Below are 48735 nucleotides of genomic sequence, written 5' to 3' on the forward strand. Positions count from 1 at the left end.
GACGATCGTGTAGGCGCGGCCACGCGTGGTCAGACGCCGGCCGAGCACGTCGGCGCCGGGCGCGTAGCGATGCACGAAGGCGTCGTTGACGACCGCCTGGGGCGGCGCGGCGGTGTCGCGCAGTTCGGCGAAGTCGTGTCCGGCAAGCAGCGGCAGTCCCATGACCGCGAAGTAGCCTGGCGACACCGTGTTGGCCAACGACAGGTCGCCGCCATCGTCGTCGCGCGCGCGTCCCTCGAGCGTGAACACCCGCGACGGCATGCCGTGGATGTCGAGCGGCACGGACGTGGCGAGCGCGGCTCCCTCGAGCGAGGGAAGCCCGCGCAGCCGATCGAGCAGAGTGGCAGTGAAGCGCGATACGCCGGCGGCGTCGACGCCGCGGCCGGTGAGATCGTAGCCCGCCAGCAGGACGCCGTCGCGGTGGAAGCCCGGATCCTCCTGCCGGGTGGCGGCGAACGCCTCGAGGAAGAGGCCGCCGGCAATCAGCACCGTCGAGGCCAGCGCCACCTCGATCCCCATCAGGACCGATCGCATGCGGCCGCGCGAATGCGGAGAGCCCGGTTTCATCCCCGGCTGCCTGGCGGCGCGCGCGGTCTGCAGCGCCGGCATCAGACCGAACACGGCACCGCACAGCACGCCCAGCAACATGGTGAACGCGACAGTGACGGCGTCGACGTGTGTCTCGAACGAGACCGGCATGCCGCGCACCCGCAGCGGCGGCAGCGCGTTGAGCAGGCCGGTGCCCCAGGCCGCGAGCGTCGCGCCGAGCGCGGCGCCCGCCAGCGCGAGCAGCAGGCTCTCGACGAGCAGCAGACGCGCCAGATCGCCGCGGCCGGCGCCGAGCGCCAGCCGGATACTCATCTCGCGTTGCCGCGCGCTCGCGCGCGCCAGGATCAGCGTGGCGGTGTTTCCACACACGGCAAGCAGGAGGAGCAGCATGATCGCCTGGAGCACGGCGAGCGATGCCGCGAGAAAGCGCTGCGGCCCGCGAGGGGCCTTCCAGAACGGCAGGACCTCCGCCGTGGTCGCGCGATTCGATTCCGGATAGGCCTGCTCGAGCTGACGCATCTGCATGTCGACATCGGCCTGCGCCTGCGCCAGGCCGGCGCCGGGCGCGGTGTAACCGGCCGCGGTATAACCGCGCACGCTCCGATCTTCGAGGTCCCCCTCACCCTTGGCCAGAAGCGGGCCCATGGTCGCCGGGATCCAGAAGTCGAACGACAACCGCATCACCGTGCCCTTGAAGCCGCGCGGCGCGACGCCGACGATCGCGAGGTCGGTGCCGTTGACGCGCACCGTCTGGCCGAGCGCCGACGGGCTGGCGCCGAATCGGGTCTGCCAGTAGTCGTGCGAGATCACGACGACTGGCGATGCGCCTGAGGAGACCACCTCGTCGGCGCGCAGGAAACGGCCAAGCGCCGGGACGACACCGAGCGACGCAAAGTAGTTGTCAGAGACGAGCAGGCCGCTCGCGCGCTCAACGCGGCCGCTCGCGCCAACGTAGAGCGGGATCATCCGGAAGGCGAGCAACCCGGTCATCGCGCGCAGGCGCACGCGCAGATCGCGATACTCCGACCACGAAACGCCGGGATAGAAGCCGGTCTCCGTCTTCGGCTCGAGGAGCTGCAGCGCGGAGGCGCGCGGCGCCCCCTCGATCGGCGAAAACACCACCGCCTGCACCCACGAGAACACCACGCCATTGGCGCCGATGCCGACCGCCAGCGATGCCACGACCACCGCCGCAAGCACCGGCATCCGGGCGATGGCGCGGGCGGCGTGGCGCACGTCGCGGGCGAGGCCGATCATCGTCGATCCGAGAAGGTTCGCCCCGCGGACTCCACTGCACGCTCGGTTGCTGCGTTCGGTCGCCGTCGCGGCGTCTGGCTGACGAGGCGCCTCACTTGCCGTCCTGCCCGGCGGCGCGCCGGGCGGTCCACGTCATGTCCCCCATCGGGCTCGACACTGAGCCTGCCAGCGTCCCGTCGTCTCTCAGCCTCGCGCTGAACAGAATCTTCTCGTCCTCTGTGCCGGACGTCGTCGAGAGTTTCAGCTCGCCGTTGACGAATTCGCCGGCGATCGCCATGTCGCCGTGCGGACTGCTGAACGTGCCCGAGACTTTCGTCCCGTCCTGCTTCAGCGTCAGGCCCATCGCCGCATCGCCGTGCGGACTGCCGGACACGGTCATCGTCCACGCACCATCTACCGTCGGCGCGGCGGCGGCCGTCACGATCCCGGCGGCCAACAACACGGTCAGTAATACCTGTTTCATGTTCCTCTCCTCAGTGGGCGGGACCGCCATGGATGGCCGGCAGCCACCTCGCCAGCGCGGCGTGCCCCTTGCCATGCATTGCCACCACGCCCGCCGCGACGAGCGCGGCGAGCAGCACGACGACGACGAATGTCTTGCCCGTCATGATCGGAGCGTACGGCGCCGCCGCTGAACGTCCCCTGAACGCGCCGTTCAGCCGCCGTTCAGCTTCGCCTGGGATAACGTGGTGCTTTCGCCGCCTCAGAAACCGTCCATGCGAATCCTGGTCGTCGAAGACGAATCCCGACTCGCGCGTCAGCTCTGCGAGGCGCTCGCCCACGCCGGCTATGCCGTCGACTGCGCCGCCGACGGCGACCGCGCCGACTTCCTCTGCCGGACGGAGCGCTACGACGCGGCGATCCTCGATCTCGGCCTGCCGAAAATCGACGGGCTGACACTGCTCCGCGGCTGGCGCGACGACGGACTCACCCTCCCGGTCCTGATCCTGACCGCGCGCGGCAGCTGGCACGACAAGGTCAAGGGCATCGACGGCGGCGCCGACGACTACGTCGCCAAGCCGTTCCGCATGGAGGAAGTCCTGGCGCGGGTGCGCGCGCTGATCCGCCGCGCCAGCGGCCAGGCCGCCGTCGAACTGCGCTGCGGCCGCATCGCGCTCGACCCGCGCGCCGCCCGCGTCACTCTGCAGGGGGCGCCGGTCCGCCTGACCAGCCACGAATTTCGCGTCCTCTCGTACCTGATGCACCATCGCGGCAAGGTGGTGTCGCAGGGGGAGCTGAGCGAACACATCTACGCCGAAAATCTCGATCGCGACTCGAACACGGTGGAGGTGTTCGTGGCGCGGCTGCGGCGCAAGCTCGGCACCGCGGCAATCGTCACGGTGCGCGGACTGGGCTATCGGATGGACTGCGAGCGGGACAGCGCGTGAGATCGCTTCGCCGTGACGTCATGATCGGGGCCGTACTCTGGACGCTGGGGCTGCTCGGCACTTGGGCGCTGGCGTTGACGTTTCACCGCGCGGCGTTCCAGTGGATCGCGGTGGTGCACGGCTCTCCGCACCTTCTGATGCTCGGCACGATCCTCGTGACGGTCGCGGGATACGTGATCGTTCGACGCGGCCTGTCACCGCTCGACACGATGCGGCGAAGCCTCGGCGCTGTGCGCACCGGCGCGGCCGAGCGAGTCGAGGGCCGCTTCCCCGCCGAAGTCCAGCCGCTCGTCGTCGAGCTGAATGCCCTGCTCCTGCACCAGCAGCAGGCGGTGAGGCGGGCGCACGCGAAAGCGGGCGACCTGGCCCACGGCCTGAAGACCCCGCTCGCGATCCTGACGCACGAAGCGGAGCGCGCGGCGGCGAACGGACAGACCGATCTCGCCGCCGGGATCAGCGAACAGGTCGAACGGATGCGCCGGCAGATCGAGTATCACCTCGCGCACGCGCGCGCCGCCGCCTCGGGCGCCACCGCGGGAGCCCGCGCGCCGATCGCCGAGTCGGCGCAGGCACTGGCGCGGACGATGCTGCGGCTCCATGCCGAGCGGGGCGTGGCGATCGAGATCAGCGTCGATCCGGCGCATCACGTCCGGTGCGACCGCGCCGATCTCGACGAGATGCTCGGGAATCTGCTCGACAACGCCTGCAAGTGGGGGCGCGGACAGGTGACCGTCACCTCCGTGTTCATTCCGCCTGAAGGCGACAGCCGCGCGGACGCCCCGCAGAACGGCGCGATCGCGATCGTGGTCGAGGACGATGGGCCCGGGATCGAGCCGGCGCTCCGCGACGCCGTCCTGCAGCGCGGCGTGCGCGCTGACGAAGCCGCGCCTGGATCGGGGCTGGGCCTGGCGATCGTACGTGAATTGGCGGAGTTGTATGACGGACGCGTGTCGCTCGACGCCGCACCGGCCGGCGGTCTCTCGGCCAAGCTGACGCTGCCGGCTGCGCCCGCCCGCTGACAGGTTTCAGCTATCGGCTCGCAACATTTCCCAGACGCAATGGCGTGCGCGAAGAACCGCGTGCGGCCACGCGACGAAAATGACCTCGGGAAACCCAACCCCTCACCCCGCGCGCGTGCCGTCGGGGACGGGCCATTCCGGCTGCGCGAAGGCGGGCCGCAGCCCGTCGGCAAAGCCGATGTCGAACAGCATCCCTTCCGAGAGCTGTCCGCGGATCGTCCTGGGCGCGAGGTTGACGACGAACAGGCACTGGCGGCCGACGATGGCGTCGAGCGACGGCCGTTCGGTTCGGATACCGGCCACGATCGTGCGCTCGCGATCCGCGAACGCGACGGTGAGCACCGCCAGCCGGTCGGCGCCGGCCAGCGGCACGGCGTCCCGAATCGTCCCGGCACGGACGTCGAGCTGCTCCAGCACGACGTGGTCGATCGCCGGCTTGATCGGCGCCGCCGGGAACGCGCGCGCCGCGCCGCCGGGCTCGTGGCCGGCGAGGATCCGCTCGACTTGCGCGAGGTGATTGCGATCGTGCCCCGCGTAGAGCGACAGCATGTGCGCGATGCTCTCTTCGCCGCGTTCGGCGTGCACGCCGAAACGGCAGAGCTCTTCGCCGGTGAGTCGCCGCACGAGCAGCAGATTGGCGCCGCGCAACGCGGCAAAGAGCGACAGCGAGGCAAACGCGTCGCTCGACGCGGCCTGCTGGGAATCGACCCACGCATTCTGATCAAACGCCTGAATCGGCCCGCCGGCCGCTGACAGAATCTGGCGGAGACGGAACGCGAACACGATCTCGCTGTCGGCGAGGTGCGACACGATCTCGGCGATCGACCAGCGGTCGGCAGACGGCCGGCGCTGCAATTCCGTCGTCGAGCGGCCGGCGATCAAATGGCCGATGGCCGAGGCGGTCGACGCCATGATGTCGAGCGGCTCGGCGCCCACCGCGAGCGCGAGCAGGCGGGCCGTGTACTCGGCAAACGTTTCACGCATCGGGATGCCAGTCCTGCAGCAGGCTGAAATAGCGCGTCCACGGACCGACGTGGCGGCCGAAGGCGCGCGTCAGGATGCGCCCGACCTGCGACACGTGCGCCATGTCGTGCGCCGCCCACGTCGCGAGCAGCTGCCCGAGCGTCACCGTGCCGAACTCGGGATGCTCGCCGGTCATGCGCAGGTGCGGCGCCGTCAGCGCGAGGCGATCGAGCGTGTCGACGTTGGCGCGCCGCAGCTGGCCGAACTCGCCGACCAGCGCCTCGGCGTCCCAGCCGCGGTACCGCTCGAAGCCGGCTTCCCGATCGAACGGCGGAAAACGCCCGCCGCCGGCGAGAATGCGCTCGACGCGCGGCGGCCAGTCGGTGATCTCGGCGTCGGCGAGATGCGCGAGCACCTCGACCGCGGTCCAGGCCCCCGAACGCTCGCGCCACTCGAGCGCGGCGCGCGGCGCGCCGGCCACCAGCCCTTCGATCACGCGCGGGGCCTGCAGCAGGCTGCCGCGCACGTCCTGGATCGTCAGATGGGTCATCGTCGTCATTGTGTGCTCAGAGCCTCGCTCGGCTCGACGCGCCGGATCGGCAGCGCCGCGATGATTGCCGCCGCCACACCGGCGACGGCGAGGACCCCGCCGGCAGCCGCGAACGGCCCGACGGCGATCGGATCGACCTCGAAGAGCACCGTACGCAGCGCCGGCGCGGCGGCGGCGGCACCGGCCAGGCCGATCGCCAGCCCGGCCAGGATCGGCCGCGCCGCGTCGGCGACGAGCAGACGCAGGTTGTCACGTCCCGCGGCGCCAAGCGCCGCGCGGATCGCCATCTCGCGCCGCCGCATCGCCACGCTGAACGACGTCACCGCGTAGACACCGGCGGCGGCGAGCGCCAGCCCGATCGCCGCGAAGGCGCCGACGATCTGCAGATTGAGCCGGCGGGGCGCCAGCGCCGCCGCGAACGCATCATCCATCGATTGGATCGCCGAGGCCGGCACGTCGGGATCGACGGCCTTCAGCGCGCGGCGGAACGGATCGCGCAGCACGGCCGGGTCGCCGCTCGTCCGCACGCCCCAGTACATGTTGTTGGCCAGCCACTGCACGGTCGCGTCGGGCACCTGCGGGATCGGCACGTAGACATCGGGCGTCACCTCGGCGTCGAAGCCGTAGTGCTTGACGTCGCCGACGACGCCGACGATGCGCGCGTGGCGCGGCGGATCGGTATCGGCGACCGCGAGGTCGGCGCCGATCGCCGCCGCTTCTGTCCAGTAGCGTGTCGCCAGCGTCCGGCTGATCAGCACCACCGCCTCGCTCGCTGCCAGGTCATGATCGTCGAACGATCGTCCCGCAATCAGCGGCAGCCCGAAGGTCCGAATATAGGTTGGACTGATCATCCGGTACTGCGCCTGGCCGCGCTCGGCGGGCGGCGGTGCGGGCCGATCGCCCGGCCAGACGTCGGCGGTCGCGTGGTAGCCGTTGAGCGGCACGACGTTCACGGCGGCGGCGTCCTCGACGCCGGGAATGGCGAGCAGGCGCGGCCGCAGATCCTCGACGAAGCGCGCCGCCTGGCGGGTGTGCGGATATCGTCCACGCGGCAGCGCCAGCCGCGCGGTCAGGAGGCCCTCACTGCGCACGCCGGGATCGACGCGCTGCAGGCGGGCGACGCTGCGCGCCAGGACCACCGCCGTCACGATCAGCATCGACGCGACGGCGACTTCGGCGGCGACGAGCGCGGCCCGCAGCCGGCGGTTCGCCGGCGACGCGGCGCGGGCGCTGCGCAGCGAGGTGCCGCGGCCCAGGCGCACGGCCGGCAGGACGCCGGCGGCGAGCGCGGTCAGCAACACGAGCGCCAGCGTCGCCGCGATCGTCCGCGGCGCCAGCGCCGACGGCGGCACCAGCGCCAGCAGGTCGGCCGGCGCCAGCCGGGCCAGCAGACGCACGGCGGCGCCGTGCAGCAGCAGGCCGCCGGCACCGCCGCCCGCCGCCACGATCAGTGTCTCGATCGCGATCTGCCGCACGCATCGCAGCCGCGAGGCGCCCAGCGCGGCGCGCACGGCGAACTCGTGCTCGCGGCGGAGCGCCGACGCCAGGAAGAGGTTCGCGGCGTTCGCGCCTGCCACCAGCAGGACCAGCACGACCGCGGCCTGGAGCAGAAGGAGCACGGGCCGCTGCCCCGCAGTCAGGGCCTGCTGCCACGGCTGCACGAGGGTGCCGGCATGGGTCGCGTTGGTCGCCGGATACGCGGCGCGCAGCTGCACCATGATCGCATCGAGATCGGAGCGCGCCTGCGCGACGGTGACGCCGGGACGCAGCCGCGCCACCGCGCGCAGGAAGCCGGCGTCACGCGTCGCACGCCGTGGATCGGTGTCCATCGCGAACGGCGCCACGAGCTCGGCGTCGCGCACCGGCGTCACGAAGGCGGCCGGCAGCACGCCAACGACCGTATAGGCGTCGCCGTTGAGCACCAGGGTGGCGCCGAGCGCGGAGGCGCTCGCGCCGAAGCGGCGCACCCAGAAACCATGCGTCAGTACCACGACGCGGACGCCCGCCCCACGCTCGTCGTCGGGACCGAGCGCGCGTCCGAGCGCCATCCGCGCTCCGGTGATCGCGAAAAATGACGACGACGTCCGCATCCCCTGCAGCCGCTCGGCGTCGCCGCCGGTGAGGTTGGCGCTCCATTGAAACGCCGCCGCCATCCGGTCGAACGAGCGGTTGCCGTCCCGCAGATCGCGGTAGTCGGCGATCGACAGCGGCTCGCGGGCCGAGTCGGGACGCGTTTGATCGACCGTCACCAGCCGCGCCGCGTCGGGAAACGGCAGCGGGCTGAGGATGACGGCGTCGACGAGCGCGAACACCGCAGTGTTGGCGCCGATGGCGACCGCGAGGATCGCGGCGATCGAAACGGCGAGCGGGAGCTGCGCCGCGAGCGCGCGGCAGGCGTAGCGGAGGTCGGCGAGGATGGTCACGCGGTCAGGCTATCGCCCCGCCGCGTGCCACTCCAGCGAATCGTTGTCCTGCGATCGATGAACGCCGCTCATGCGAGGCGATCGCGCCGCAGCCCGAACGGCGCCGGCGGCCGCCCGCTCCGCGCCGGCAGCGCGCGCGCCGCGAGCAGGTCGAGGAAGTCGACGATGTAAGGGGGATCCGGTACTGCGGCGAGCGTCGCCGCCACCCAGTGCCGCCGCATGCCGCGCCGCGTCAGCGACAGGGGCACGACGCCGCCCGACGCGATCGCCCGCTCGGCCGACCAGCGCGGCAGGATGCCGACGCCGGTGCCGGCCCGCGCCAGCTCGATCATCGCTTCGGTGAGCATGATGAACGAGACGCGCGCCGGCGTCAGCCCGGCAGGCCGCAGCAGGCGGCGCAGCACGAAGCTCTCCTCCGGCACGCTGCTGTAGAGCAGCAGGTGCTGCCGCGCCAGATCCTGCGGGTCGAGCCAGCGCCGCCTGGCGAGCGCATCGCTCTTGGCGACGATCGCCACCATCTCGTCGGCGAAGAGCGGCCGCAGCCGCAGATGGGTGTCCTTGCGCGGGTCGATCAGGATCGCCAGATCGACGCGGCCGTCAAGAAGCGCGCGCCTCGGCTGCTCGGTGGCGTCGGCGGCCACGTGCACGTCGACGCGCGGATGCTTGCGCCGGAAGGACGTCAGCAGCGGCGCCAGCCAGTGGTAGCCGGTGTTGCACTCGGTGCAGACGCGGATGCTGCCGTCGGTGTGGCCGGCGAGCCGCTGCAGGTCGGCTTCCGCACGGGTCAGCTCCGGCAGGACACGCTGCGCGGTGTCGAGCACCCGCCGTCCGGCCGCGGTCAGGACCAGGCGGCGGCCGAGACGGATGAAGAAGGGGGTGCCGAGGCGCGATTCAATGTCGCGGAGCTGGTGGCTGAGCGCCGATTGCGTGAGGCACAGGCGCTCGGCGGCGGCGGTCATGCTGCCGGCACCGGCGATCTCGGCGACAAGCCGCAGGTGCCGGACCTCGAGGTCCACGGCCGCATCCTACCATGAGCCCTACTCATGGACTCGGACAAGACCGATGAGTCGTCTACTGCCGGCCGCGCCGCCCCATCCGTCCCAACGGCGAGTCCGTCTTCTGGTATCCCGCCGGCGCCTGGAAGGTGGCGTCGGTGAACGACTGGCGGCGGACGTCGCTCAGTTCATAGGTCGCGGACGCCTGGCCGCCGGCATAAGTGATCGTGCGCACTGGCACGCCGCTGAAGCCCTGCTCTTCCGGCGTGCCGATGTGAAACAGCTCCGACGCGCTCACGGCCTGCGTCATGCCGGGCGGCATCATCTTCTGGAAGAAGGCGGCCATGTCTTTCGATACGGCGAAGTCGGCGATCGTGAAGCCGAGGGCCTTCGGATCGACCGTGCACAGATCCTGCACCTTCTGGCCGTCCTTGGTGCCTTCGTAGTTGTCGCACGTCCACTTACCGACCGTGTCGGTGCCGGTCTTGCGGTAGACCGTCTTCGACGTCGACGCGGCGCCGGCCATCGCCCGTCCGGCCGCGCCGGCGCGGCCCATCAGCGCCTCCATCTGCGCCCGCTGCTCGGGTGTCATGTTCTTCGCCGCGGCCTGCATCTGCGCCATCGCCGAGGACATCTGCTGGCTGATCGCGTCGACGTCGGCCTGGGTGATCTCGCTGTAAGTCTTGTGGTCGTTGTCGATGATCGTCATGACCTGGCGTCCACCGTCGAAGACCATCGACTGCGACGCGCCGCCGGGACCGGCGATCTCGGCGCGCATCCGGTGCTGCTCGATCTGGATCTGGTTCGTCTTCGCCTCGCCGCCGGCTCTGATCACTTTCTGGACGATCAGCACGCCGTCGGCTGCCCAGGCGGGTAGCGCCACTGCGCAGACGACGCCCGCCAGGCACACGGTTCTCACCAGCGATCTCATGACGCCTCCTGAAGATACCGCGCCATTATGGCATCGGTTGCCGTCATCGGGCGCGGAGAGTCGAAGGTGTCTCATGAGTGTCGGTTGCAATCGCCGCGAGCGAGCGCAGCGAGTGAGCCACGCGAACGGAGCGCGGCGCGCGAGAGAGCGTGTACGGGAGTCCGAGGGGCGAAGCCCCTCGGGTGAGACTAGAGGACCGTGTCCTTCGTCTCGTGCGTCATCAGCAGCCCGACGAGCGTCAGCGCCGCCATGCCGGTCAGGTAGTACCCGACGTACTGAAGCCCATAGCTCCTGGCGAGCCAGGTGGCAGCGTAGGGGGCGAGCGAGGCCCCGAGAATACCGGCGAGGTTGAACGTCAGCGAACTGCCGGTGTAGCGGACGGCGGTCGGGAAGAGCTCCGAGAGCGCCGTGCCGAGCGGTCCATAGGTGAGACCCATCAGCGCGAGCCCGACCGCCATGGCCAGCATGACGCCGCCGGTACCGGCCTGCAGCCAGGGCGCAAGCGCGAACCCGAAGGCGCCGATCGCAACGGTGACGGCAACCAGGGTGCTGCGCCGGCCGGCACGATCGGCGACCACCGCCGAGAGCGGAATGGTCAGCGCGAAGAATAGAATCCCGAACAACTGGATCCACAGGAACTGCTGGCGGGTGAACCCGAGCACGCTCGTGCCCCAATTGAGCGCGAACACCGTCATCAGATAGAACAGGACGAAGGTCGCGACCGACATCAACGTGCCGCGGACGAGCGCGCCGGAATGCCTGGTGATCACCGCGCCGATCGGCAGCGCAACGCGTTCGCGGCGCTCGATCGCCTCGCGGAACACCGGCGTCTCGTGGATGCGCAGCCGTACGTAGAGGCCGACGATGACGAGCGCGGCGCTGGCGAGGAACGGAATGCGCCAGGCGAAGCGAAAGAACTGGTCGTTGGTGAAGAGCGTCGAGATCACGAGGAAGACGCTGGCGGAGCAGGTGAAGCCGACCGGCGCGCCGAGCTGCGGGAACATGCCGTACCAGGCACGCCGGCCGGGTGGCGCGTTCTCGATGGCCAGGAGCACGGCGCCTCCCCATTCGCCGCCAAGGCCGAGCCCTTGTCCGAACCGGCACAGCGCCAGCAGCACCGGCGCGGCGACGCCGACGCTCGCGTAGGTCGGCAGCAGGCCGATGCTCACGGTGGAAATCCCCATCGTCAGCAGCGCGGCCACCAGCGTCGTTTTGCGCCCGACCCGATCCCCGAAATGGCCGAACACCGCCGATCCAATCGGCCTGGCGAAGAATGCGATGGCGAACGTGGCGAGCGACGCGAGCGTCGCGGCAGTCGGATCGGTCGCGGGAAAGAAGAGCCGAGGGAATACGAGGACCGCGGCGGTTGCGTAGATGTAGAAATCGAAGAACTCGATCGCGGTGCCGATCAGACTGGCGAACAGGACCTGGCGCGGCGAGTTGACGATCGGATGCGCGCCAACGTCCCTGGGGTCATCGCGGTGATTGTGGCCCGCGCCGATCACTCGAACGCCCTGCGCAACAGCGCGACGGTGACGGGCCCTTGCGCCGCCAGGTCGGTCGTCGATCCCTCCATGCTGATCCGCTTGTCATAGCCGATGGCCTTCAGGTTCGCGAAGAACGGCGCGTAGTCGAACTCGCTCCACGTCTGTGGGAAGACGCGTCCGTTCGGGTTGGCGACGTGCAGATGGCGCAGGTGGTCCTTCGCCTTGAGCACCACAGCCGGATCCTCGTGCTCGCTCGCCAGGTGGTAGAAGTCGATCATCAGCTGGAAGTTGGGATGGTTCACGGCCTTGACGAGCTCGAGCCCCTCCGCGGCGGTGTTGACGATGTTGGTTTCCTGCCTGCGCAGCGGCTCGATCGTGACGGTGATCCGGTAGCGGCTGGCGGCGTCGGCCGCGCGGCGGCTGAAGTCGACGAGCTGCGTCCACGCCTTGTCGCGGTCGAAGCCGTCGGGCACGCGGCGGGCGCCGCCGCTGCCGAACACCAGCACCTCCACGCCCAGCCGCGACAGGCGCGTCATCACCTTGCTCACGTGCGCGGTCTGTTGTTCGAGATTGATGTCGGGGCCGACGACCTTGATCGTCTGCGGGACGAAGAGGTTCGCCGTCGGCGTCGCGATGCCGGCCTGCTTCAGGTGCGCGGCCGCCGCGTCGAAATCGGCGTCGCTCAGCGCGGCCACCTCCGTCGCCGACACCTCGACGTAGTCGAACCCGGCCGTCTTGGCGGCGTCGGCATTCCCGAGCGACGTGCAGTAGCCGACCTGCACGTTCGTCGCCGGCATGGCCACCACCGCCGCGGCTATGAGCGCTGCTACTGCGGCGAATCGCATCGCGGCGCATTATACGGGCTGGGCGCCGTCAGCGATAGCCGGCGGCCTGCAGCTCGAACAGCTGGGCGTAGCGGCCGCCGGCGCGAAGCAGTTCGTCATGCGTGCCGATCTCGGCGAGGCGGCCGTCGGCGATGACGGCGATGCGATCGGCGATCCGCACCGTCGAGAAGCGGTGGGAGATGACGATACCGATCCGGCCGCGCAGGTTCTCCTTCAACTCGGCGAAGATCCCCGCCTCCGCTTCGGGATCCAGCGACGAGGTCGGCTCGTCGAGAATCCACACGTCGGCGTTGCGGTACATGATCCGCGCCAGCGCCAGCCGCTGCCATTCGCCACCCGAGAGATCGTGACCGCCCTCGAACAGCCGGCCGACCTTCGAGTCCAGTCCTTTCGGCATGCTCTTCAGCAGCCACTCGCTGCGGGCGTCGTGCAGCGCCTCGATGACGCGGCCGTCGTCGACCGGATCGTTCGGCCGGCCCATCACGACGTTTTCGCGCACCGACAGCTCGTAGGTGGCGTAGTCCTGAAAGAGCACGCCGATGCGGTTGCGGAGCGCTGCCGGATCCAGCTCGCGCAGGTCGACGCCCCCCACCCGGATGGCGCCGGCATCCGGGTCGTAGAAACGCAGCAGCAGCTTGACGAGCGTGCTCTTGCCCGCGCCGTTCTCGCCGACCAGGGCCACCAGCTCGCCGCCGCGGATGTGCAGGTCGAAGCCGGCGAGCGCGGCGCCGCTGCCGCCCGGATACGCGAACGAGACGTGGTCGAACTCGATGCCGTCGATGCGCGGGTCCGCCAGCGCGCGCGGCGCCGCCGGCACCGGCACCAGCGGCTCGATCGCGAGGAACGAAAAATAGTCGTCGAGAAACGTCGTGTGCTGATCGACGGCGACGAAGGTGCCCGAGATGTTGCCGAGCGTGCCGGCCAGCGACGCAAACGCGCCGACCACCAGCACCACGCCGCCCGGCGAGATGCCGCCGCTCGAACCGCGCCAGGCGACGAATACATACGCCGCGGCGAGCGTCGTGCCGCCGATCAGGCCAGTGAGGAACGAGGTCCGGCTGGCTGACTGGAACATCTCCTCGCGCAGCGCAAACAGCTGCTCGGACAGCGCGCGATGCCGCTCGAGCAGGTAATCAGGAAGCACGTAGGCGCGAATCTCCTTCGTCGTCCGCGGCTGCACGAGCAGGTCGCCGAGGTACTCGCGCTCGCGCTCCTCCGGCGTCTCGCGGTAGAACATCTCGTACATCTTCACCGTGACGCGGCGCTCGAGGGCGAGCGACACGACGGAAGACGCCAGCGCCAGCACGACCAGCACCCAGTGCAGGCTGGCGAGCAGCCCGGCCATCAGCACGATGGAGACGATGTTGCTCGACAGGCCGAGCACCGACCACGTCAGGTCGCCCGGCCGCCACGACACGTCGCGCTTGGCGCGCGCGAGCCGGTCGTGCCAGTCGGAGTTGTCGAAGTGGCCGAGATCGACGCGCGCCGCCTGCGCGAGGAGGCGGCGCTCCGCTTCGAGCTGCACGCGGCGCACGAACAGGTTGCGGCCGTAACCCATGTAGGCGCCGAGCGACCGCTGCACGGCGGTGGCGAACCACAGCCCGGACAGCACCGGGATCATCGTCCGGAACGGCAGCCCGGTGGCGCGCCCGGCGGCGATGAGGTTCACCAGTCGTGCGCTGAGATACACCGTCAGGGGCGGCATCGCCGCGTTGAGCATGCCGAGCAGCGAATACCGGACAAGGGCGCGCGGTGAGGCCGCCCAGGCGAGCGCCATCCCCTGCTGGAGGTTGCGGCGGACACGCTGCGCACGCCCCGACGGGGACGGACCGGAGGACATTCGATCGAAGATATACCAACCACCCTGTTAACCAGACCGTCCAATGTCGCGTATTGCTGCCTGGGAGGAAGTGCGGATGCTGAAAGACCTGCGCCATGGGATGCGGACGCTGCTGCAGGCGAAGGGCTGGACCACGGTCGTGGTCCTGTCGCTCGCGCTCGGGATCGGCGCCAACGCCGCGATCTTCAGCGGCCTGAACGGATTGCTGCTCACGAAGATCCCGGTCCAGGATCCCGATTCGCTCGTGCGCCTCCGCTGGGTCGGCCGCAACGACATGGTCAACAGTTCCAGCGACTACGGCTCGATCAACCGCCTCGCCTACGGCAATCAGAACGTCCGGACGACGTTCTCGTATCCCATGTACCGCCAGCTCCTCGCCGACAACAAGACGATGAGCGACCTCTTCGCCTGCGCGCCGTTCGGGCGCGTCAACGCCGTCGTCGACGGCCAGGCCGAGCTGGCGCAGGCGTTCCTCTCGACCGGCAACTACTTCCAGTTGCTCGGCGTCTCGGCGCGGATCGGCCGCACGATCGTGCCTGACGACGATCGGCCGACGGCGACGCCCGTGGCGGTCATCAGCTCGAAGTATTGGCATTCGCGGTTCGGCACCGAGCCGAACGTCGTCGGCAAGGTGATCCGCGTCAACAACGTGCCTGTCACCATCGTCGGCATCCTGCCGCCTGACTTCACCGGCGTGCAGCAGCCGCTCGCCGAGGCGCCCGACCTCTCGCTGCCGCTGGCACTCGAACCGCAGCTCGAGACATTCGCCGGCAACAGTCAGGTCTCGGACGCCACCTACTGGTGGCTGCAGATCATGGGGCGGCTCAAGCCGGGCGCGACGGCTGCGCAGGTGCAGGGGAACCTGGAAGGCGTCTTCCAGAGCACGGCGCGCGCCGGGTTCGACGCCTACATGAAAGGGTTGACCGACGCGGACCGCTCGCAGCAGCGCAACCGCGATCGGACGCGCGTGCCGAGGCTCTTCGTCGAGGCCGGCGGCCGCGGCGTCTACGACGTCAACAGCAACGATCTCCAGGCAGCCACGATCCTCACGATCGTCGTCGCGCTCGTCCTGCTGATCGTCTGCGCCAATGTGGCCAACCTGCTGCTGTCGCGCGCGACGACGCGGCAGAAGGAGATCTCCGTCCGCATGTCGCTCGGCGCAACGCGCTGGCGGCTGGTGCGCCAGCTCCTCACCGAGAGCGTGCTGCTCGCCGCGATCGGCGGCGTGCTCGGCCTGGTCGTCGGCTACTGGGGACGGGCGCTGATGCCGACGTTCCAGGGACAGCCGCCGCCGCTCGACTGGAGGGTCTTCGCGTTCGTGGCCGTGGTGACGCTCGGGACCGGCATCCTCTTCGGCATCGTGCCGGCACTGCGCGGCACGGCCGTCAACGTCAACGCAGCGCTGAAGGAAACGGGCCGCAGCGTCATCGGGTCGCGCAGCGTGCTCGGCCGGATCCTGCTCGTCGTCCAGGTGGCGATTTCCCTGGTGCTGCTGGTCGGCGCCGGCCTCTTCCTGCAGACGCTCGGCAACCTGCGCAAGGTCGACGTCGGCTTCGATCCACGCAACCTCGTGCTGTTCCGGGTGAACCCGTCGCTCAACCGCTACGACGAGAAACAGATGACGGCGTTCTACGGCAACATGCTCGAGCGCCTGTCGACCGTGCCCGGCGTGCGCGGCGCGGCGATGTCGCAGCCGGCGCTCCTCTCCGGCGGCGTCAACTCGACCGGCATTTACGTACAGGGACGGCCGGCGCCGCTGACGCGCCCGCAGGACGACAGCCATAGCATTAACAGGCTCGTCATCTCGCCGAACTTCTTCGACGTGATGGGCATCCCCGTCGTGTCGGGGCGCGCCATCTCGGATCGCGATACCGCCACATCGCCGAAGGTGGTGGTCATCAACGAGGCGGCGGTGAGAAAGTATTTCCCCAACGAGAATCCGCTCGGGCATCATTTCGGTTCGAGCCCCGAGACAGTCGGGGATCTCGAGATCGTCGGCGTGCTGCGCGACGCCAAATACAACAGCGTCCGCGAGGCGGCGCCGCCGACCATGTACGTGCCCTACCGCCAGGCGCGGCTGAGCAATGCCACCATCGAGGTGCGCACCGCCATGGCGCCGGCCGGCGCCATGACGGCGATTCGCGAGGCCGTGCGGCAGATCGACCCCAACCTGCCGCTGACCGACGTGTCGACCCAGATCGAGCAGGTCGAGAAGCGCTTCCAGCAGGAGAAGCTGTTCGCGCAGGCCTACACGCTGTTCGGCGGCATCGCGCTGCTGCTCGCCGCGATCGGCCTGTTCGGGTTGATGTCCTACAACGTCTCGCGCCGGACCAACGAGATCGGCATCCGCATGGCGCTCGGCGCGCAGCGCAGCGACGTGCTCGGCCTGGTGATGCGCGAGTCGATGGTCCTCGTCGCCATCGGCGTCGCCGCCGGCCTCGCCATCGCGCTTCTCAGCAGCCGCCTCGTGACGACGCTCCTCTACGGTCTCGCGCCGCGCGACCCGCTGGCGATGAGCGCCGCCATCGGCGTCATGATTGCGGTGTCGGCGCTGGCCGGCTACCTGCCGGCGCGCCGAGCCTCACGCGTCGATCCAATGGTCGCGCTGCACTACGAGTAGGAGCGGCTACGGCTCAACGGCGACGAAGGCCAGAACCCGTACGGGCGAGCCGCTGCCGCCGACGATCTTCAGGGGCGCCGCGATGACAACGGCGCCGGTCGACGGCAGCCGATCGAGGTTGCACAGGCTGGCGAGGCCGAATTTGCCGGCACCGTGCATGATCGTGTGGTTCGGAAACGGCGGATCGAACCTGCCGGCCTGGCCGGCATCGGTGCCGATCGTCTCGACGCCGACGCCGAGGACGTCGCGATCGTGGGCGAGCAGGCGCGACGCGTCGGCATGAAAGCCAGGGCTGTGCGGGCCGTCGGCAGCGGCGTTGACGAACGACGCGGCGTCCGTACGCCGGCTCCATCCGGTCCGCAGCAGCAGCCACACGCCGGCAGGAATCCGGCCGTGCTCCCCCTCCCACTGCTCGATCCGGGACGGCGTCAGCAGGAAGTCCGGATTCGCCGCGACCTCACGCTCGACGTCGATCACGCACGCCGGCCCGACGAAACGCCGCGCCGGGATCGTGTCGCAGGTGTTGTCGGCCAGGTCCTTCCCAGTCACCCAGTGGACCGGCGCGTCGAAGTGGGTGCCGGTGTGCTCACCCAGGCGCAGCGTATTCCAGTACCACGCCGGTCCCTTGTCGTCGTAGCGCGAGATGACGTCGATCGTGACACCGGGCGACGGCGCGAAGATCGGCGGCAGGCCGATCACCGGCGTCGAAGGACCGAGCGGTTGGGTCAGATCGACGATGACCAGCCGGCCCGCGACGAGATCGGCGACGAGGCCGGTCAGTGTTGTCGCAGCCATCTGTGAAACTCGAAGCGATTTTCCAGCAATGCCAGGTCCGTGACGAATGCCGCGGGGCCGACGGCCTCGACCTTGGCCACCAGCGTCGTGAGCTCGCCCGCCCCCAAGGCGGCCGTGAACGCGGCGCCGAACTCCTCGAGCGTTCGCACGGTGGCGGTGCGCGGCACGCCGGCGCCAGCCGCCATCGCGGCGATGTCGCTACCTGTGGCCGTCGCCGTGGGAAACCCGCCGACCGACAGCAGGCTCTCGTTGTCGAACACCACGTGCAGCAAATTGCTCGGCCGATACCGCGCGAGCGTCGTCAGGCCGCCCAGGTTCATGAGGATCGAGCCGTCGCCGTCGAACACCACGACCTGCCGGTCGGGCCGCGCGAGCGCGATGCCCAGTCCCATCGAGGACGCCAGTCCCATCGCGTGCTGCAGATAGAAGAAGTTCGGACGATGGCCAATCGCCTGCAATTCGGCGGCGACCGCTCCCATGATCGTCACGACGACGACGTCGGCGAGCTGGGGATAGATGGCGGCGAGTGCGTCGGCTCGTCTCATTGTCGATCCGAGGGGCTTCGCTCCTCGAACTCCCCTGCACGCGCTCTCGCGCGCCGCTCCGACGGCGCGCTCCGTTCGCGTGGCTCGCTCCCGGCGCTCGCTCGCCGTCGTCGCACAACCATCTCTGTCGGCGTCATCCGTGTTCGTCCGTGTTTACCCGTGGCTCGCATCCGCGACTCTCATTCTTCGAACATCAGGTCACGGCACAGCAGCAGCGCGACGGGGCGGTTGGCGGAGGCGGCGAGCGTCTGCGCCTTGCGGATCCGCCGGGCGACGTGGTCGGGGCTGTCGAGATACGCGAAGGGGATGCGCAGCGCGCGCAACAAGTCCTCGGTGACGCCGCCCCCTTCGGTCTGCCATGGATCCCGTTCACCGAACTCGCCGCGGTAGCTGATCAACATCAGCAGTGGAATCCGATAGAGCTGCGCGCACGACACGATGCCGTTGATCGACGCGAGAAAGCCGTGGTTCTGCATCAACATCGCCGACTTCACGCCAGCCAGGTGCGCGCCGGCCGAGACGCCGACGCCTTCCTCTTCCTTGGCGAGCCGCACCAGCATCATCTCGGGATCGTCGTCGGCGAGCCGAATCAGGTGAACTAGCCAGGTTTCGGGCAGCGCCGAGACGAGCCGGATCCCAACCTCCTTGAGGGCGTCGTAGACGACCTGCGAGTTGGCGACCGAGACCGGCACGCCGGCACTATACCCGGAACGGTTGCCGTCGCAATTGAGGATATACGTAATGCTCGATGGCTGACCCCGGCGCTATTCTCGGGCTAGGATGCCGGCGGTGGCTGCCCTTGTCCTCATCGTCGACGACAACGTCGATGCCCGGGAGATGTATGCCCTCTATCTGGAGCATGCCGGTTTCCGCGCCGCCGAGGCCGGGGACGGTGAAACGGCGATCATGATGGCCCGGCGCGATCGGCCAGCCGTGATCCTGATGGACGCGACCATGCCGCGTCTCGACGGCTGGGAGGCGGCGCGGCAGCTGAAGGCGGACCGCGAGACCCGCAGCATCCCGCTCATCATGCTGACCGCCCACGCCTTCGTCGAGCACCGCGAGCGCGCCGCCCAGGTCGGCGCCGACGCCTTTCTCGCCAAGCCGGTGCTGCCAGACGCGCTTGCCCAGGAAATCCGCAGGGTCCTCGCCCAATCCTGATCGGCCGTGGCGGTCGGCGGCTCGCCCCGCTCCGATCAGCGGTAGGCAGCCGCCTGGATTTCGTAGAGCTGCGCGTAGGGACCACCCGTCGCCATCAGCGCATCGTGGGTGCCGGTCTCGGCGACGCGGGCGCCGTCCAGCACGACGATCAGATCGGCCATCCGCACCGTCGAGAAGCGGTGCGACACGAGAATCGTGATCCGACCGTCGGCGCGGCTGGCGCGGGCCGCCTCCGCGTAGCGCTCGAACAGCGCGTGCTCGGTCTCGGCGTCGAGCGCCGCGGTCGGCTCGTCGAGCACGACGACGAGCGGCGTGTCGCGCATGAAGCCGCGCGCCAGCGCCAGCTTCTGCCACTGGCCGAACGAGAGCTCGACTCCGGCCGGCCAGGTCGGCCCGAGCTGCGTGGCCAGACCCGACGGCAGTCGCGCCAGGACGTCGTCCGCGCCGGCGCGCCGCACGGCATTGGTCACCGCCCGATCGTCGTCGAGCCGCGCGACGTCCCCCAGACCGACCGCGCGCCGCGCGGCGAATTCGAAACGGAAAAAATCCTGAAAGGCGCCGGCCAGCCGGCCGCGCCACTCCTCGGCGCGAATCCGCGCGAGCGCGACGCCGTCGACAACGATCGCCCCCGACGTCGGCTCGTACATCTTCGCCAGCAGCTTCACCATCGTTGTCTTGCCGGCCCCGTTCTCTCCGACGATCGCCACGACCGATCCGGCCGGGAACGACACCGTGACGTCGTCGAGCACCTGCTTCGAGGTCCCCGGGTAGGCGAACGACACGCGATCGAAATTGATGCCGTGCTTCAACGCCGGCGGCGGTGAGGCGTGGGCCGCGGCGGCGACCGACGCGGCGTAGTCTTCCAGCCAGGCGAGGCGGCGGGCGCCATACACCCAGAAGCCGCGCAGGAACCCGAGCTCGCCCACCGTGCCGCTGACGAAACGGGACAGGGCCGAGCCGGCCGCGAGTACGAGCAGCACCGATCCGACCGGCGCGCGCAGGCCGAGCGCGACGAACACCACTGCGCCCACGTAGCCGGCCGCGAAGACCGACCAGGCAGCGGCGTGCCACCCTGCCGACGCCCATCGGGCCGCCGCGACCGGCGCAAAACCCCGCATCCAGGCCTCGCGCCGCGCCGCGATCAGACGCTCGCCGATACCGGTCACCCGGACATCCTTGCCCGGCGCCGCCGTCGTCGCGACCGTGAACAGATGCCGGGCCAGGCGGGTGGGCTGCGCGGCGCGTTCCTGCGCGACGCGCTCGACGGCCGGACGCCATGTCGACGCCAGCACCGCCGGGATCGCCAGCACACCGAGCAGAGCGAGCGCCAGATGGACCGACGCAAGCAGCACGATCGTGACGCCGAGCCCGAGGATCCATGCGCAGGTCGAGAAGAGCGACATGTACATGTGCTCGAGCACGAACACCTGGTCGCGCAGCATCGCAAGGCGGTCGAGGTGCTCCGGCCGCTCCTGGTGCGCAATGGTGACGATGGACGCCTGCAGCGACGCGACGTGCGCTTCGAGCGCGATCCCGACCTTGTCGCGGAAACGGCGCTGCACGCGCGTGCTGTAGATGCCGATCAGCCACGTCGTCGCCGCGGTCACGGCCATGCCGGCGGCCGCCCAGAGCACGAGCCCCGGACGGTGCTGCTCGATTCCCTTGCCGAAGAGGAGCAGCCAGAGCGCGACGATCGCGCCCGGCACCCCCGCGAGCTGCGCGAGTGCGAACGACGCGAGCATCAGCCGCGGCTCGTGCCGGTAGCCGAGGCGGCAGAGCCGCCACATCGACGACAGGGCCGGCGGGAGGTCAGTCGAGGACGTCATACGCCTTCCCCTCCTCCCCGGGCGCCGCGAACCGCTGCGCCTGCAGATCGAACATCGTGCGGTAGCGTCCGCCGAGCGCCATCAACTCGTCGTGCGTGCCGAGCTCGACCACCCGTCCGCCCTCGAGGACGCAAATACGATCGGCGAGCCGCACTGTCGAAAAACGGTGCGAGATGAGCACCGTCGTCCGGCCGCGCGTCGCCTTCAGGATCCGCTCGAAGATCTCTTTCTCGCCGCGAACGTCGAGCTGCGCCGTCGGCTCGTCGAGCAGCACGAGGCCGGCGCCCTCGTGGATGGCGCACAGCGCTCGGGCGAGCGCGACACGCTGCCATTGGCCGCCGGAGAGGTCGATGCCGCCGTCATAGCCGCGCGAGAGAATCGTGCCGAGCGGCGCCAGCCCGGCCGCTCCCGCCTGCTGCAACGCGGTTTCGATCGCGGCGACGGGCGCTCCGGCTGGCGCCACGTTGTCGCCGAGCGGCCATTCGAAGCGCGTGAAGTCCTGGAAGACCGCCGTGACGCGGGCGCGCCAGGCGTCGAGCGACAGTTCCCGGACGTCGACGCCGTCGACCTCGATCGTCCCTTGCTGCGGGTCGTACAACCGGCAGAGCAGCTTCGCGAGCGTCGTCTTGCCGGCGCCGTTGCTGCCGACGATGGCGAGCGACTGCCCGGAGGGAATCGTCAGGTCGAAGCCGTCGAGCACCTGGTAGGCAGGGTCTGTGGACCCGGCGGCGACTGGATACGCGAACGACACGCCGCGGAAGCGAATCTCGTGCGCGGGACGGCCGGCCGCCGGACGCGTGCCAGCGGCAAGCGCGCCTGTGGACGCCATCACTGACTCGAGTCGTCGGACCGCAGCCACCGGCGCGGCCGCGCCGTCGAGCGCCCAGCTCAAGCCGCCGAATGCAATCTGCGATACGCCGACTGCGACCTGCGAGAACGCGACGAGCCGCGCCAGGCTGAGCGAGCCGTCGATCGCGGCCTGGGCCATCGCCCAGAAGACGATGAGGTTCGCGGCGCAGACGACCAGTACCGTCACCAGCATCGGCCTCTCGCGCAGACGGGTGGCTTCGTATTGCAGCCGGTGCAGCACGGTGCGGGCGGCGGTGAAACGATCGATCGTCCAGGGCGCGAGCGCGAACAGCCGCAGCTCCTTGGCCGACGGCGGATCCACCGCGAGGCGATACGCGTACTCGGCCTCGCGCTGTGCGGCGCGTACCTCCGGCGTATTTCGATCCCGCCAGACGCCGCTCTCGCGAAGCAGCCAATGCGTGCTGCCCCAGGCCGCGCCGAGCAGGAGCGGCGTCCACCAGTTGAACGCAAACAGCACCACCGCGCAGGCAATGCCGCCAATCAGGCCCAGCAGACCGCCCGCGATGAATTCGACGTCGATGTTGAGCGGCGGTCCCGTCAACCCCAGGTCGAAGTCGCGCGCCACCGTGAGATCCGACATCAGGCCCGGGTCCTCGAGGTGCCGGACGCCCGGCGGGCCGACGCACGCCAGCGTCAGCCGGTCGTACAGCCACGAGGCTGTCCGATCGCCCAGATTGGCGCTGATCGCCTGTTGAACGGGCGGCAGGACCTGCAGCAGCACGAAGACCGCGCCGGTTATCGCGAGCGGTACCGACAGCGGTGTGCCGTGCGTGACGGCGCCGACGAGCAGCCCCATCGCCAGGCCGAACGCCGCGCCGAGCAGTCCGCGCAGCACGAGCACCGCCCACCAGGCCGCCGCCAGCAGCGGTGCGGCCGTGCTCAGCGCGGCGAAGAATCGCCACTCGTCCCGATCGGTCACACGCATTGCAGCTTCACGCGCCTCGGCGCCCCGCGGCCGGTGTGGCAGTATATCGAGCAAATGTTGCAATTCGCTGCGGGTGCGATCGCGTTGGCGGCGGGGTTCTCCCAGGGGGCGGCGCGAACGGACGGCGTCGAGCGGGTCGCGGACGGAATCCGGCTGCGCACCGCCGCCGGCGTGGTGACGCTGCACGTCGAGACGGAGGCGATCGTCCGCGTCACGTTTGCCAAAAGGCCTGACTTCCGCGCCGACGACATGGTCGTCGTCGGACCGAAGGGCGCCGCGCCGGTGTGGAAGACCGCGTCGAGCGCCTCGACCGTCACGTTGACGACGGCCAGGCTGCGCGTGACGATCGCCCGCGCTGATGGCGCGGTCGCCTTCGCCGATGCCTCCGGACACCCGATCCTCGCGGAGGCGGCAGATGGTCATCGGCTGACCGCCGCGGAGGTGCAAGGCGAACAGACCTTCCACGTACAACAGGTGTGGAAGGCGAATGACGACGAGTCGATCTACGGCCTCGGCCAGCGCCAGGAAGGCAAGCTCGACATCAAGGGGTACGACCTGGACCTTTGGCAGCGCAACACCGTCGTTGAGCTGCCGATGTTCGTGTCGAGCCGCGGCTACGGCATACTCTGGGACAACACCGCGCCGTCGAAGTTCGGCGACATCGCGCCGTTCGAGGCGCTGCCGGCGACGGCCGACCGCGTCACCGCGCCGGTCACCGGCGACTACCAGTTCCAGACGTACTCGAACGGCGAGACGAAGGTCTGGCTCGACGGCGTACTGCGCATCGATCACTACAAGCAGAACTGGGCGACCGAATACGACCAGTTCAAGGTGCACCTCGAAGCTGGCAGGACCTACCCGCTCAAGGTGACGAATACCGGCGGCACGACGCTCGAGCTGCGCTGGAAGAAGCCGGTGGCCCAGGCGACGTCGATGTGGTCGGAGGTCGGCGACGGCGTCGACTACTACTTCATCTACGGTCCGGAGATCGATCAGGTGATCGCCGGCTACCGCGCGCTGACCGGTCAGGCGTCGATGCTCCCGGCCTGGGCCTTCGGCTTCTGGCAGTCGAAGAACAAGTACAACACGCAGGACGAGATCCTGAAGACAGTGGCGGAATTTCGCCGCCGCCGGATTCCGATGGACACCATCGTGCAGGACTGGCAGTACTGGCCGATCGATCGGTGGGGCGATCACGAGTTCGAAGCGTCGCGCTATCCGGATCCGGACGCGATGATCAAGGGGATCCACGACGCGCACGCGCACTTCATGATCTCGGTCTGGGGGAAGTTCTATCCGACGACCCGCAACTACAAGGCGATGGACGCGATCCATGCCCTCTATCCGACGACCGCGACGGATCACGTCAAGGACTGGCTGAACCGGGAATACTCGTTCTATGACACCTTCAACGCGCCGGCGCGCGCGCTGTTCTGGGACCAGGTGAACCGCGCGCTCTTCCGTCGCGGCGTCGACGCGTGGTGGATGGACGCGACCGAGCCCGATCTCGTGCAGCCGTCGCCGCCGACGCTCGAGTCGACGCGGCGCTTCATCGATCGCACCGCGGTCGGCACCGCATCGCGCGTGATGAGCGCGTATCCGCTGATGAACAGCAAGGCGGTATACGACGGCCAGCGCAGCACGGCGCCCGACCAGCGGGTCTTCATCTTGACGCGCTCGGGCTTTGCCGGCATCCAGCGCTACGCGACGGTCACGTGGTCCGGCGACATCACGTCGACGTTCCAGACGCTGCGCAAGCAGATCACCGCGGGGCTCGGCTTTTCGATCGCCGGCGACCCGTACTGGACCACCGACACCGGCGGCTACACGATGGACCGCCGGTTCGCGCAGGCGAAGGACGGCGACGCGCTCGACGAGTGGCGCGAGTTGAACGCGCGCTGGTTCCAGTACTCGACCTTCTCGCCGATCCTGCGCGTGCACGGGACCGATCGGCCCCGCGAGATGTGGAACCTCGGCGACGAGTCGACGGACGTCTACAAAACCGAACTGGCGTTCGACAAGCTGCGCTACGCGCTCTTTCCCTACATCTATTCCGTTGCCGGCGCCGTGACGCAGGACGGGGCCACGCTCATGCGGCCGCTGGTGATGGACTTCCGCGCCGATACCAGGGCGCGCGACGTCACCGACGAATACATGTTCGGGCCAGCGTTTCTCGTCAACCCCGTCACCGAGTACAAGGCGCGCACGCGCCCGGTTTACCTGCCGGCCGGCACGGCCTGGTACGACTTCTGGACTGGCACGCGCACGGCCGGCGGCCAGGCGATCACCGCCGACGCCCCAGTCAGTCGGCTGCCGCTGTATGTTCGCGCCGGTTCGATCGTCCCGTTCGGGCCCGACCAGCAGTACATCGGCGAAGCACCAGACGCGCCGATCACGCTCCATGTCTACGCCGGCGCCGATGGCCGCTTCTCGCTCTATGAAGATGACGGGAAGTCCTACGGCTACGAGCGAGGCGAGTTCGCGCGCATCCCGATCGCGTGGAACGATGCGACGCGCACGCTGACGATCGGCGCCCGCACGGGCAGCTACCCCGGCATGCCGGCGACCCGCACGTTCACCGTCGTGCTCGTGACGCCGCAGTCGGCGGTCGGTTACGGTGCGGGAGGGACCAACCCGATTGCCTACACCGGCGCCGCCGTCAGCACGCGGGTGCGGTGACGCGCTTGGGACGCACGAAGCAAGTCCGACTCGCCGGCGTGTTCGTGGTCCTGACCCTGCTCCTGGCGGCCTGCGATGTCGACTTGTTCGGCAACGATCGCCAGCCGCTGAGAATCCGCTCCGGGTCCACCGTGTCACAGTGAATGCCAATGAAATCTGGCCGGGCGCGGACGTATTGGTTTTCCGCGAAGCGCTCCGGTTGGGGATGGGGCCCGCCGTCCGCCTGGCAAGGGTGGGTCGTTCTCATCCTCTACCTCGCGCTGGTCTTTGGCGGCATCCCCTATGTGCACGCGACTCGCGGGAGTGTTGTCTACGTCGCGTACGTCTTCGTCCTCACGGCCGCCCTCGTCGCCGTCTGCTGGCTCACGGGTGAACGTCCGCGCTGGCGCTGGGGAGGGCGTGATGGCTGAGCCTTACCTGCTCACGGGTTACCATGCTCGCGGCATGAGCGTCCGACCGGCCACTGCTGAATGACGAACGCCAAGGACGCGTTCTCGCCGGTCCCGCGGCTGTTAGCCGGGCTCATTCTGACGCTGTTCGCCGTCGTTGCCTACTCGTGGTACATCGCCGCGCGGATCGCCGACCTGCGCGCCGTGCAGACGGAGCTGACCGATCGTAACCGCCGCGACTCGCTGCAGCTGCTCCGGATCCAGAACGACCTCAACACGCTCGGCCTGGCGATGCGCGACATGCTCGATCCCGAAGAGCACTACAAGCTGACGGCATGGTCGGCTCAGTTCGATCGCATTCGCACGGATCTCGGCGACGCGCTGAAGAAGGAAGCGGACGCGTCGGGAGCGCGCCGCACGCCGGAGCAGCGTCGGTACCTGGAAGACTCGGTGGCGCAGTTCTTCGACGCCTCACAGCGGATCTTCGAGCTTGCCGCCGGCGGCCGTGAAGAGGATGCCCGCGCCGAGATCCGGCTGTCGCTGCAGGCGCGGCAGGCGGCACTCGCCACCGCCGTCGCGCGCCTGCTCGTCCAGAACAACGAAGCCGAAGAGCGGACCGCGCAGGACGTCCAGAACATCTACGTCGCGGTGCAGCGGCGCGTCTACCTGTTCCTGGCCGCGACGCTGCTCGTCATCGCGGCGACGTCGCTCTATCTCATGCGCGCCAACCGGCGGCTGTTCGCGCGCATGGCGCGGCTGTCCGACGAGCGGCGCGAGCTGACGCAGCAAATCCTCACGGCGCGCGAGGAGACCCTCAAGGAGATCTCGCGCGAGCTGCACGACGAGTTCGGCCAGCTGCTGACCGCGATCGGGACGATGCTTGGCCGCGTGACGAAGCAGGCCCCTGCCGACTCGCCGCTCGCCGCCGATCTGCGCGAGATCTCGGAGATCGCCCAGACGGCTCTCGATCGCACGCGCGGCCTGGCGCAAACGCTCCACCCCTCACTGCTCGAGGAGCTCGGCCTCGACAGCACCGTGGAATGGTATCTTTCGACAGTGGAGCGGCAGTTCGGCGTCCAGGTCACCTACGCGCGAACGGGCACGCCGGCCGCGCTCGATCAGATGACGACGATCCACGTCTACCGCGTCCTGCAGGAAGCGATGAACAACGTCGCCCGCCATTCCGGCACGCGCCGCGTTTGGGTGCGGCTCGACAACGGCGGCAACGGCCTCCGTCTCGAGGTCGAGGATCACGGCACCGGCGTCGGCGCTGGCGGCCGCCGCGGCCTCGGACTGGTGACGATGCGCGAGCGGGCCGCGCTCATCGGCGGCACGCTCCAGGTCCTGGCGCCCGAGGCGGGCGGCACGCTCGTCCGCCTCGCCGTGCCGCAGCGCCGCGCGAGCACGGCATGAAGCCGATCACGGTCCTCCTCGCCGACGACCACGCGGTCGTCAGACGCGGCTTCCGCCGGCTGCTCGAAGACGATCCCGGCATCAGCGTGGTCGGCGAAGCGAGCGACGGCGAGGATGCCATCCGGCTCGCCGGCGAGCTGGCGCCGCAGGTGGTGGTGATGGACGCGGCGATGCCGGGCACCAACGGGCTGGTCGCCACGCAGACGATCGCCGACCGCCATCCCGACATCTCGGTGCTCATGCTGAGCATGCACTCCGAGCAGACGCTGGTGCGGCAGGCGTTTGCGGCCGGCGCGAAGGGCTACGTGCTGAAGAATGCCATCGACCTCGACCTCGCCGCCGCCGTGAAACGCGTCGCCGCCGGCGAGAAGGTGGTCGATCCGGCCGTTGCGACGCCGGCGGCCGACGGGAAGAGACGCCTGACGCCGCGCGAAATGGAAGTGCTACAGCTCATTTGCCGCGGACTCTCGAACAAGGAAGCCGCCACGCAGCTGAACGTCAGCGCCAACACCGTCGCGGTGCACCGCGCCAGCATCATGAACACCGTCGGCGTCCACAACGCCGCTGAACTCGTCATGTACGCGCTGCAGCACGGGCTGATCAGTCCGCTGTGAACCGCCGCGCCTTTCTCGGGCAATCGGCGGCGGCAGTGGCGATGACGCTCGTGCCGCGCCCGCTGCGGGCCCAGGCGGCGCCGGCCTTTCATCTCACCGACGTCACGGCGCAGGCCGGCCTCGCCTTCACGCACAACAGCGGCGCCTACGGCGGCAAGCTGCTGCCCGAAACGCTCGGATCCGGCTGCGCGTTCCTCGACTACGATCACGACGGCTGGCAGGACATCCTCCTCGTCAACGGCATGGACTGGCCTGGCCACAAGCAGAAGCGCTCGACGCTGAAGCTCTATCGCAACAACCGCAACGGCACGTTCACCGACGTCACGAAGGCGGCCGGCCTCGACGTCGAGATGTACGGCATGGGCGTCGCCTGCGGCGATTTCGACAACGACGGCTTCCCCGACCTGCTGGTGACCTGTGTCGGCCAGAACCGCCTGTTCCGGAACACCGGCAAGGGCGCGTTCGTCGACGTGACCACGGCCAGCGGCCTCGCCGGCCGCACCGGCTTCAGCACCTCGGCCGCCTGGGTCGACTACGATCGCGACGGGCACCTCGATCTCTTCGTCTGCAACTACGTCAAATGGAGTCCCGCGCACGACGTCTTCTGCAGCGTCGACGGATCGAAGAAGTCGTACTGCACGCCGGAGGCGTACCGCGGCGACACCTGCTGGCTGTTCAGGAACCGCGGCAACGGCACGTTCGAGGACGTGACCGAGACGAGCGGCGTCTTCGACACCAGCTCGAAATCGCTCGGGGTGGCGGTGCTGGACGAGGATGAGAATGGCTGGCCGGACCTGTTCGTCGCCAACGACACGCAGCCCAACAAGCTCTATCGCAACCAGAAGAACGGCACGTTCAAGGAGGTCGCCGTCGAGGCGGGCGTCGCCTTCAGCGCCGATGGGAAGGCGCGCGCCGGCATGGGGGTGGACGCCGGCGACTTCGACGGCAGCGGCCACGCCGGGCTCGCGGTCACCAATTTCGACAACGAGATGATCGGCCTCTATCGGCCGCTCGGCCAGGGACGCTTCGAGGACGTCGCCGTCCGCGCCGGCATCGGCGCCGTGTCGCGCAGCACGCTCGGCTTCGGCTGCGTCTTCGCCGACCTCGATCTCGACGGCGCACTCGATCTGCTCGTCGCCAACGGCCACATCGATTCCACCGTGCGCCAGATCCAGGGACACGCCGGCTATGCGCAGTCGGCGCAGCTCTTCCTCAACCGGGGCGGCACCTTCCGAGACGTCGCGTCGGCGATTGGCGGCGGCTTCGACGCCGCGCGCGTCGGCCGCGGCCTCGCGGTCGGCGACTTCGATCGCGACGGCGACGTCGACGTGCTCATGACGACCAACAACGGCCCGGCGGTGCTGTTCCGCAACGATCAGACCGGCGGCGGACGATCGCTGCGCCTGACGCTCACCGGCACGAAGTCGAACCGCGACGCGATCGGCGCCAGCGTGCGGATCTACCACGGCGGCACATCCCAGTCGCGGATGGTGAAGAGCGGCTCCAGCTATCTCTCGCAGTCGGAACTGGCGCTGACCTTCGGCGTCGGCGCCCGCGACCTCGTCGATCGCGTCGTGGTGACCTGGCCGAGCGGCGCGACGCAGGAATTCAAGAACGTCGCGACAGCCCGCGCGTATGGCTGCGTCGAGGGTCAGCCGCTGATTCCGCTCGCGCGCTGACCGGCGGGGTCAGACCGGGGTCAGACCACCTTCGCCGATCTTGCGCGATGCAGGAATTGCGTACGCGCCTTGGGGCCTTGCAGCTGAAGACCACACTTCGCGTCGGCGTCTGTTCTCGATTCTGAGTCTATTGCTCCGCCTGAAGGCGGAATCATCTCTGTCGCCGCATGTCAGGCACCCGCGCGTCGGCCGGATCGGCCCAGCGATCGTTGGGCAGGAGCGGCGTCCAGCCGGGACGGCCGGGATCCTGATCGTAGGGATACGGACCCAGTTCCCGGTAGAGCGCGGCGTAGTGCGCCAGCTTGGCTCGATCCAGCTGCACGCCGAGGCCCGGCCCCTTCGGCACGGCGATCGCGCCGTCGACATAGGGGAGTTTTCCGCCGACGATCACGTCGTCCACCAGGTGGTGGTAGTGCGCATCCGCCGCGAAGGTGAGGTTCGGAATTACGGCACCCAGGTGCAGCATCGTCGCCAGCTGGATGCCAAGTTCACCTGACGAATGCACGGCGACACCGAGCTGGAATGTCTCGCACACAGCGGCCGCTTTCACGCAGGCCCGGATGCCGCCCCAGAAGGTCGTGTCGAGCAGGATCACGTCCACTGCCGTATTGAGCACGTTCGCCGACAGCTGCTCGAAATTGACGACGACGGTGTTGGTGGCGAGCGGCATGCGGACCTTCTCGCGGACGCGCCGCATACCGTTGAGACCGAAGACCGGATCCTCGAGATAGTCGTTGTCGAGGTCTTCGATCGCCTGGGCGAAGCGAATCGCCTGCTCGGCGGACCACACGGCGTTGGGATCGAAGCGGACGCGGTCGCCAGGCACGGCATCGGCGAGGGCGCGGAAACACTCCAGCTCGTAGTCGGGATGGAAGACGCCGCCCTTGAGTTTGTGAGACTTGAAGCCGTGCGTCCGCTTCAACTCGAGCGCGTTGGCGACGAGCTGCTCCGCCGTGCGGACTTCCCCACCCTTCTCGCCGGCATATCGGAAGAAGAGATACGACGCGAACGGCACGCGGTCGCGCAGCGGACCGCCGAGGATGTCGAACACCGGCACGCCCCACGCCTGGCCGAGCACGTCCAGGCACGCGAATTCGATCGCGGCCACGAGCTGCGTCCGGTTGTTATACAGCGAGGCGGTGGGATTGGCGAGCAGGAACCGCATCTCCTCGAGCCGCGCCGGGTTGCGGCCGACGAGATACGGCGTCAGCGCGAGAATCCCCGCGACAGCGGCCTCGCCGCCGCCACCCATCTCGCCGAGGCCGACGAGGCCGGTATCGGTTTCGAGCTCGATGATGGTGCGGACGAAACGTCCCCAGTGGCAGCCGTTGGCGTGGCGCAGCGGCGCTTCGAGCGGAACGGTGACGGGTGTCGCGCGCAGAGCGGCTATCCGCATGAGGGTGCCAAGGGTGCAAAAGGCGCTAAGGGTGCGAAGGGTGCTGGTGCCAAGGGTGCGAAGGGTGCTGGTGCCGGGGGTGCAGGACTGCCAAAGGTGCCGGCGGTGCCAAGGGGGCTGACGGTGCCAGTATTAACGGTCCTACGGCGCCTCCAGCACCCTAGCACCGTTCGCACCCTGGCACCCGGATCCTTCGCACGCTCGGCATCCCCGCCCCACGCACCATTAGCACCCCCAGCACCAGCACCCTTCGCACCGTTGGCACCGTTGGCACCCTTGGCACCTTTAGCACGTCACCTTTGGCACGTCACTTTCGAATCTCGATGTAGTCGAGCGCCGCGGTCTCCTGGCCGTCCGGTGTGCCCTCGACCTGAATCTCGTCGCCGGGCTTCAGCGCGATGCCGGAGATCACGTAGCGGCTCGACGATCCGCCGTCCGGCTTGCGCGAGGGGATGTGGTCGTCGGCGGTCCACTCCCCGACGACCTTGCCGTTGAGGCGCACGCGAAAGTGCGCGGCGCCGGTACTGACGTCGTAATACTGCACGAAGATGTCGTGCGTTCCAGCCTGCCCGCTGTACTTGAACGCTGCGGTGCACACGGGCTGCCGGCACTCCACAGCGCCGCTGCCCGAGGCGGTCTCCCACGGCGTCACGGTCGTCAAGGTATAGCCCTCGAGTTGCGCGGATTCGGCTTCGATCCGTCCTGGATAGCCGCCGACGCGGCCCTTCTCGTCGGAGATTCCGGACGTACGATGGAACCATCGCGTCACCGCGTCGCGCCAGACGACCGCCTGGCCGGCCTGGTAATCGAGCTGCTTCAGCACCGCCTGATACCGCTCGTCGTCGACGAGCCCGCGCAGGCCGCGCCACCCGTCAACCCACGTCGCGACGGCGTCTGCCCCCTCGTAGTGCGAATCGTAGATGAACTGAATCACCGTCTTTCCCGACTGCAGCATCTGCCCGTAGGGCACGTGGTGCATGAAGAGCAGCAAATCATCCGGTGTGGTCTCGACCGATTCGTACATCTTCGCAATTGCCGCCGGGTATTGCCCGGTAAACCCGGTGCCGGTCGCAACCGAACGATCCATGCCGACGCCCTGCTTGTCGGCGCGATGCCACTGCCCCCAGCCGTTCTCCTCCGAGGCTTCGACCGCAACGCTGTAGTGATTGCCGACGATGTCGGTGAGCGTCTGGAGGCCGAGCGGGCCGGTGTAGTTCTCGAACGTACGCCACGACGTGAGCAGCAGCTCGTTGACCGTCTTCGCGACCTGCGGGTCGGGACCGAACGTCTGGCGCGTCCACTCGCCGGCGATGTCGGCCGAGCTCAGATCGGGGTTCCACGCGAGACGGCCGAACGCGTAGAGGTTCGCCTGCGAGAGATGATTGTTCGTCCAGTTGTCGCTGTCGCCAACATTGGCCACGCCGGCGAAGCCGCCGAGCGGCCGGTGGAAGACGCGGCCGGCGACGATCGCCTTCACCGCCGACGGCTGATCGTGCGCCTGCATGTCGAAGTCGAGCGTCGCCTTCCACATCGGCGCGAGGAAGACGTCGTAACGCGCCTGCCCGAAGTACTCCTGCGTGATCTGCAGCTCGATCGCTTCGTTCGTCTTCTCGAGTCCGGCGAAGAGCGGCGACGCCGGCTCGCGCACCTGGAAGTCGATCGGTCCGTGCTTGATCTGGATGATGACGTTGGCGTCGAACTGGCCGTCGAGCGGATGGAAGTTGTCGTAGGCGGCGCGGGCGCGATCGTTCTTCAGGTTGCGCCAGTCCATGTGGTGGTCGTAGACGAAGCCGCGATAGAACAGGATGCCGCCGTGGGGCTGGAGCGCGCGCGCGACGACGTTGGCGGCGTCGGCGTGGGTGCGGTTGTAGGTGGACGGACCGACGCGCCCTTCGGAATCTGCCTTGAGCACGACGCCGGCAAAATCGGGGATCGCCGCGTAGATCGCATCGAAGCGTGCCTTCCACCAGGCGGCAACCGCCGGATCGAGCGGATCGTAGGTCGGCAGTTTGCCGAGCGACTGCGGACTGCCGAAGTCGACCGCAATGGCGACACGCACACCCCACGGTCGCAGCGCCTCGGCCACCCTCGCAATCTGCGGCACGAAGTCCGGCGACAGCACCGCGGGGTTGGCGTTCACGTTGTTGATCGAGACGGCGCCGATGCCGAGCGAGGCGAGCAAACGCCCGTACTCCCCTGCCTTCGTCAGATCGTCTCTGACCTTGCCGTTGGCCCAGAACAGCGAACGGCCGCCGTAGCCGCGTTCGATCGATCCATCGAGGTTGTCCCACTGGTTCACCCAGCGGACCGGCGCGTAGGGCACTTCTCGATCGTCGAGCGTGCTGAGCACCTGTCCGTCGGCGAGCTTGCGCAGCCAGGCGAAGGCGCCGTAGAGCGTGCCGCGCGCGTCGCCGCCGGCGATCACCGTAAAGGACTGGTTTCCCTGGTGCACGGTCCGCAGCCAGAAGGCGTCGGCAGGAAGATCCCCCGACGGCGCGAGCGCGGGGGCTGCGGCGCGGATCGAGGCAAGCGTCCCGACGATCACCGCGCCGCTCGCCGGGAGCGCGTTCACCGGCTCGATCGGACGCCCCAGCATGCCCTGCACGCCCTGGCGCAGCTCGTCCGCCGCCCGCTGGATCGTCACGGCGTCACCGAGACGGTAGATGGCGCGCGGCACCTCGGCGCCGGCACGCGCCGCCGCGTCGGGCGGCAGCGCCGCGTAGCGCAGCCACGCCGCATGCCCGTTCTCGGCGCTGGCCGGCGATGCGGCGAAGATCAACAGCCACAGCAGAGTGGTTGGCCGGATCTTCAGACCCGGCACGCGAACACCGGACCTGAACGTCCGGCTTGCAGATCTCATCATTCGACCTTTCGGTTGCCTTCTTCGATCGTCACGTGACGGTCTCTCGACAGATGCGCAATCCTCTGGACGCGGCGGCTCGCCGGCGGCCACCGGATCTCGATCCAGCCGATCCTCGTCGCAGCAATTTTATCTGCTAGGCTCACCAAAATGGGTCGCGCCGTGAAGAGCCGCTTGAAGTGGGTCGGGACTGCCCTGATCGGGGCCTACGTGTTGTTCCTCGCGGCGATGTTTGTCGTCATGAGCCAGCCGCCCGAGCGGTTCGGCGCAATCATGCGGCACTTCCCGATGCCGGCGATGATGATCGTGCCCTTCGAGACGCTGTGGAACGTCGCGCGTGGCGGCACGCTGCAGCTCGGAGACCAGGCGCCCGACTTCACCCTGCCGACCGCCGACAAAGCCTCGGCGATGCACCTCGCCAGCTTCCGCGGCCGGATCCCGGTGGTCCTGGTCTTCGGGAGCTACACCTGACCGCCGTTCCGGCGGGAGGTGCCCGCCCTCAACGCGATGTACGAGAAATACCGCGGCAAGGCGGCCTTTTACGTCGTCTACATCGGTGAAGCCCACCCGAACGACGCGTGGCAGCTGCCGTCCAACCTGCAGGACCAGGTCGTCTACGAGAGCCCGAAGGACTTCGGCGCGCGCGCCGATCTCGCCGAGGTGTGCGTCATCAAGCTCGGCATCAAACTTCCCGCCGTGGTCGATCGCTTCGACGACGCGGTCGAGAAGGCCTATTCGGGATGGCCGGACCGTCTGTATCTGATCGGGACGGACGGCCGCATCCTCTATAAGAGCCGCCCGGGCCCGTTCGGGTTCACGCCGGCCGACCTCGAAGCCGCGCTGCGCGCGGCGCTCCCGTAGACCGGGCCCGGCGCAGGCGGGATGCGTAAGGTCCGGCAACGCCGCTCCTCGCCTACACCGACTGCGGCGTCGGGTGCGTCCAGGGATTTCGATACGTGCGATGGAGGAGGCGGTTCGCCTCGGGGTCGCCGACGACCACGCCTTTCGCGTGATCCCATTGCACCGCTCGGCCCAGCTTCATCGAGATGTTGGCCAGGATGCAGGCCGCAGTCGACATGTAGCCCTGCTCGATGTCCGAAACAGGATGCTGCCGCGACTCGATGCACTCGAGGAAGTTCTTCATGTGGGCGCGGATCGCGGGCGCCACGTGCTTTTCGAGATCTTTCTCGGTGCGGTCTTCCGGGTACTTGTCCAGTTCGTAGAGGACGTCCTCGTGGATCGCCGGCTCCTTCTTCCCCGCCTCGTAGAACGAGTAACCCATCACGCTCGCCTCGAGGGTCCCCTTGTCGCCGTAGAACGTGGCACCCCACGGGTGCGCCCGCGGATCCGGCTGCTCGCCCCAGGTGCGGTGCGTCCAGTGCACGCGCACCGCCGGGAACTCGAACGTCGCCTCCTGCGTGTCGGTGATGTTGGCCTTGCTCGCTTTGTCGACGAAGATGCCGCCGCTCGACATGATCCGGGTCGGCATCGGCAGGTCCATCATCCAGCGCACCATGTCGAGCATGTGGACGCACATGTCCCCCATGATGCCGTTGCCGTACTCCATGAAGGCGCGCCAGCTGCGCGGATGCGTGAGCTTGTTGAAGGGACGCATCGGCGCCGGGCCGGTCCACATTTCGTAGTCGAGCTCCGGCGGCGGCGCGATGTCGGGCGGGTTCTCGCTGGTGCGCATGTGGTAGTAGCAATAGATCTCGACGTAGGCGATGGTGCCCAGCTTGCCGTCGCGGATGATCCGATCGCGCGCGGTCACCAGGTGCGGCGTGCTGCGGCGCTGCATCCCGACCTGGACGACGCGCTTGTATTTGCGCGCCGCCGCGAGCATCGCCTGCCCTTCGAGGACGTCGACGCAGATCGGCTTCTGCACCCAGACGTCGAGCCCTGATTTCACCGCTTCGATCATCGGCAGCGCGTGCCAGTGATCGGGCGTGTCGATGAGGACGAGGTCCAGATCCTTCTCGGCGAGCAGCTTGCGCCAGTCGCTGTAGAGGCGCGGCCGCTTCTTCGACAGCTGGCGCGTCGCGACGAGATCGGCGGCGTCGTTCAGCATCCGGCTGTCGACGTCGCACATCGAGACGACGTTGACAGGCGCGACCTGGACGAGCCGCAGCAGGTCGGACTTCCCGTACCAGCCCGGACCGATGATCCCGACGCGCTTGTTGGCGCCGATCTGCGCGGCCAGCGGCTCGTAGCGCGAGAAGCGGGAGGCCGCGACGATCGCGGCACTCGATCTCAGGAAGTCGCGTCTGTTCATGGAGGCTCCGGAAAAGCGGCAGTTGGCCGATCGCGGCGGCTACCGGCTGTTGCTGACAAACGCTAGCATGCGGCTGTCGGGCGACCACGACGGCACGTTCATCGTGCCCTGACCGCCATACACATACGCGATCGTGCGCGGCGCGCCACCGGCCGCGGGCATCACGCGCAGCATCACGTGCTTGTAGTACGGATGCTCCGCTGGCGCGACCTCTTTCGGAAAGCTGATGAGCGCGATCCACTGGCCGTCGGGAGACAGATGTGGGAACCAGTTGTTCCAGCCGTCGTTGGTGATCTGTTCCGGCTCGCTGCCATCCGGCTTCATCCGCCAGATCTGCATCGAGCCGCTGCGGACGGAATTGAAGTAGATGAAACGGCCGTCCGGCGAATATTCGGGTCCGTCGTCGAGCCCCTTGTTGTTCGTCAGGTTGCGTTCGGTGCCGGTGCCGTCGGGGTTCATGGCGAAGATGTCGAATTCCGGCGCGTCCTTGCCGCGGCCGCCGGTGTAGACGAGCGTCTTGCCGTCGGGAGACCAGCTGTGCATGTAGGACGGCGTATTCGGGGTGATCCGCTTCGGGGTGCCGCCTGCGGCCGGCACGACGTAAACCGACGAGCCGCCCGGCTGCGATTGATCGCTGATCCCCAGCATGGTGCCGTCGAACGAAAGCACGTGGTCGTTGTTGTTGCGGGTATTGGTCGCGGTGTCGATGACCGTGGTCTGCGCCGTCGCCAGATCGTAGCGGACGAGGCGCCCGCGGCTCTCACCGCTGCCGCTGGTGTTGTAGATGAGGGAGCCGCCGTCGCGGGTCCAGTTGGGCGCCTCGAAGGGATCCTGCGAGCGGCGCAGCACACGCCGCGCGCCGCCGGCGACGTCGAGCACCTCGAGGACACTGCCGATGTAGTCGCGGTACGGGCGGAAGTTCTCCGCCGCCGGCCCGATCGTCCGCACGTTGTCGAAGACGGCGCGCTCGACTACTTCAGGGTTGTGCGCGCAGAGCGCGAGACCGGCCACGACCGCGTCGGGCAGCGTCACGTCGGCCAGCTCGGTCACCGTATAGGGATCGCCGAACTTCGCCGCCGACATGATGAAGCGGCCGCCGCGCCGTTCGAGCTCGAGCACGTCCGCGCCGGTGATCGTGCTGCGCTTCTCTTCGGTGACCGCCCCCTTGGTGCGGCGGAACTGCAGCGAGGTCAGGCCGTCGCCGTGCACCACCGCATCAACGTACGGCGCGTCGGCGTCCAGGCCGGCGCGGATCATGAGCCCCGCCTTGCGATGGGGGTCGACGCCCTTGCCGGCGAACTGCACCCGCGCCTGCAGGATGAAATCGCCGCTCAGCGGCCGCGACACGAACTGGAACTCGTCGCGTGCGCCCCAGACATTCACCCCGCTCGCCGAGAGCGCGTACTCCTGCGAGAGCGGGTTGTAGGCGGCCGACCCGGCGATCTTCGGGGCGCCGACGTCGGCGGCGTCGTCGAAGTCGCCGACCCGGCGCAGGGGGGCGGTCTGGGCGACAACGGCCGCCGCCAGCAGGCCGGCAATCAGACTTCGCATCCGCGCAGCGTAGCGCATCCGCGGCGAAAGCGCATGTGCCTGCGTCGGGCCGCCCGGCAGAGGGAAGTCGTGAGACGATCGGGGGCAGCATGCCGGATGCGCCCGCCGTCGAATTCCAGGACGTGTCGTTCGCGTTCGACGACCTGGTCATTCTCGACCGTGTCAGCTTCGCCGTCGAACCAGGCGGCATGCGGGTGTTGCTCGGCCCGAGCGGCACCGGCAAGTCGATCCTGCTCAAGCTAATCCTCGGTCTCTACCGGCCCGACACCGGCCGCATCTTCGTCAACGGCCAGCGCATCGACGACCTCCCCGAGCGCGAACTGCTGCAGATGCGCGCCGACATCGGCATGCTGTTTCAGGAAACGGCGCTGTTCGATTCGCTGACCGTGTTCGAGAACGTCGGATACCGCCTCTACGAGGAAACCGAGATGCCGCCCGGCGAGGCGGAGGCGCGCGTCCGGGAGGTACTGGGGTTCGTCGGGCTCGACGAATACGGCGATCGCATGCCCTCGGAGCTGTCGGGAGGCCAACGGCGGCGCGTCGCGATTGCGCGCGCCATGGCGTCACGTCCGGGGCTGCTGCTGTTCGACGATCCTACGGTGGGGCTGGATCCGGTCATCGCGACCTCGGTCGACGACGAGATCGTCAAGCTTCGCGACCTCGAGGGTGTGACCTCGATTGTCGTCACGCACCAGATCCGCGACGCGCACTACATCGCGATGCACACCGCGCTCAGGACCCCGGCCGGCGTCGACATCGCCGAGGCCGACGCCTCGAGATCGTCGCACGCCGTCTTCATGGTGCTCCACGAGGGACGGATTCAGTTCGAGGGGACGGCCGAGCAGCTGCTCGCGTCGAAGGACCCCTACCTGGAGCGGTTTCTCTTCATGACGCTCCCGCCGTGGTGAGTCGGGCCGCGCCTGCGGGGGCCGGGTGACGCAGCGCCCGCCTCATCCTTCCGCCGACACGGCGGCGATCAGCGCCTTGATGTAGCCGAACGCGAACGCGAAGCCCTGCTGGCTGTCGACGCCCTCGACCTGCGGGACGTGGTCGGGCATCATCATGCCGTCGTAGCCGATCTCCTTGTAGACGCGCATCGCCGCGAGCATGTCGACGCTGCCGTTGTCGATGAAGGTCTCGCGGAAGTCGAGGAACCCGCCTTCGATGTTGCGGAAATGGACGCTGAAGATCTTCTTCCGCGCCCCGAAATAGCGAATCACGTCGAAGATCTGCTCGGCGGGCTTCTCGAGCTGCTCCGACACGGTGCCCTGGCAGAAGTTCAGCCCGTGGTACGCGCTTTCCTTGATCGACACGAACCGTTTGAGGCCGTCCGGCGACGCGAGGACGGCCTCGACGCCGCGCCAGCCGCTACCTTTCGGAACGCCGGGATCCTGCGGATGGCAGCCCATCTTCACTTTGTATTCCTCCGCTACCGGTACGACGCGCTCCAGGAAATAGGTGATGCGCTCCCAGTAGGTGTCGGCGTCGACCTTCCCGGCGCTCGTCAGCGGCGGGTCCTGTTTGGCGCGCGCGTAGACGAACTCGCTGTAGCGGGATGGGCCGCGCCCGAGGGCGGTGCCGCTGCGCGGCACGCCAATGAGAGTGAAGTTGTACTTCACCTGGAAGATGCCGGCGCGCGCGCAGTTGCGGATCATCTGGCAGATGTCGTCAATGCTCCGGTCGCGCTCCGGTCCTGCGGCCAGATAGAGTGCCGGCATCTCTGCCCGCGAGATCTCCACCGAACTCATCGGCAGCGGCACCATGTCGAGCGCAAGCCCGTAGGAGGCCACGCGATCCCGAAGCCTCGCGAGTCCGTCGACCGACCACGCCTCGTCCAGCTTCGCTGATGGCAGCCCGCTGCAGATGTTCTCGACGCCGAACGCCGCGCAGGCGCGGAGAATGGCATCGGCGTGGCCGTGCTGCGTGCCGACCTTCATCCTTGCCTTCCCCGCCGCGGACGAACCCGCGGCGGCGGGCGCCCGCGCCACCTGCGCCGCAACGATCGTCTCGGCCAGCGCGCCTGCCGGCAGGGCGGCGCCGGCGAGCCGCACGAACTCCCGTCGATTCATGACTTCCTCCTCCGCGACGCCGTCAACCTGCGGCATCATAGGCCGTATTGACGCCGGAGCAGATCGCCCGTCGAGGCGGAGGCGCGCGTCCGCGAAGTACTGGGGTTCGTCGGGCTCGAACGAATACGGCGATCGCATGCCCTCGGAGCTGTATGGCGCGCGCCATGGCGTCACGCCTAGCTACGCGGGACGCAGATCTTCTCGAGCCCGACTCTGCCGTACTTTCGGAGCTCTCTGTACGACCGTACACTGCAGGCATGTCGTACGAACGCATCGCAGCCTACGTCTATCCGCTGTTCCGCTTCGTGTTCGGGATGCTGTTCCTGTGCCATGGACTGCAGAAGTTTGGCCTCTTCGGCGGCCGGCTCGTGCCGCTCGCCTCGCGCCTAGGCGCGGCGGCGTTCATCGAAGTGGTGTGCGGGCCGCTGATCGCGGTCGGCGCCTTCACCCATCTGGCGGCGTTCATCGCCAGCGGCGAGATGGCGTTTGCCTATTTCCTGCAGCACTACCCGCGCGCGTTCTGGCCGATCCAGAACATGGGGGAGGTGACGGTGCTCTATTGCTTCGCGTTCCTCTATATCGCGGCGCGGGGCGCCGGGCGGTGGGGATTCGACAAGTCGTAGGCCGGCGCGCGGTTGCCCTACGACGACCTCGCTGCCTTGTTACAATCACCCCACGCGCCCGTAGCTCAGTTGGATAGAGCACCGGCCTTCTAAGGCAAGGGCCTTCCATTCCGCGAGCGATTTCCGCCCGAATTTCCCCGGGTCGCGACCGAGCATCGATTCTGGGGGTGCATTAGGGGTGCGGCGTTCGTCGTACTATGGGGACAGGCGCCCGTAGCTCAGCTGGATAGAGCACGAGCCTTCTAAGCTCGGGGCCGCAGGTTCGAGTCCTGCCGGGCGCGCCAACAACCCATCAGCGCCAGAGTTTGCCCGCTTCGATCAGACCGGGTGGAGAGGCGCATGAACTGGCTCGAATGCGCGGGAGTCCGATCGGACGTGCGCTACGGAGCACGGATGCTCCGCCGGGACCGTGGATTTGCGGCAGTGGCCATAGTGACCATCGCTCTGGCGATCCACTTGGCATTTACAGCCTTTCAGATGCAGCCATTGGCCCACCGGTTGACGATGAAGGAACGTGGCGACCGAGTGCGCGTTCAGGACGCGAGCATCGTTGTTCAGGGGTCGTGTGCAATGCGGCACAGACGCGCCCCGGCGATCCTGTTCAGGCGACCGTTCGCCGCAGTCCGTCCTTATGGCCGGGACAACCCTAAGCCTGCACGATTGCGTCGCCTCGGCACGTTCTCGGCTGGTTGTCCACCAGTTCACACCATCGACATCGTTGTAGCGGATTGTTTTGGCGGACACGACCACACCTAACACTGCGGCCCGGCCGTGCTGTGAACCCGAATTGCACGCCGCCTTGTGCAACGGCGCAACCGATCACGTCAGCGAAGCACTTCGCGAATGCTCTCGGACATGGACGGAGAGGGCACCCTCCAGAGCCGCACCATGATTGCGGGCGGTACCAACGACAGCGCCGCAACAATCGCCCACCCTGCGAAGGATGAGGTGCCCGACGCGTAGCCGAGAGCGCCGACGGCAACAACCCAGGCCGCCATCAACGCTGGTTTCACATATTCGGTCTTCATGCTCTGAGTGTACGGGGCTGCGTACGCAACCGCTGTTCTCGATTGCACATCGTCAGCGTCATCAGCCGCACGTTGATAGGAGCTCAGGTCACCCTCTCCGATCTCGAAGCGGACGCGCGAAGGATACGCATGGCGGTGGCCGACGTCGTTCATGGCGATGACGAATCCGTCCGCATTGAGCAGCTGTTCGACCGACGCATCACGGAGTTTCGCGACGCGCGCCGGCGTAGCAGTCGCGGCTACGGTCCTGACGATGGCCGTGGCGGCGATCGTACTGGCAGTCGCTGTGGCCATTGCGTCAGTCGTCGTCATTCCACGTGCAGTGATACCTCGTTCGTGGCGGCGAGATCGTCCCGTCTTGCCGAAGACACCCTGGGCCGACGAGACCATTGACACGACGGCGGTCACCGCCATCAGTTCCTCCGACACACACAACGTGCCTCGCATGGACGACAGCACAAGATGACGAATGGGACAACCCTGCTTGGGCCGGTACGGACGTGGTGGCGCCGTGCGGCGCCAGCTGCAGAACGCCCAACCCGCATTTTCCAAATGGGGCAGGAGCGGCGCCCCCGTGTTCCCGCCGATTACCTGTCGCTCTACACGTACCTGGAACATCGCTTTGCCTCCATCGTCGTGCTCACATTCGAGCAGATGGAGCCGTTGCTGGGGTTTGCACGGCCCGCGTCGGCATCCCCGGAGCGCGATTGGTGGACGGCGTTGCCGTGCGTGCGAGCCGGCACTCTGAAGCATGGGTCGAAGCAGGGCGCACGGCCACACCGAATCTCGCCGCCCGAACCGTCGCCTTCGAGCGCCGTGATTGATGAGGCACGCGATTCTGCGCGGAGGAGCGGATGGAGAGATCTGCTGTTTTCAAGTAGCGGACGCGCCTCGAGTCCGCCTTGGAATACGTGGCGCGGACCTCAAGGATCCACCTTGAGCAGGTACGGCTGATCGCGGAGCTCCCGTCGTAGGCGCGCGTGTCGCTGCCGCCACGGCTCAAACCCCGCAGCAATCGCGGTCAGCAGACGGGCTTTCTGCGGCGACCTTTCCAGAGCGGCCGCTTGGCTGAAGAATCCCGCGCCCAGGCCGGCGTACCAGCGGATGTCGTGTCGGCGGCACATCTGGTCCTGAAAGAAGCCGGCGAGCAGCAGGCACTGGCCGCCCGCGGCTTCCATGATCGCGCCGTCGTTGCGCAGGCTCGTGTCGAACACAAAATGCTCGAACACCTCGCCGAGCGTCGCCGGCGTCGCCAAATCGACCGCCGAGTGTGTGGAGACCCGAGCGTAATGCGCGAGCACACTGGCGTTGTACAGCAGCTCCTGGTGAACGACGGTGGGTTCGGACACCTCTTTCAGACGCTGGAAAAAGAAGTCCAGCGTCTGCCGCTCCCCGGTCCCGAGTAGTTCCGCCAGTGATCCCACGTCAGTACATGCCGCCGCCCATGCCAGCGCCAGGCATCGCGGCGCCCTTGTCGGCGTCCGGACTCTGCGAGATGACTGCTTCGGTCGTCAGCAGCAGCGACGCAATCGACGCGGCGTTCTGCAGTGCTGACCGAACGACCTTCGCCGGATCGATCACGCCCGCCGTGACGAGGTTTTCATACTGCTCGGTCTGCGCGTTGAAGCCTTCTTCGCCTTTCATGTCCTTGACGCGCTGCACGACAATCGCGCCCTCGTGGCCCGCGTTGGTTGCGATCCAGCGCAGCGGCTCCTCAATAGCTCTCGCGACAATGGCGACACCGAGTTGTTCGTCACCGTCGAGCGTCAGCACCTTGAGCGCAGTCGCGGCCCGCAGCAGCGCCACGCCGCCTCCCGGTACGATGCCTTCTTCGACCGCAGCCTTGGTGGCGTGCATCGCGTCTTCGACGCGGGCTTTCTTTTCTTTCATCTCGGTCTCGGTTGCCGCACCGACCTTGATGATGGCGACGCCGCCTATGAGCTTGGCGAGACGTTCCTGCAGCTTCTCGCGGTCGTAGTCCGAGGTCGTGTCCTCGACCTGGACGCGGAGCTGCTTGACGCGCCCTTCAATGGCCGTCGCGGTCCCGGCGCCCTCGATGATGGTCGTGTTGTCCTTGTCGATCGTGACCTTCTTTGCCTGGCCGAGGTCATCCAGCGTGATGGACTCGAGCTTGATACCGAGGTCCTCGGTCACCGCCTTGCCGCCGGTCAGGATGGCGAGATCTTCGAGCATGGCCTTTCGTCGATCGCCGTAGCCCGGTGCCTTTACCGCTGCGACCTTGATCGTTCCCCGCAGCTTGTTGACGACAAGCGTGGCTAATGCGTCGCCTTCGAGGTCTTCCGCGACGATGAGCAGCTGCCGCCCGGCTTGCACGACGAGTTCCAGCATCGGCAGGAGAACCTGCATCGAGCTGATCTTCTTCTCGTGAATGAGAATGACCGGATTCTCAAGGACCACTTCCATGCGCTCCGGATCAGTCACGAAATACGGGGACAGGTATCCGCGGTCGAACTGCATGCCCTCCACGATGTCGAGCGTCGTGTCGAGCGTCTTCGCTTCTTCGACGGTGATCACACCGTCCTTGCCAACCTTGTCCATGGCCTCGGCGATGATGCGGCCGATCGTCTCGTCATGGTTGGCCGAGATTGTCCCGACCTGGGCGATCATCGGGCCGCTCACGGGCTTGGCCTGCGTTTTGAGAGACGCCACGATGGCCTCGACGGCTTGGCCGATGCCGCGCTTGATCGCCATGGGATTCGCGCCGGCCGTGACGTTCTTGGCGCCCTCACGATAGATGGCCTGGGCCAGCACGGTGGCCGTGGTGGTGCCGTCTCCGGCAACGTCCGACGTCTTGCTTGCGACTTCCTTGACCATCTGCGCGCCCATGTTCTCGAGCGCATTCTTCAGATCGATTTGCTTCGCCACGGTCACGCCGTCTTTCGTGATCGTGGGCGATCCGTACGCGCTACCGATGATGACGTTGCGCCCTTTGGGCCCGAGCGTCACCTTGACCGCGTTCGCGAGTGCGTTGACACCGCGGAGAATTGCCTGGCGCGACGCATCGCCGTATGTAATGTCCTTAGCCATGTCTGTTACCTCTGGTTGCGAATGTGGTCAGCGTTTCTTGTCGGCAACAGCGGCCACGTCCGCATCGATCGCCAGCACGTCGTCTTCCTTCATGATCAGATAGTCCACGCCGTCAAATTTAATGTCCTGACCGGAGTACTTGCCGAACAGGATGGTGTCGCCTGTCTTGACGTCCATTGCGACGCGCTTGCCCTCGTCGTTCACTTTGCCCGCACCCGCGGCAACGACCGTGCCCCGCTGTGGTTTCTCTTTCGCGGAGTCCGGAATGATGATCCCGCCGACCTGCTGTTCACCTTCTTCGAGGCGCTGAACCAGGATCCGATCGTGAAGTGGTCTGACCTGCATGGCTGATAACTCCTTAAGTGGCATGAACGTGTGGACCGCTGCCAACCAAAGCGCCAGTGGCGCTCCGCCGGGCGCATCGACCGCGGATGTGATTACGGACTCTTGGTGTCCGGCAGTCGCTCCGCGACTGAACCGAACGCGGCGCCGCCTAGGACGATGACAGCACTCACCTTCGAGAAACGCCGAGCGTTGTAAGCAGAAGGCGGAACGATCAGGTCTCGGAACAGCGATGCCGCTCCAATGTATGCGGAGCGGAGGACCGGCGATGTTCTGTTATGAACAGGATGGTGGAGTCAGGCCTTTTCGGAAGGATCGGATGTCTGCGTCACCGCATCAGAGAAAATCGCTCCGCCAGTACAGCACGTCGTCGGAGAACAGTGCGAGCCTGTCCAGTGCTACGGTAAGGGGACGTGCGAACAAGATCTCGGCGGCCGGTTGCGTCGACACAATCGTGACTTGCGGCGGCACGAATCCGGGGGGCAACCATCCACGAATGACAGGCCGCCGCTCGACGGGTTCCCGCGCGATCAGGGCCTGCAGGATGGCCCCCACACGCGCCCCCGAGGTGTCACGGTCGCCGCATTCCTCGATCGTCCAACTGCCATTAACGATGCTGATGACTGCGTATGCCGCCGCTGTGATGCCTTCTTCAGCGATAACGAACAGGAGTTGACGGACGCCGGAAATTCCTAGCCCGGCGAGCAACCGCTTCTTCGTAATCGCGTACTTGACGAGGTCAGCGTCCCGTTCGAGATGAAATCGATATCGACTCGCGCGAGCCTGGCCCATCGCCACGATGGCGGCAAGGTCCCGGTCCTCACCGCCCCGTACCAGCGTCATCGGCGCACCGTATCGTGACGATTCTGCGACGTTCAATTCGACATCGTGCGTCGGGACCACTGCGAACCCGTCGAGCATTGGCATGGTCGATGCCGGTGATGCACAGACCACTGCGAGATCAGCTCCGTCTCGCCTCGCGTCGTCGACCAAGCGCTCAACGAGTACGCGAGCGTGGACGGCATCGCCATGTGCTGGGTCACTCCACAGTGCACCGATCCCGCAGATCCGCAGCGCCTGCTCACCAAGCGTTCCGCAGAGATCGCACCGCTGCGCGCTGGCCAGGATGTCGGCTCCTCGGATGAGCGCATACCGACGCTGATGACCACGTGCCCACGGAGTTTTCCCAAGCGCGGCATCAAGTGTGGCGAATGCCTCTCGACTGAGGCCTAGGGACGAGGCCGGATACGTCGCATCCAAAACACGGTCGAGCACGGCGCCTTCAGCGCCTACGACGGTCGACACCTGCACGATGCGTGAGAGGTTAGCGCACGTTGACGTTCTCGGCGCGGGGACCCTTCGGACCTTGCCCGATGGTAAATGAGACCGTCTGGCCTGCGCTCAGGTCGTCGAACTGCGTCCCCGCGCAGGCGGACCGATGGAAGAAATATTCAGTGCCTTCGGCAGTGGCAATGAAGCCGAAACCCTTATCGGTCATGCGTTGATCAACCCAACCCGCGCCGTGCCGTGCCGTAGTCGCTCTCAATCCGCATCCAGGGATCGGACGTCGTTTTGCCCCCCCGCCTAGCGTGAGATAATTCGCTCGGTCCCGATGCCCAGAGCGAAACCACGACGCGTTCAGCAAGGCGCGAACGTGCCGGCCTTCGACGCCGAAGCCTTCCTCACGACCGCAGGTGTCGCACGGCGCGTGAAGACATTTCCCACGGGGAGACTCGTCTTCGCGCAGGGCCACCCGAGCGACGACGTCATGTATATTCAGAAGGGCAGCATTAAGATTTCAGTGCTGTCACGAACCGGCAAAGAAGCGGTGGTGGCGATGTTGGGGCCGGGGGACTTCTTCGGGGAAGGTGCGCTAACCGGTCAATCGGTTCGGATCGGAACAGCCACTGCGACGATCCCGACAACCGTGCTCATCATCGAGAAGGGTGCGATGCTTCGACTCCTGCGCGACGAGCCGACATTCTCGGAACGGTTCATTTCGTACATGCTGACGCGGAACATCCGCATCGAAGCGGACCTCGTCGATCATATCTTCAACTCCAGCGAAAAGCGGTTGGCGCGGACGTTGCTACTGCTGGCGCGCTACGCGGAGCAGGAGGGACCGAAACGGCGGATCCCGAAGATCTCGCAGGAAACGCTTGCAGAGATGGTCGGGACGACGCGTTCGCGCGTCAACTTCTTCATGAACAAGTTCAGGGACCTTGGGTTCATCGAATACAACGGAGATCTCAAGGTCGACATGTCCCTTCTCGGCGTTGTCCTCCACGATTAGTTAGTCCGGCGCGACGTCGGCGTCGGCCCCGCCGGCCCACTGGCGAATCACGGCGCGCAACTCATCTGCCTGCTCTTGAAGTTGGCGCATCCGCTTTGTCTGCAGGGCGAGATCACGACAGATTTCCGCGATTTGCCCTTCGATTGCATTCGGCAGTTCGGCGCGTCGGAGCCGCCCCTGTCTTTCGCGTGCGGCATGTAGGACTGCGGACTTCGGCATGGCATCCCTCTTACGGCGTATCCTCCAGTTTGCCTATGCTCGCGTATGTACTGTTTAGAACGGAACGATACGACGAGTGCATTTGGCCGTCAGCCGGCGAAGACCAAACGGACCGATCTGCCTCCCTGATGCCTCGCGACGTTTCAAAATCGCTCGTTGCCCAACCCGACATGGGGGAAACGTCGAGTCGGCAACAACGTCAAGTTAAGGTTGCCTGCGAGTTGAAAATAGTCGGCGATCAAACCGGCGGATGCGCCGCTCGTCGCCTCGGAAGTCTACCAGTCCGAATCGACGCCGGATTCACACTTCATCCTCGACCGCCATGCCGTAGCGCACCGCCATGGCGAGGGTGTGCTGTTCGGCACAGCACCGCCCGGCCGATCCGTGACAGGCTCGACCATGGCTCGGAAACTGGTTCGCGATGCGGCGAGAGCTCTGCCCCTCTTCGACGTGCAGACCTTTCTCACATCGTCGGGCGTGCCCAAGACGGTGGTCGAATTTGCGCGCGGCGAGACGATCTTCACGCAGGGCGATCAAAGCCAGCACGTGATGTACATCCGGTCCGGCGGGGTCAAGCTGTCGGTGATGTCGAAGAGCGGCCGCGAAGCCGTCGTGGCGATGCTCGGTCCGACCGATTTCTTCGGCGAGGGCTGCCTCGCCGGGCAGCCGCTCCGGATGGGCAGCGCGACGGCGATCACGCCGACGGTTGTCCTGATGGTCCGCAAGGAGGAAATGGTCCGGCTGCTGCACACGCAACACGCGATGTCCGACCGCTTCATCTCGCACATGCTCGGGCGAAACCTGCGAATCGAAGAGGACCTGATCGATCAGCTCTTCAACTCGAGCGAGAAGCGGCTTGCCCGCGCGCTCCTGCTGCTGGCGCGCTACGGCAAGCAGGATAGGCCGGTCCGCGTCGTGCCGCGGATTTCGCAGGAGACGCTCGCCGAGATGATCGGAACGACGCGATCGCGGGTCAATTTCTTTCTCAACAAGTTCAAGAAGCTCGGGTTCATCGAGTACGACGGCGAGCTCCCGCTCAAGATCAACAGTTCCTTGCTGAGCGTCGTGCTCCACGACTGAGCGGCGCCAGCGACATCGAAGGCAGGTCATTCATGGTCAGAAGTCCAAGTCCATATCGGGAAAAGTCCCATCGCGCGCTGCTGACCGACGCCTGGACGGCCGACGTGCAGACGCTGGAAAAAGGCATTGACGCCTTCGCCGTCCCCGCGGCGCAGCACTATCAAGTCTCGCTGTTCGAGATCGCCGGCGAC

The 48735-nt window shown here is 67.7% G+C and carries 42 protein-coding genes, 1 tRNA gene and 1 pseudogene (1 of these 44 running past the window's edge); 16 read left to right on the forward strand and 28 right to left on the reverse strand.

The window, feature by feature from the left end; all coding sequences use genetic code 11:
- The 3 genes from VGI12_11245 to VGI12_11255 all read right to left on the reverse strand — a co-directional run.
- Positions 1-1806: the 5' portion of an ADOP family duplicated permease gene (locus VGI12_11245; GenBank protein ID HEY2433238.1), read on the reverse strand. Its footprint begins 612 nt before the window's first position; the window shows 1806 of its 2418 coding nt (coding positions 1-1806); its start codon is at positions 1804-1806; its stop codon lies beyond the left edge, outside the window.
- 91 nt (positions 1807-1897) lie between these two features.
- Complete coding sequence (locus VGI12_11250) at positions 1898-2269, reverse strand: hypothetical protein (protein HEY2433239.1); 372 nt, start codon at positions 2267-2269, stop codon at positions 1898-1900.
- Between the two features lie 10 nt (positions 2270-2279).
- The gene (locus VGI12_11255; protein ID HEY2433240.1) at positions 2280-2414 is read right to left on the reverse strand and encodes a hypothetical protein; all 135 of its coding nucleotides are present in this window, start codon (positions 2412-2414) and stop codon (positions 2280-2282) included.
- Positions 2415-2522: 108 nt separating this feature from the next.
- Here VGI12_11255 and VGI12_11260 point away from each other — a divergent pair, with 108 nt between their 5' ends.
- Together VGI12_11260 and VGI12_11265 are read left to right on the forward strand one after the other, a co-directional pair.
- A complete protein-coding gene (locus VGI12_11260; protein HEY2433241.1) occupies positions 2523-3194 on the forward strand; it encodes a response regulator transcription factor in 672 nt (223 codons plus the stop codon).
- Positions 3195-3214: 20 nt separating this feature from the next.
- Positions 3215-4213 (forward strand): sensor histidine kinase, encoded by a 999-nt coding sequence (locus VGI12_11265; protein ID HEY2433242.1) that lies wholly within the window; start codon positions 3215-3217, stop codon positions 4211-4213.
- Positions 4214-4315: 102 nt separating this feature from the next.
- On the opposite strand, the gene VGI12_11270 is transcribed toward VGI12_11265, so the two are convergent.
- The 8 genes from VGI12_11270 to VGI12_11305 form a co-directional block, all read right to left on the reverse strand.
- A complete protein-coding gene (locus tag VGI12_11270) occupies positions 4316-5197 on the reverse strand; it encodes a DinB family protein (protein ID HEY2433243.1) in 882 nt (293 codons plus the stop codon).
- Complete coding sequence (locus VGI12_11275; protein HEY2433244.1) at positions 5190-5735, reverse strand: DinB family protein; 546 nt, start codon at positions 5733-5735, stop codon at positions 5190-5192. The genes VGI12_11270 and VGI12_11275 overlap by 8 nt, the downstream gene beginning before the upstream one ends.
- On the reverse strand, positions 5732-8149 hold the full coding sequence (locus VGI12_11280) for an ADOP family duplicated permease (GenBank protein ID HEY2433245.1): 2418 nt from the start codon (positions 8147-8149) through the stop codon (positions 5732-5734). The genes VGI12_11275 and VGI12_11280 overlap by 4 nt, the downstream gene beginning before the upstream one ends.
- A gap of 68 nt (positions 8150-8217) precedes the next feature.
- Complete coding sequence (locus VGI12_11285) at positions 8218-9165, reverse strand: LysR substrate-binding domain-containing protein (GenBank protein ID HEY2433246.1); 948 nt, start codon at positions 9163-9165, stop codon at positions 8218-8220.
- 55 nt (positions 9166-9220) lie between these two features.
- Positions 9221-10075 (reverse strand): DUF4412 domain-containing protein, encoded by an 855-nt coding sequence (locus tag VGI12_11290; protein ID HEY2433247.1) that lies wholly within the window; start codon positions 10073-10075, stop codon positions 9221-9223.
- 188 nt (positions 10076-10263) lie between these two features.
- On the reverse strand, positions 10264-11580 hold the full coding sequence (locus VGI12_11295) for an MFS transporter (protein ID HEY2433248.1): 1317 nt from the start codon (positions 11578-11580) through the stop codon (positions 10264-10266).
- Positions 11577-12407: a sugar phosphate isomerase/epimerase family protein gene (locus VGI12_11300; protein HEY2433249.1), complete on the reverse strand. Its 831-nt coding sequence runs from the start codon at positions 12405-12407 to the stop codon at positions 11577-11579. The genes VGI12_11295 and VGI12_11300 overlap by 4 nt, the downstream gene beginning before the upstream one ends.
- Positions 12408-12435: 28 nt before the next feature.
- Positions 12436-14247 (reverse strand): ABC transporter ATP-binding protein, encoded by a 1812-nt coding sequence (locus VGI12_11305; GenBank protein ID HEY2433250.1) that lies wholly within the window; start codon positions 14245-14247, stop codon positions 12436-12438.
- A gap of 76 nt (positions 14248-14323) precedes the next feature.
- On the opposite strand from VGI12_11305, the gene VGI12_11310 reads away from it, so the two are divergent.
- Positions 14324-16867 carry an ABC transporter permease gene (locus VGI12_11310; GenBank protein HEY2433251.1) on the forward strand — a complete coding sequence of 848 codons (2544 nt, stop codon included), beginning with the start codon at positions 14324-14326 and terminating at the stop codon, positions 16865-16867.
- A 6-nt stretch (positions 16868-16873) separates the two neighbouring features.
- Here VGI12_11310 and VGI12_11315 read toward each other — a convergent pair whose 3' ends face one another.
- The 3 genes from VGI12_11315 to VGI12_11325 all read right to left on the reverse strand — a co-directional run bounded on the left by VGI12_11315 (position 16874) and on the right by VGI12_11325 (position 18899).
- Positions 16874-17662 carry a cyclase family protein gene (locus VGI12_11315; protein ID HEY2433252.1) on the reverse strand — a complete coding sequence of 263 codons (789 nt, stop codon included), beginning with the start codon at positions 17660-17662 and terminating at the stop codon, positions 16874-16876.
- Positions 17644-18207 carry a thiamine pyrophosphate-dependent enzyme gene (locus tag VGI12_11320; GenBank protein HEY2433253.1) on the reverse strand — a complete coding sequence of 188 codons (564 nt, stop codon included), beginning with the start codon at positions 18205-18207 and terminating at the stop codon, positions 17644-17646. The genes VGI12_11315 and VGI12_11320 overlap by 19 nt, the downstream gene beginning before the upstream one ends.
- Before the next feature lie 179 nt (positions 18208-18386).
- Positions 18387-18899, reverse strand: a complete 513-nt coding sequence (locus VGI12_11325; GenBank protein HEY2433254.1) for a thiamine pyrophosphate-binding protein — start codon at positions 18897-18899, stop codon at positions 18387-18389.
- Between the two features lie 97 nt (positions 18900-18996).
- On the opposite strand from VGI12_11325, the gene VGI12_11330 reads away from it, so the two are divergent.
- Positions 18997-19368 carry a response regulator gene (locus tag VGI12_11330; GenBank protein ID HEY2433255.1) on the forward strand — a complete coding sequence of 124 codons (372 nt, stop codon included), beginning with the start codon at positions 18997-18999 and terminating at the stop codon, positions 19366-19368.
- A 35-nt stretch (positions 19369-19403) separates the two neighbouring features.
- On the opposite strand, the gene VGI12_11335 is transcribed toward VGI12_11330, so the two are convergent.
- Both VGI12_11335 and VGI12_11340 read right to left on the reverse strand, forming a co-directional pair.
- Entirely contained in the window at positions 19404-21194 is a 1791-nt protein-coding gene (locus VGI12_11335) for an ABC transporter ATP-binding protein (protein HEY2433256.1), read from the reverse strand.
- Positions 21178-22983: an ABC transporter ATP-binding protein gene (locus tag VGI12_11340; protein HEY2433257.1), complete on the reverse strand. Its 1806-nt coding sequence runs from the start codon at positions 22981-22983 to the stop codon at positions 21178-21180. Before VGI12_11340 ends, VGI12_11335 begins: the two co-directional genes overlap by 17 nt.
- 60 nt (positions 22984-23043) lie before the next feature.
- On the opposite strand from VGI12_11340, the gene VGI12_11345 reads away from it, so the two are divergent.
- From VGI12_11345 to VGI12_11365, 5 genes are all read left to right on the forward strand, one after another.
- Positions 23044-25668: a TIM-barrel domain-containing protein gene (locus VGI12_11345; GenBank protein HEY2433258.1), complete on the forward strand. Its 2625-nt coding sequence runs from the start codon at positions 23044-23046 to the stop codon at positions 25666-25668.
- A 149-nt stretch (positions 25669-25817) separates the two neighbouring features.
- Complete coding sequence (locus VGI12_11350; GenBank protein HEY2433259.1) at positions 25818-26078, forward strand: hypothetical protein; 261 nt, start codon at positions 25818-25820, stop codon at positions 26076-26078.
- 60 nt (positions 26079-26138) lie between these two features.
- Positions 26139-27470 (forward strand): ATP-binding protein, encoded by a 1332-nt coding sequence (locus VGI12_11355; GenBank protein ID HEY2433260.1) that lies wholly within the window; start codon positions 26139-26141, stop codon positions 27468-27470.
- Positions 27467-28084, forward strand: coding sequence for a response regulator transcription factor (locus VGI12_11360; protein ID HEY2433261.1), 618 nt, complete (start codon positions 27467-27469; stop codon positions 28082-28084). The genes VGI12_11355 and VGI12_11360 overlap by 4 nt, the downstream gene beginning before the upstream one ends.
- On the forward strand, positions 28081-29763 hold the full coding sequence (locus tag VGI12_11365) for a CRTAC1 family protein (GenBank protein HEY2433262.1): 1683 nt from the start codon (positions 28081-28083) through the stop codon (positions 29761-29763). Before VGI12_11360 ends, VGI12_11365 begins: the two co-directional genes overlap by 4 nt.
- Before the next feature lie 151 nt (positions 29764-29914).
- Here the strand turns inward: VGI12_11365 and VGI12_11370 are convergent, their stop codons facing one another.
- Entirely contained in the window at positions 29915-31159 is a 1245-nt protein-coding gene (locus VGI12_11370) for an enolase C-terminal domain-like protein (GenBank protein HEY2433263.1), read from the reverse strand.
- A gap of 307 nt (positions 31160-31466) precedes the next feature.
- On the reverse strand, positions 31467-34019 hold the full coding sequence (locus tag VGI12_11375) for an alpha-glucuronidase family glycosyl hydrolase (protein HEY2433264.1): 2553 nt from the start codon (positions 34017-34019) through the stop codon (positions 31467-31469).
- 150 nt (positions 34020-34169) lie between these two features.
- Between VGI12_11375 and VGI12_11380 the strand changes: the two genes are divergently transcribed.
- Together VGI12_11380 and VGI12_11385 are read left to right on the forward strand one after the other, a co-directional pair.
- Positions 34170-34490, forward strand: a complete 321-nt coding sequence (locus tag VGI12_11380; protein ID HEY2433265.1) for a hypothetical protein — start codon at positions 34170-34172, stop codon at positions 34488-34490.
- Between the two features lie 12 nt (positions 34491-34502).
- Positions 34503-34880, forward strand: a pseudogene (locus VGI12_11385) (deiodinase-like protein).
- 52 nt (positions 34881-34932) lie between these two features.
- On the opposite strand, the gene VGI12_11390 reads toward VGI12_11385, so the two are convergent.
- Positions 34933-36291, reverse strand: a complete 1359-nt coding sequence (locus VGI12_11390) for a Gfo/Idh/MocA family oxidoreductase (GenBank protein ID HEY2433266.1) — start codon at positions 36289-36291, stop codon at positions 34933-34935.
- 39 nt (positions 36292-36330) lie between these two features.
- Positions 36331-37842, reverse strand: coding sequence for a hypothetical protein (locus VGI12_11395; protein ID HEY2433267.1), 1512 nt, complete (start codon positions 37840-37842; stop codon positions 36331-36333).
- 89 nt (positions 37843-37931) lie between these two features.
- Between VGI12_11395 and VGI12_11400 the strand changes: the two genes are divergently transcribed.
- Positions 37932-38750, forward strand: coding sequence for an ATP-binding cassette domain-containing protein (locus tag VGI12_11400; protein ID HEY2433268.1), 819 nt, complete (start codon positions 37932-37934; stop codon positions 38748-38750).
- A 42-nt stretch (positions 38751-38792) separates the two neighbouring features.
- Here VGI12_11400 and VGI12_11405 read toward each other — a convergent pair whose 3' ends face one another.
- On the reverse strand, positions 38793-39911 hold the full coding sequence (locus tag VGI12_11405) for a mannonate dehydratase (GenBank protein ID HEY2433269.1): 1119 nt from the start codon (positions 39909-39911) through the stop codon (positions 38793-38795).
- A gap of 257 nt (positions 39912-40168) precedes the next feature.
- On the opposite strand from VGI12_11405, the gene VGI12_11410 reads away from it, so the two are divergent.
- On the forward strand, positions 40169-40534 hold the full coding sequence (locus tag VGI12_11410) for a DoxX family protein (protein HEY2433270.1): 366 nt from the start codon (positions 40169-40171) through the stop codon (positions 40532-40534).
- Between the two features lie 207 nt (positions 40535-40741).
- Positions 40742-40818: transfer RNA gene (locus tag VGI12_11415), tRNA-Arg, on the forward strand.
- Positions 40819-41358: 540 nt separating this feature from the next.
- On the opposite strand, the gene VGI12_11420 is transcribed toward VGI12_11415, so the two are convergent.
- The 6 genes from VGI12_11420 to VGI12_11445 all read right to left on the reverse strand — a co-directional run bounded on the left by VGI12_11420 (position 41359) and on the right by VGI12_11445 (position 46498).
- Complete coding sequence (locus tag VGI12_11420) at positions 41359-41976, reverse strand: hypothetical protein (protein HEY2433271.1); 618 nt, start codon at positions 41974-41976, stop codon at positions 41359-41361.
- A 509-nt stretch (positions 41977-42485) separates the two neighbouring features.
- Positions 42486-42986: a hypothetical protein gene (locus VGI12_11425; GenBank protein ID HEY2433272.1), complete on the reverse strand. Its 501-nt coding sequence runs from the start codon at positions 42984-42986 to the stop codon at positions 42486-42488.
- Between the two features lies 1 nt (position 42987).
- Positions 42988-44610, reverse strand: a complete 1623-nt coding sequence (gene groL, locus VGI12_11430; protein ID HEY2433273.1) for a chaperonin GroEL — start codon at positions 44608-44610, stop codon at positions 42988-42990.
- 27 nt (positions 44611-44637) lie between these two features.
- Positions 44638-44955 carry a co-chaperone GroES gene (gene groES / locus VGI12_11435; GenBank protein HEY2433274.1) on the reverse strand — a complete coding sequence of 106 codons (318 nt, stop codon included), beginning with the start codon at positions 44953-44955 and terminating at the stop codon, positions 44638-44640.
- 333 nt (positions 44956-45288) lie between these two features.
- Positions 45289-46263, reverse strand: coding sequence for a hypothetical protein (locus VGI12_11440; GenBank protein ID HEY2433275.1), 975 nt, complete (start codon positions 46261-46263; stop codon positions 45289-45291).
- 13 nt (positions 46264-46276) lie between these two features.
- Complete coding sequence (locus VGI12_11445; GenBank protein HEY2433276.1) at positions 46277-46498, reverse strand: cold shock domain-containing protein; 222 nt, start codon at positions 46496-46498, stop codon at positions 46277-46279.
- 108 nt (positions 46499-46606) lie between these two features.
- On the opposite strand from VGI12_11445, the gene VGI12_11450 reads away from it, so the two are divergent.
- A complete protein-coding gene (locus VGI12_11450) occupies positions 46607-47245 on the forward strand; it encodes a Crp/Fnr family transcriptional regulator (GenBank protein HEY2433277.1) in 639 nt (212 codons plus the stop codon).
- Here VGI12_11450 and VGI12_11455 read toward each other — a convergent pair whose 3' ends face one another.
- Complete coding sequence (locus tag VGI12_11455; protein ID HEY2433278.1) at positions 47246-47464, reverse strand: hypothetical protein; 219 nt, start codon at positions 47462-47464, stop codon at positions 47246-47248. It lies immediately after the preceding gene.
- 399 nt (positions 47465-47863) lie between these two features.
- Between VGI12_11455 and VGI12_11460 the strand changes: the two genes are divergently transcribed.
- A complete protein-coding gene (locus tag VGI12_11460) occupies positions 47864-48544 on the forward strand; it encodes a Crp/Fnr family transcriptional regulator (GenBank protein ID HEY2433279.1) in 681 nt (226 codons plus the stop codon).
- Positions 48545-48735 lie beyond the last annotated feature (191 nt).

This window comes from Vicinamibacterales bacterium (assembly GCA_036496585.1).
Classification (GTDB): domain Bacteria; phylum Acidobacteriota; class Vicinamibacteria; order Vicinamibacterales; family 2-12-FULL-66-21; genus JAICSD01.

What these genes read in the sequence shown, in the direction of transcription:
- VGI12_11250 (HEY2433239.1), bottom strand. Translation starts at nt 2,269, where the DNA reads ATGAAACAGGTATTACTGACCGTGTTGTTGGCCGCCGGGATCGTGACG.
- VGI12_11255 (HEY2433240.1), bottom strand. Translation starts at nt 2,414, where the DNA reads ATGACGGGCAAGACATTCGTCGTCGTCGTGCTGCTCGCCGCGCTCGTC.
- VGI12_11260 (HEY2433241.1), top strand. Translation starts at nt 2,523, where the DNA reads ATGCGAATCCTGGTCGTCGAAGACGAATCCCGACTCGCGCGTCAGCTC.
- VGI12_11265 (HEY2433242.1), top strand. Translation starts at nt 3,215, where the DNA reads ATGATCGGGGCCGTACTCTGGACGCTGGGGCTGCTCGGCACTTGGGCG.
- VGI12_11270 (HEY2433243.1), bottom strand. Translation starts at nt 5,197, where the DNA reads ATGCGTGAAACGTTTGCCGAGTACACGGCCCGCCTGCTCGCGCTCGCG.
- VGI12_11275 (HEY2433244.1), bottom strand. Translation starts at nt 5,735, where the DNA reads ATGACGACGATGACCCATCTGACGATCCAGGACGTGCGCGGCAGCCTG.
- VGI12_11290 (HEY2433247.1), bottom strand. Translation starts at nt 10,075, where the DNA reads ATGAGATCGCTGGTGAGAACCGTGTGCCTGGCGGGCGTCGTCTGCGCA.
- VGI12_11300 (HEY2433249.1), bottom strand. Translation starts at nt 12,407, where the DNA reads ATGCGATTCGCCGCAGTAGCAGCGCTCATAGCCGCGGCGGTGGTGGCC.
- VGI12_11305 (HEY2433250.1), bottom strand. Translation starts at nt 14,247, where the DNA reads ATGTCCTCCGGTCCGTCCCCGTCGGGGCGTGCGCAGCGTGTCCGCCGC.
- VGI12_11310 (HEY2433251.1), top strand. Translation starts at nt 14,324, where the DNA reads ATGCTGAAAGACCTGCGCCATGGGATGCGGACGCTGCTGCAGGCGAAG.
- VGI12_11315 (HEY2433252.1), bottom strand. Translation starts at nt 17,662, where the DNA reads ATGGCTGCGACAACACTGACCGGCCTCGTCGCCGATCTCGTCGCGGGC.
- VGI12_11320 (HEY2433253.1), bottom strand. Translation starts at nt 18,207, where the DNA reads ATGAGACGAGCCGACGCACTCGCCGCCATCTATCCCCAGCTCGCCGAC.
- VGI12_11335 (HEY2433256.1), bottom strand. Translation starts at nt 21,194, where the DNA reads ATGACGTCCTCGACTGACCTCCCGCCGGCCCTGTCGTCGATGTGGCGG.
- VGI12_11345 (HEY2433258.1), top strand. Translation starts at nt 23,044, where the DNA reads ATGTTGCAATTCGCTGCGGGTGCGATCGCGTTGGCGGCGGGGTTCTCC.
- VGI12_11350 (HEY2433259.1), top strand. Translation starts at nt 25,818, where the DNA reads ATGAAATCTGGCCGGGCGCGGACGTATTGGTTTTCCGCGAAGCGCTCC.
- VGI12_11355 (HEY2433260.1), top strand. Translation starts at nt 26,139, where the DNA reads ATGACGAACGCCAAGGACGCGTTCTCGCCGGTCCCGCGGCTGTTAGCC.
- VGI12_11360 (HEY2433261.1), top strand. Translation starts at nt 27,467, where the DNA reads ATGAAGCCGATCACGGTCCTCCTCGCCGACGACCACGCGGTCGTCAGA.
- VGI12_11370 (HEY2433263.1), bottom strand. Translation starts at nt 31,159, where the DNA reads ATGCGGATAGCCGCTCTGCGCGCGACACCCGTCACCGTTCCGCTCGAA.
- VGI12_11375 (HEY2433264.1), bottom strand. Translation starts at nt 34,019, where the DNA reads ATGAGATCTGCAAGCCGGACGTTCAGGTCCGGTGTTCGCGTGCCGGGT.
- VGI12_11380 (HEY2433265.1), top strand. Translation starts at nt 34,170, where the DNA reads ATGGGTCGCGCCGTGAAGAGCCGCTTGAAGTGGGTCGGGACTGCCCTG.
- VGI12_11390 (HEY2433266.1), bottom strand. Translation starts at nt 36,291, where the DNA reads ATGAACAGACGCGACTTCCTGAGATCGAGTGCCGCGATCGTCGCGGCC.
- VGI12_11395 (HEY2433267.1), bottom strand. Translation starts at nt 37,842, where the DNA reads ATGCGAAGTCTGATTGCCGGCCTGCTGGCGGCGGCCGTTGTCGCCCAG.
- VGI12_11400 (HEY2433268.1), top strand. Translation starts at nt 37,932, where the DNA reads ATGCCGGATGCGCCCGCCGTCGAATTCCAGGACGTGTCGTTCGCGTTC.
- VGI12_11405 (HEY2433269.1), bottom strand. Translation starts at nt 39,911, where the DNA reads ATGAATCGACGGGAGTTCGTGCGGCTCGCCGGCGCCGCCCTGCCGGCA.
- VGI12_11410 (HEY2433270.1), top strand. Translation starts at nt 40,169, where the DNA reads ATGTCGTACGAACGCATCGCAGCCTACGTCTATCCGCTGTTCCGCTTC.
- VGI12_11420 (HEY2433271.1), bottom strand. Translation starts at nt 41,976, where the DNA reads ATGGCGGTGACCGCCGTCGTGTCAATGGTCTCGTCGGCCCAGGGTGTC.
- groL (HEY2433273.1), bottom strand. Translation starts at nt 44,610, where the DNA reads ATGGCTAAGGACATTACATACGGCGATGCGTCGCGCCAGGCAATTCTC.
- groES (HEY2433274.1), bottom strand. Translation starts at nt 44,955, where the DNA reads ATGCAGGTCAGACCACTTCACGATCGGATCCTGGTTCAGCGCCTCGAA.
- VGI12_11455 (HEY2433278.1), bottom strand. Translation starts at nt 47,464, where the DNA reads ATGCCGAAGTCCGCAGTCCTACATGCCGCACGCGAAAGACAGGGGCGG.
- VGI12_11460 (HEY2433279.1), top strand. Translation starts at nt 47,864, where the DNA reads ATGGCTCGGAAACTGGTTCGCGATGCGGCGAGAGCTCTGCCCCTCTTC.